Source organism: Streptomyces sp. NPDC004629 (assembly GCF_042873595.1).
GTDB lineage: Bacteria > Actinomycetota > Actinomycetes > Streptomycetales > Streptomycetaceae > Streptomyces.
Window position 1 is genome coordinate 110423 of the sequence record NZ_JBIALO010000011.1, and the last position, 57671, is coordinate 168093.

A 57671-nucleotide genomic window follows, 5' to 3' on the forward strand; every position below is an offset into this window, starting at 1 on the left:
CACCGCAGCGCTGGTGGCCGGACTGCAGGCGTACAACGAGTTTCTCCTGGCCGTCACCTTCATCCAGGACAGCACGAAGCTGCCGGCCTCCGTCGCGCTGTACTCCTTCCAGCAAGGTCTGTCCCCCAACTGGGCACTCGTCAGCGCGGCCGGCCTCATCATGGTCCTGCCGGTTCTTGTGCTGTTCGTCGTTCTCAACCGCCGCTTCGTCGAGGGCTACACCTCGTCCGGCATGACCGGTTGAGGTGAAGCGTCGGCTCTCAGCGTTTGTCGGTACGGTTTGCGACCGCGGCGGGCTGATGCGCGAAGGCGTCGGCGAGGGCCTGCCGGAAAGTCCGTGCTGCCGGTGGCAGCGGGTCGCGCCCGAGCAGGCAGATACTTCGGGTGACCGTTGGTTCGACCAGTGGCCTGACGGCGAGCGTGCGGAAGCCGAGGAGCGGGAGCACCGCTGCCGGCATGGCGCTGACTCCGATGTCCGCCGCAACCAGTCCGGCCACGGTCGCCACGCCTCGCGCTGTCACCAGCGCGTGCGGGGCTGTGCCGGCCGAGGCTAATCCGAGGTCCGTCAGCGAGCGGACGCTGCTTCCGGGCTGTAGCGCGACGAACGGCACCTCACTGAGTTCAGCCCAGGTGATCTCGTGCGAGCCGCCAGGCCGCTGTCCGGGGGCACGATGGCGACCAGGGGGTCGGTTGCCAGTACCTCGACGTCCGCGCAGTCGCTGACCCGTGAGGCTTGTTCGGCGTCACAGATCGCCAGGTCGGCTTTCCCCGCTTCGAGCATGGCCACGCCCTCGTCGGCCGGTACGTCGAACACGGCCACCGAGCGACCGGGGCTGCCGTCGGTGAAGGCCCTCACGGCCGCCGGGAGCACGGTGGCCGCTACCGAGGGAAGCGCGGCGATGGTGACCTCGCCGTTCTCGCCGGCCAGATATCCGTCCCACTGTCTGTGCCCACGCTCTGCCGCCGCGAGAACGCCGCGTGCGATCGCAAGATAGGCGTGCCCGGCATCAAGTCCACCTGTCGGCCCATGTCGTCGGCGTACATGTGGAAGCCGTTGAGGTAGGTGCTCATCGCGTCGAGCGGGTGTTTCGGCTGCATGGCACCGGCCGCGAGGTCGAGTGCGCGGTGCTTGAGGGTATGCCCCTTGCCGATCTTGGTGATCGCAGCCGCCTTGCGGACGAACAGGAGACTCGCCGCAGCCATCACGCCTGCTGCGGCACCGATGCCCATGGTGCTGGCCGGCCCCCGGCCGGAGCGAGCGATGCGTGCTGTGTGTGAGTGCCATGGGCGGCGAGTGCCCTTGTGCCCGGGGGCCGTAACGGGCCGGGGACGGCGCTCAGGGCCCACCTCTTCCACGGCTGACACGGTCACGGCCGACGGCGCGCGACCGTTCGGGCGGCCCTCAGCGTGCGCGGACGAGGAACGCCCAGAAGGCGAGCACGGGCAGGACCAGGGCCCCGGCGACGGCGTTCAGCCCGCCGAAACCGATCCAGCTCATCAGGGGCCCGGCCATGCCGGCACCCACAGCCGCGACGACGTTCATCGCGGTGTCCGCGGTCCCTTGCACTCCGGGCCGCAGCGCCGCAGGAGTGGCCTCGCTGAGCATGGCCGAGCCGGCCACCAGGCTGAACGACCAGCCCAGCCCCAGCAGGAACAGCCCCGCCGTCACCACGCCGACCGAATCGTGTCCCATACCCGACAGCACAGCGGACACGAGGAAGACGGCCTGCCCGGCCACCACGGTCGACATGTGACCGATCCGGTCGGCCAGCCAGCCGACGACCGGGGAGAACGCGTACATGCCCAGCAGATGGCCGCTGATGGTGACGCCGACGACGGTGAGACCCATGCCGTGCTCGGACATGCTGACGGGAGTCATCGTCATGACCGCGCCCATGACCGTGTGGGCGACGACGATGGTCACGAACGCGAAAGCCGCCCTGGGGGCGTGGCGGAGATGGCGCAGACCGGCGCGCAGCGTGCCGTTCCGCGCTTCCTTGTCCTGTGAGGTGGCCTCGGCGGTTCGTGCCGCCGCGGCGCCCGTGCCGCTTTCCGGTCGGTCTTCGGCGTCCTGGTGCCGGCGGGACAGCATGAGGGGGTCGGGGCGCAGCAGGCCCCACAGCAGTATCGAGGCCAGCACCATGCAGACGGTGGCCAGGACGAACGCGCCGGCCAGCCGAGGAAGGTGCAGGACCGTCGCCACGGCGGCACCGGGATCGGCGAGGTTCGGCCCGATCACCGAGCCGACGGTCGTGGACCACACCACGATGGACAGCGCCTGGGCCCGGCGGTGCGGCGCGGCCAGGTCGGCCGCCGCGTAGCGGCTTTGCTGATTCGTCGCGCTGCCGATCCCGAACAGCAGCATGCCCACGATGAGCAGGGGTATCGACCGGCTCACCGCCGAGCCTATGAGTATGACGCCGCCGACGGCGGCCGCCAGCCATCCGGTACTCAAGGAGGCCCGGCGTCCACGCCGTTGCGCGAGGAGGGCAAGCGGCACGCCGACTGCGGCGGCACCCGCCGTCGTGGCCGTGCGTGCCAGTCCGGCATAGGTCTCGCTTTCGGCGACCGACTCGGCGAGCAAGGAGCCGATCGACACCGAGACACCCACTCCGACACCGCCGAGGATCTGCGCAGCGGCGAGGGCCCGGACCGTGCGCTTCTGTACGGCGCGCACCGGCGCTTCTGTCTGCCATGGCTTCGCACCTGTGTCCTGCGCTGCGGTCACCTGCCGGCACTCCTTCTGGGATATCGGCTGAGCAAGGGGAAGAGGGGACGCCGAGGACGGTCACGCGAGGCCGGGAGCGGACGCGTAACCGAAGAACAGCGACCCGAGCATGCGGTGCGGAACTGCCCGGCTGTGTTCAGGAGCCGCGCCGGGACGGTTTCTCGGGGTGGGATTCTGTCCGGAGCCCGTCGCGGCGTACCAGCAGGACTACGGCGGTGAGCGCCGCTGCCGCGGCCAGGACGAGCAGCAGAATCCGGTCGGGCACAGCGCTGCCGATGTGCGCCAGGCGTTCCTCCAGTCCCGCTTCTGTCTCCACACTGATCGGGGAGGGCAGGGCGGCGGTGCCGTCGAAGAGCAGGAACACCACCCCGAGCAGGATGAACAGGGTGCCGCCGACGAGGGACGTGGTGTGCCAGGACAAACACCCAAGGCGCATGGTGCGGCCCCGCAGCCAGCGCCTGCGTCCGAGGTCGAAACGGTCCCACAGCAGGGCCAGAGCGAACAGGGGCAGGGCCATGCCGAGTGCGTACACCGCCAGCAGCAGGCCGCCGTGTGCAGGCCGGCCGCCCAGGGCCGCGATGGTGAGGATGGAACCCAGGATGGGGCCGGCGCAAAAGCCCGCCAGGCCGTAGACCGTACCCAGGGCGAAGACGGAGACCGCCGATGCGGACCGGCGTGCGCCGGCGGCTTCCTGCAGCCGCCGCACGCCGAAGCCGATTCCGAGGACCTGCGCTGCTCCCAACGCAATGACGGTCCAGCCGCCGATGGTGACCAGGAGGTCCCGGTGGCCGTAGAAGAGGCGGCTGGCGAACGATCCGGCGACGCCGAGCGGCACGAGAGTGGTGCACAGGCCGAGGTAGAACAGCACGGTTCGCAGCAGCAGTTTCGTCGCGCTGGTGAAGGAGTAGGCGAAGAAGGCCGGCAGCAGCAGCGCGCTGCACGGGCTCAGCAGGGCCAGGAGGCCGCCGAGGAAGGCGGCCAGGACACTCGCGTCGCCCGTCACCGTGCCTCCTTCGCGGCGGCCTCGATGGTCTGCTTGAAGGTGTCGGCCGGCTGGGCGCCGAGCACGGGGACGTCGTTGACCAGGAAGGCGGGTGTGCTGGTGACGCCGAGGGCATAGCCCTCTTCCATGTCCCGCTGGACCGCCGCTGACGCCTCGTCGGACGTCATGTCCCCCCGGAACCGGTCGAGGTCCTTCACGCCGGCGGCCCGGGCCATGTCGGTCAGCTTGTCGGTGGAGAAGGCGCCCGTGTTCTTCTTGTGCGTCGTGCGGTACGCCTGGTCGTGGAACTCCCAGAACTTGCCCTGCCGGCCGGCGGCCCAGGCCGCGCGGGCGGCCCGTTCGGATTCCTCGCCGAAGATGGGAAAGTTGCGCCACTCGATGCGCAGCAGCCCCTTGTCGACGTAGGAGCGCACCAACTCCGGTTCGGTGTCGCGGGCGAACTTCCCGCAGTAGGGGCACTGGAAGTCCGAGTACTCGATCAAGACGACGGGGGCTTGCGCGCTCCCGGCGGCCAGGGGATCGCCCGCGTCCCGGCGGGCCAGCGCGAGCAGGGCGTCGGCCCGGGCGTCGGGCGTATCGGTCTCGGCGACGGCTGAGTTCTGCGACGCTCCGTCAGAAGAGTTGTCATCGAGGGTGAAGGCCAGGACCACCGCGACGACGGCGGCCAGCCCTGCCGCCGCCGCGGCGAGCGTGCGGCTGCGTCGGCGGACACGGGGAGCGGGGGACGAAGAGGGCGGCATGGAGGGCAACCTTGTGCTGGGAGTACGAGTGGTGGACAGCGGTCGGCTCGGCGGGCGGGCTGCACCGCCGTGGTCGGCGCACGGCAGGACGGCCGTACGAGCGGCCGGCGACCGGTCACGTCCGGGTGGCCGTCTGCGGCACGACGTCCGTCGTCTGCGAGAGACGCGTGTGCGGCTGAGCGATGAGGATTGTCCTGCAGGGAGCCGACCTCACCTCACCTCACCTCACATCACGTCCCGGCCGGGCCGGGCCGGCCGCACTCGCACGTCATGCACAGGGGTGCAGAACAAGGTAGCCGTCGATACGGCGGACATGGTCGGAGTCCGGATCGGCGGGCAGGGCGTGTCCGAGGTGCCCGGCACGGACCTCTCCGATCCACTGGTCGTGCTGGTACTCGTGGTTGATCAGAGCGGTCAGCAGATGCGTCGCGACGATGGTCATCTGAGTGGGGGCACTCACCTTTCCGGCGGCGATGTCACCGGTGCGGGCGTGCACCCGCTCGGCGACGGTTTCCCGGAAGGCGGTGAGCCGTCGCACCGTCGGAAGGGCGCCCCGGAACTGCTCCGGCAACGCCGAGTCCATCAGGGCGTCGAGGGCCGGATCGGGGCTGGGCTCGGCCGCGGTGAGATTGCGGATCATGAAGTGGGCGACATGGGCCTGGTGGCCGAGGTGCCATCCGATGGCGCTGAAATTCTCCGCCGGGCGCCAGACCACCTCGTCCGGGGTCAGGTCCTTCCACAGCTCGTCGGTGTAGGCGCGGGCACGGTCGTACTCACGCAACAGCGCTCCCAGTTCGTGCATGACTCCTCCTTGAGACGACCGCTGCGGGGATGAGGCCATGAGGATGCGAACGCAGCCATGCTGCGACGGAACGCTGCTGACGGGTTACGTCTCGCCTGCCGGCCGGGGCCGGCCGCAGGGCGGCCCTGCCGATGTGCCATCGCGATGTCCTGCTCCCGAACGTCCGAAGTGGTGCGGCGGCGGCGCACCGCCGCCAATGTAGAGAGCCGGTCCGGATGCCGGTAGGGGACAGAGCCGAATACCCCCATCACCACCCTGTATGGCCCACACGGGCGGCCGTCGGCCGTCCCCGTAGGCGTCCTCGCCGCGGTCCTGGCCGCGTCCGCTGTCGCGCACACGGTGCCTTCGCGGTCCGGCTCAGCGGATACGTCATGCTGCTGTCCAAGGCCCGCGCGTTCTTCGAAAGGCCGGCCGTGCGCCGGGGCATGGACCGTGTCACCGGCGCCGTACTGATCGGATTGGGGCTGGAGGTCGCCACGACCCAGCCATGAGCGTCCGCGCCGCGGCACGGTGATCGCTGGTGCGCGGTAGCGGCACGGGCAACGGGTGCGACGGACAGGGCCGGTGACCGCGCCCGGCGCCGTCGACTGCGTCCGTGACCAGCGTGCGTGAGGTGTCGGTTGATGTTCTCGGCCGGGGCGGGGTCAGCGGAAGGCCGGGATGCCGGTGAGGGCGCTGCCCAGGACGAGTGCGTGGACCTCGCTCGTGCCCTCGTAGGTCAGGACAGACTCAAGGTTGTTGGCGTGCCGGATCACCGGGTACTCCAGGGTGATGCCGTTGGCGCCGAGGAGGGTGCGGCACTGGCGGGCGATCTCCAGGGCCTCGCGGACGTTGTTGAGTTTGCCCGTACTGATCTGCTCCGGGCCGATCCGACCCTGGTCCTTGAGCCGTCCCAGCTGGAGCGCGAGCAGCATGCCCTTGCCGAGTTCGAGCGCCATGTCGGCGAGTTTGTGCTGGGTGAGCTGGAAGCCGGCGAGCGGACGGCTGAAGACGGTGCGGTCCGCGGCGTAGGCGAGGGCCGTCTCCAGGCAGTCACGAGCGGCCCCCAGGGCGCCGAAGACGATGCCGAATCGAGCCTCGTTGAGGCAGCCGAGCGGACCGGACAGACCGCGGGCACCCGGGAGCATGGCGTCGGCGGGCAGTCGGACGTTCTCAAGGACGAGTTCGCTCGTCACCGAGGCCCGCAGTGACACCTTGTGCTTGATGTCGTTCCTGGTGAAGCCGGGAGTGCCGGCGGGGACGAGGAATCCCCGGACGCCGTCGTCGGTGCGGGCCCAGACGACGGCTATGTCGGCGACCGAACCGTTGGTGATCCACATCTTGGTGCCGTTGAGGACCCAGTCCGTACCGTCCCGCTCGGCCCGGGCGCGCATGGCTCCCGGGTCGGAGCCGGCATCCGGCTCGGTGAGCCCGAAGCAGCCGATGAAGCGGCCGGCGGCCATGCCCGGCAGCCACTGCTGCTTCTGTTCCTCGGAGCCGTACTTCCATATCGCGTACATCGCGAGAGAGCCCTGGACGGAGACGAGACTGCGCAGTCCCGAGTCGACGGCTTCGAGTTCGAGGCAGGCGAGTCCGTAGGAGACGGCGCTGGTCCCGGCGCAGCCGTAACCCTGCAGATGCATGCCGAGGACGCCCAACTCGCCTAGCTGCCGGGCGAGTTCACGTGCGGGGATGGCTCCTTGCTCGAACCAGTCGGCTATGTGCGGGCGGAGACGGCGTTCGCCCATGGCGCGGACGGTGTCGCGGATGTCCCGCTCCTCGTCGCTGAGCAGGGTGTCGATCCCGAACAGGTCGAAGGGGTGGACCGGATGGCCTGTCACAAGTGCCTCCTGACGGCTGACAGCGACGTGAGAGCGTGAGTAGAGTTCGGATATCTGATTTTGGATCCAATATGGCCGTGATCGTAGCGGGATGCCCCACGCTTGCCAAGAGACGAGAGGAACAGTCACATGCCGAGTGATCAGTCGGCGTCCGAAGGCGCCTTGTCGGGAATCGTCGTGGCCGACTTCGGCCGCGTGCTCGCCGCCCCGTATCTGACGATGTTGCTCGCCGACCTCGGCGCCGAGGTCATCAAGGTCGAACGACCTGGTGGCGGGGACGAAACCCGCGCTTGGGGCCCGCCGTACGCGGACGGTGAGGCCACCTACTTCCTCGGTGTGAACCGCAACAAGCGCTCCGTCGCCCTGGACCTCTTTGACGAGCGGCACCGCCGTGCCGCGCAGGAGATCGCCGCTCGCGCGGATGTGCTCGTGGAGAACTTCCGGCCCGGCACCATGGACCGACTCGGCCTCGGCTACGACGAACTCCGCGTCCGCAACCCGGGGTTGGTGTACTGCTCGGTCACCGGCTTCGGAACCGGAAAAGGCGCGGGCCTTCCCGGCTACGACCTTCTGGTGCAGGCCATGGGCGGCCTGATGAGCGTGACCGGCGAACCGGACGGGCAGGGCACGAAAGCGGGTGTCGCCCTGGTGGACGTCATCACCGGTCTGCACGCCGGGATGGGGGTTCTCGCCGCCCTGCGCCATCGCGAACGTACGGGCGAAGGGCAGCGGGTGGAGGTCTCGCTGCTCACCTCCCTCCTGTCGGCGCTGACCAACCAGGCCTCTGCCTATGTGTCGGGCGGCGTGGTGCCGCGGGCCATGGGCAACCGACACCCCTCGATCGCGCCGTACGAGGTGGTGGACGCGAAAGACCGCCCTTTGGCGCTCGCGGTGGGGAACGACCGCCAGTTCACGGCTCTCTGCACCGAACTGGGGCTTTCTGAGCTGGCGGACGACCCGCGGTTCGCCACGAACCCGGCCAGGGTGACCCACCGTGGCGAACTGCTCGATCTCCTCGCGGGCCCGCTGCGGACCCGAACCGCCGACTCGTGGTTCGAGACGCTCACCGCCGTGGGCGTGCCCTGCGGACCCATCAACGACCTTGAGGCGGCGTTCGCCTTCGCCGACTCCCTGGGACTGGACGCCCGCGTCACGATCGACGATCCGCGTCGCGACGCGCCCGTCGCACACGTGGCCGGCCCTATACGGCTCACCCGCACGCCCGCCGTCTACCACCGTGCGCCACCGCGGCTCGGCGAGCACACCCACGAGATCCTGACCGAGCTGGGCCATCCGCTGCCGCGGAAGTCGACCCCATAGGATGAACGCGCCCGGTTCGAGCTGCCCCATCAGCGATGGAGACACCCCGCCATGACCAGCCCCGCACCCAGGCGGCGCCCGCCGACGACGCAACAGTTCGTGCTGGGTGAACTGCGGCGGGCCATCACGAGCGGGCAGCTGAAGCCGGGCACTCCCATCCGTCAGGACGCGCTCGCGGAGCAGTTCGGCGTCAGCCGTGTGCCGCTGCGCGAGGCGCTGAAGACCGTCGAGGCGGAGGGCCTGGTCGTCCATGAGGCACACCGCGGCTACTTCGTCGCGGAGTTGTCCCTCTCCGATCTGCGCGAGGTCTACCGCATTCGCGAGATCCTGGAGGCCGAGGCCGTACGACAGGCGTCCGGGCGGATCGACGGACCGGCCTTCGCGGCACTGGAAGCCGCCCAGCGCGAGGTGGAGGAGGCCGCGGACGCGGAGGACGTGACCGAGATGGCGGCGGCCAACCGCCGCTTCCACTTCTCTTTGTTCGAGATGGCCGGCATGCCGCGGCTGGTCCGGCTCATCAGCACGCTCTGGGACGCGACGGACGCCTATCGGGCGCTCTACTATGCCGAACCGGCCCATCGCGACCACGTGGTACGAGAGCACCACGCGATCCTGGCGGCCCTGCGTGGCGATGCCGAGGACGCGGTACGGCTGCTCGACGAGCACCGTGCGAACGCGGTCACCGCGCTACGGGAGATGCTCCCGCGGACCTGACCGGACACCGGCGACCGCTCCCCGGGTCATCGTCCGGCGGCAGGTGCGCCGGTACTTCTGTGACCGCATGAGCTGGTCCCGCACAGCCTTCGTGGAGCAGGTGCCGGATCTGTCCGAGCGGTCTGCCCAACTGGTCCGCCACCAGCGCGGACACCTCCTACGGGAGTGGATCCGGCAGGCCGAACAGGACGCACCGAAGCCGATGAAGGGCTTCGCCGGCCGAGATAGCAATGCTTGTTGACTATCTTCTAGACTAGGGGCATGGTGATGCTCCCGGAATCCCGGCGGCCCACGGCCGACGGGACAGTCATCGACCAGAAGGAGCCCCCTTGTCCTTCAGCTCCGGCCCCACGGCGCCCGAACGTTTCACCCGGCGCCTCGGGCAATTGGTGGGTATCGAGACACCGTCGGGTTGGACCCGGGGGCTGAACGACGCCTACGACCTGCTCGAAGCCTGGGCGGGCAACGCCCTGGGCCACCCCGAACGGATCGTCTGTGACGGGGTGCCGCATCTGTACTGGCGCGGCAGCGATCCCGCCGCGCCGAAAAGCAGCCGGGTTCTGCTGCTCGGGCACGCCGACACGGTGTGGCCGCTGGGCACCCTGGCGGAGAATCCGTTCAGGGTGGAGGGAACACGGGCGACCGGCCCCGGCGTCTTCGACATGAAGGCGGGCCTCGTCCTCGCCTTCGAGGCACTGGGGCTGGCCGGGGACGTCTCCCACGTGAGCATGGTCGTCTCCGGGGACGAGGAGCGGGGATCGATCACGTCCCGCGCTCTGGTCGAGGAGGCCGCGGCGGCGTGCGGGGCGACCCTGGTGCTGGAGCCCAGTGAGGGCGGCGCGCTCAAGACCGCACGCAAGGGCGTGGCACTGTACCGGCTCGGCGTCAGCGGCCGGGCCGCGCACGCCGGGCTCGAACCGCACAAGGGCGTCAACGCGCTGGTCGAACTGGCTCATCAGGTGCTGACGATCAGCGATCTCGCCGACCGCGGCAGGGGAACCACCGTCACTCCCACCGTCGGCAGCGCAGGCACCACCACCAACACCGTGCCGGAGCAGGCGTTCGTGGATGTCGACGTGCGGGCCTGGGAGCACGCCGAACTGGAGCGGGTGGAACGGGCGCTGCGGGCGCTGCGCCCGCGGGACCCCGGCGCCGAACTCGCCTTCGAGGGCAGCGTCAACCGTGGTCCGCTGGAGCGGGGTATGTCCGTCGGCCTGCTGGGCTCCGCCCGAGCGGTCGCCGAGCGGCTGGGCCTGACCCCGGTCACCGAGACCGGCGTCGGCGGCGGCTCGGACGGCAACATCACCGCGAGTCTGGGCGTGCCCACGTTGGACGGCCTCGGCCCGGACGGCGGAGGCGCGCACGCCCGTCACGAGTGGGTGGAGCTGGCCTCCGTCAGGGACCGTACGTCCCTGATCGCCGGCCTCCTCGCCGACCGCGCACCCTGACCTCGCGCGGCCCCATCGATCGGCTCACCCCGCCGCCTTCTCCCGCACCCGCGCCTCCACCGAGTCCAGCAGCATGTCGAGCGCGTGGTCGAAGACCGTGGGGTCGCCGATGGCGGCCAGCGGCGCCGTCAGGGCGGCGATATGCGGGTAGGTGTCCGCCGGAAGGCGGCGGTACTCCAGTTCCCAGGCCAGGCTGTCCCGGTCGCGGGTCTCGGGGTCGAGCGCCTGGAGCCCGGCCTCCATGGCGGACAGCGAGCGGATCACGTTCCCGAAGACACGTACGTACATCACCGCCTCCTCGTCGTCCAGCCCGGCCCGGTGCAGGCAGTCGAGGGCGAACTCCACATTGGCGAACTCGGTCGGCCGACGTGTCGTACGCGCCGCCATCTGCCAGGCGAACACGGGATAGCACAGGTAGTGCTCGTGGATGTGCCGGGCCTGCGTACGCAGGTCGTCGCGCCAGGAGTCGGTGGCCCGCAACTGTCCGCCGTAGGAGCGCGCCCGGAGGTCGTCGATGAGTTCCAGGATCAACTCGTCCTTGTCCCGGAAGTGCCGGTAGAGCGAGGTCGGATGGGCGTTGAGCTCCTTGGCCAGCGCCTGGAAGGTGAACGCCTCCAGGCCGTCCCGGGAGGCGACCTTCTCCGCCGCGTCCAGGATCACCCGGCGGCTGAGCGTGTCCCGTGCCAACCGCCGCCGGCCCCCGGCCCCGCCCGCCGCGGCGCTCTTGCCGTCGCCCGCGCGCGCACCACTCATGATCTTCCCTTCCCTCGGCTTCCGGGACGCGGTCGCGACCCTATCGCTCGCTACGAAACGTTATTCACACACCTAGGCAATGCAAACGCATAGTTACTAGCCTATCTCCATTGCTAAGACTTGCGCGGCTCCCTACGATGAGCCAACGGCTTCGCCACGGAAGGTTTCCAGCCATGCCTCAACTGCTCACAGCGACCGTTAAGGGCCGATTCCCGGCCAGAATCCCGGCGGCCGGCACGCTTCTCACAGCCCTGACGCTGACCGCCACCGCATGCACCTCGGGGACCTCCTCCCCGCAGTCGGACACCACAACGAACCTGCCGGTCAGGCAGGGTGGCAGCCTCGTGATCGGGGCCGAGCAGGAGCCCGACTGCGCCGACTGGCTCGGCACCTGCGGCGCCTCCCTCTGGGGCACCTACCTGATGCAGACCGAGACCATCCCACAGGTCTTCGACGTCCGCCTCAAGGGTGAGAACTGGACACCGGTCCCCTCGAACCTGATGGCGTCGGAGCCGACGACGAAGCGGGTCGGGAAGCAGCAGCAGATCACCTACCGGCTCAACCCGAAGGCCGTCTGGTCCGACGGGAAACCGATCACCTCCGCGGACCTGAAGTACACAGCCCTCCAAGTCCGCGACGGCAAGGCGATCTTCGACAAGAGCGGCTACGACCGCATCACGTCGTTCGACACCCCCGACAGCACCACCGCCGTCGTCACACTCAAGTCCCCGTACGGCAACTGGAAACAGCTCTTCAGCGCCGGCTACGGCGTACTGCCCTCCCACCTCCTGCGGGGCAAGGACCGCAACGCCGTCATGAAGGACGGCTACACCTTCAGCGGCGGCCCCTGGAAGATCGCGTCCTGGAAGAAGGGGGTCTCCGTCACCCTCGTACCCAACGACCGCTACTGGGGCCCCAAACCGCACCTGGACAAGGTCACCTTCCAGTTCGCCTCGGACACCTCGGCGGCCACCCAGGCCTTCGCCAGCGGGCAGTTCGACGCCCTCTACCCCACCCCGCAGCTGACCACCATCGACCAGATCAAGGCGCTGGGCAGCGCGGCCCGCATGCAGGTACAGGCGCAAACCGGCAACCTCCAGGCGCTGTGGCTGAACAACGCGAAGTTCCCCTTCGACTCCGCCGCCGTGCGCAAGGCCTTCGCCTACTCGGTCGACCGCGAGGCCATCGTCAAGCGGCTGTTCGGCTCGTACGGCGTCACCGCTCCCGCGCAGAGCTTCCAGTCGCCGCTGGTCTCCCGCTACGCGTCCACCGACTTCTCCGGCTACAAGCCCGACGCCGCCAAGGCGGAACAGCTCATGACGGCGGACGGGTGGGCCAAGAACGCGAGCGGATTCTGGTCGAAGAACGGCAAGGAGGCCGCGTTCGCCGTCACCTCCCTCGCCGGCAACCAGAGCCGTGAACTGACCGAGCAGATCCTCCAGTCCCAGCTCGCCAAGGCCGGGTTCAAGGTGACGATCAAGAACTCCACACCTGCGAACATCTTCGGCAAGCTCGCCCCCGCCGGTGACTTCCAACTGGGTCTGTGGAACATCACCGACTCCTTCCCCAACCCGACCCTGTCCGCCACCTTCAGCAGCACGGCCATCCCGAGCGCCGCCAACAACCAGTCGGGCATCAACTTCATGCGCATCCGCGTCGCGGGCCTCGACCCGGTCCTGGAGCGGGTCGACACCGAGCTGGACGACACCGCCCGGATCGAGGAGTCGCACAAGGCGGAGAAGCTCATAGCCGACGACGTCCCCTCACTCCCGCTGGCCGCCGTCCCGAACATCCTCGTCACCGGCAAGCGGGTCGGCGGACCGCTCTCCATCAACCCGGTGGAAGGCCCCTGGTGGAACCTTGAGGAATGGGGCCTGGCGAGATGACACCGGTCCGCTCACCGCGCAGGGGCCTGTCATGACGAGATACGTCCTGCGTCGCCTGCTCGCCTCCGTGCCCGTGGTCTGCATCGCCTCGTTCATCCTCTTCTGGGCGGTGCGGGCGACCTTCGACCCGCTGGCGAAACTGCGTCAGACGGTCGATCCCATGGCCCTGCGCCGTGAGACCGTCCGCCTCGGGCTCGACCGGAGCCTGCCCGAGCAGTACCTGCTGTGGATCAAGGGCCTGGTGCAGGGCGACTGGGGCACCAGCACCCGGACCGGCGGGGCCGTGCTGCCCATGGTCGGCGACGCCCTCGGGACCACCTTGCAGCTGATCCTGTGGGGCGTGGCCCTCGCCGTCGTCCTGGCACTGGCGATCGGGCTGTACTCGGCAGCGCGCCAGTACTCCGCGGGCGACCACCTCCTGACCGGCCTGTCCTATCTGGGCGTCGCCATGCCGGCATTCTGGTTCGGTCTGGTCCTCATCCAGGTGCTCGCCGTGTGGCCCAAGCAGCAGTTCGGGCTGGCGGATCCGCCGCTGTACTTCGTGGGACTCCACTCCGTAGGACACAGCGGACTCGATCTGGACTATCTGCGTCACCTGGTGCTGCCCGTGGCCACACTCACCGTCGGCCTCGTCGCCTCCTGGTCCCGGTTCGGCCGCGCCACCCTCCTGGAGGCGCTCTCCAGCGACTACGTGCGTACGGCACGGGCCAAGGGTGTCCCCCGCAGGCGCATCCTGCTGAGCCACGCCCTGCGCAACGCGCTCGCGCCGTTCGTCACCGTGGTCGCGATGGATGCCGCCGCGCTGGTCGGCGGGCTCGTGGTGACCGAGCAGATCTACTCGATCCCCGGCATGGGCAAGCTGTTCCTCGCCTCCCTGGAGACCGGAGACGTCTTCGTCCTGCTGCCCTGGATGTTCGTCGTGGCCGTCCTCGTCATCCTCTTCAACCTTCTGGCCGACCTGTCCTACGCCCTCCTCGATCCCCGGGTGGCCCTGCGATGACCCAGCCCACCGCCCTTCCCTCGCCGGCGCCTCCACGCTCCGGGCAGCCCGCCGCACCCGCCGACCCGCGGACCTCCCGCGTCGTCCTGTCCCGCTTCCTGCGCCACCGGCTCGCGGTGGCCTCGCTGACCGTGCTGGTCCTGCTGGCGATCTGCTGTTTCGGCGCCACCTGGATCGCGCCCAGCCCGCGCAATGCCCAAAACCTCCTTGAGGCCTCCCAGCCGCCGTCCGGCGCCCACTGGCTGGGCACGGACTCCCTCGGCCGCGACTACCTCAGCGAGATGCTCTACGCCGGCCAGCTCTCGCTGGCCATCGGACTGGGCGTCGCCCTGCTGGCCACCCTGGTGGGGACGGCGGCCGGTGCGGTGGCCGGGTATCTCGGCGGCTGGCCCGACGAGGTGATCATGCGTGTGGCCGACCTCTTCCTGATCGTGCCCCCGGTCGCCGTGCTGGCGGTGTCCCTGCAGGGCCTCGGTCCCTCGCCCGTGACCATCGTGGTGGTGCTCAGCAGTCTGGGCTGGACCGTCATCGCCCGTGTCGTTCGGGCCCGGGTGATCCAGCTGCGCCACCAGGAGTTCGTGGAGGCGGCCCGGGTCATCGGCGCCTCCGGCCCCAGGATCGTCGTACGGCATCTGCTGCCCAATCTGACGGGCCTGATCGTGGTCAATGTGTCCCTGTCGGTGGCCATGGCGATCATCCTCGAATCCACCGTCAGCTTCCTCGGCTACGGCGTCCAGCCGCCCCGGTCGAGCTGGGGCAACATGCTCACCCAGGCGGCCGGGCTGATCGGCACCTCGCAGTCCTATCTCCTGTACGTCCCCGGCCTGGCGATCCTCGTCACCGTGCTCGCCGTGAACTTCCTCGGTGACGGGCTGCGCGACGCGCTCGACCCCCAAGGCAGGCAGTGATGAAGACCTTCACCGAAGCGACCGGCGAGGCGACGGCTCCGCTGCTGTCGGTCCGCGACCTGTGCGTCACCTATCGCACCGACGCCGGGCCCGTGGTCGCCCTCGACCGGCTCTCCTTCGACCTGAGAGGCGGGGAGACCCTGAGCATCGTCGGCGAGTCGGGCTCCGGGAAGAGCGCCGCCTCCCTTGCGGTGATGGGGCTGCTGCCGCGCAACGCCGTGGCCTCCGGCTCGGTGCGGTTCCGCGGCCAGGAGCTGCTGGGCCTGTCCGACCGGGAGATGCGGACCGTGCGCGGCCGGCGCATCGCCATGGTCTTCCAGGACGCGCTGGCCGCGCTGAACCCGATGATGACCGTGGGCGCCCAGCTCGCCGAGGCGGTGAGCGTGCACGACCCGGACATCTCCCGCGCCGCCCTGCGGGAACGGACCGTCGAACTGCTCGACCTGGTCGGCATCCCCGCCCCCCGGACCCGGGCCGACCAGTACCCGCACGAGCTGTCGGGCGGCATGCGCCAGCGCGTCATGATCGCCACTGGCATCGCCAACGAACCGGACGTCCTCATCGCCGACGAGCCGACCACCGCGCTCGACGTGACCGTCCAGGCCCAGGTCCTCGACGTCCTGGAACGCGTCCAGGACCGCACCGAGTCCGCCATCCTGCTGATCACCCACGACCTGGGTGTGGTGGCCGGCCTCGCCGACCGGGTTCTCGTCCTGTACTGCGGGCGCAAGATGGAAGAAGCCCCCGTGGAGCCCCTCTTCTACCGGCCGGCCCACCCCTACACGCGCGGCCTGCTCGCCGCGCTGCCGCGGATCGACCGCAGCACCCGGCGCCTCGCGCAGATCGCCGGCCAGCCGCCCTCCCCCACCGAGCGGCCCCCGGGCTGCCCCTTCCAGAACCGCTGCCCGCACGCCGAGGACCGGTGCGCCGAGAGCCCCCGGCCGGTCACGGTCGGCGCGGGCCACACCGCGGCCTGCGTGCGGGTGCCCGAGATCGCGAGCGTGACGCCATGACAGCACCGGCACTGACGGTCGAGGGGCTGGTGGCCGAGTACACCACCGGCCGGCGCGGCCGGCGCGCGCAGACCGTGCGGGCCGTCTCCGGGGTGGACCTCGTCATCCCGCGCGGCACCACCCTCGGCCTGGTCGGCGAGACCGGCTGCGGCAAGACCACCCTGGGCCGCTGCCTGGTCCGGCTGACCGACCCGGCCGCCGGGCGGATCATGCTGTTCGACACGGACGTGACGGCGGCCGACCGACGGGAGCTGGCGGCCGTACGCCGTCGTATCCAGTTCGTGTTCCAAGACCCCTACGCCTCCCTCAACCCGAAGCTCACCGTGCACGCGGCGCTCGCCGAGCCGCTGCGCATCCACGCTCTGCACCGGGGCCGGGAGAACGCAAGGGTGAGCGAACTGCTGGAGCTGGTCGGCCTGGACCCCGGGCACGCCCACCGCCATCCACACCAGTTCTCCGGCGGCCAGCGACAGCGCATCGGCATCGCCCGCGCGCTCGCGGTCGAACCGGAGGTGCTGGTCCTGGACGAACCGGTCAGCGCCCTCGACGTCAGTGTCCAGGCCGGGGTGATCAATCTGCTGGAAGACCTCCAGCAGGAACTGGGACTCACCTACCTGTTCGTCGCGCACGACCTGTCGGTGGTGCGGCAGATCAGCGACGAGGTCGCCGTCATGTACCTCGGGCAGATCGTCGAACAGGGGCCCGTGGACACGCTGTTCACCCAGCCGCGCCATCCCTACACCCAGGCCCTGCTGTCGGCCGTGCCCATCCCCGATCCGCGCATCCAGCGGGCGCGACGGCGCATCGTCCTGGGCGGCGATCTGCCCAGTCCGCTGGCTCCGCCGTCCGGCTGCCGTTTCCGCACCCGGTGCTGGAAGGCGCGCGACCTGTGCGCCGAGACCGCGCCCGCCCTCGCCGAGCAGGGCCCCGGACAACTCGCCGCCTGCCACTTTCCCGATGCCCCGCCCCCGGCGACACAGGGCGAACCCAAGGAGGTCACCGCACCATGACCCAGAACTGGCAGCGGTTCTTCACCGCCGAACGGACCCTCACGGTCCGGCGCGGGCGCGGACCGGGCGACAGGTCGCTGATCGTCGTGGAGAGCGACGAGGGTCCCCGGCTGACGCTGTGGGACGCCGAGCACGGCACGGTACGGCCGCTCAGCGAAGTGACCTCGGGCGACCTCGCGCAGGCGGTGCTCACCTCCGACGGCGGGCAGCTGCTCAGCCTGCATGACGACAACGGGTCCGAGGTCGGACATGTGCACACGACACGCCTCGACGGCGGCGGCAGCCGTGATCTGACGCCGGACCTGCCGCCCTACACCCTGCGCGGGATGGATGTGGCGGGGCGGGCCGACCGCGCCGTGATCACCTGTGTCGCCGAGGACGGTTTCAGTCTGTGGCTGCTCGGCACGGACGGCTCGGCCGGTCCCGAGCTGTTGCTGAGGTCGAGGAACGAGGCGTGGAACGGCCTGGTCTCGACCGACGCCCGTCTCGCCTGCATCGACACCACCGACCACAATCCGGGGGTCCGCAGGTTCGCGGTCACCGTCGTCGACACCGCCACGGGTGCCGTGCTCGCCTGTCTGAGCGACGGGCCCGAGGCGCCCGTGCGCGGTGTGCGGTTCTCCCCCGTCCCGGGCGACGACCGGATACTGGTCTGCACCGAACGCACCGGGTTCGCCCGTCCCTGCGTCTGGCATCCCACGCACGGCACCCGCATCGACATCGAGGCACCGCAGCTGCGGGGTGACCTGGTCCCGCTCGACTGGTCCGAGGACGCCACCCGCGTCCTGGCCGTCCATGTGGACGGCGGGATCCACCGGGTCATGGAGGCCGACCTGGAGTCGGGCGAACTCCGGTCGCTCGACCACCCGCCGGGGGCGTACTTCGAGCCGGACGTGGCGGACACGCACTGCCACCTATGGGCCTCGCACTACGGTCCCGGACACACCGTGCGCCTGCTGCACCAGCGCTTCGACTCCCCCTTGCGCATCCTGGGCGTCGACGGCCCGGACAACGTCCCCGGCCCTGGGATCCTTCCGCGGCAGGATCTGGACGGCGTGCGGTGCAGGTCGAGCACGATCCGCTCGGCGGACGGGACGTCCCTGCAGCTGTGGTGGGCCCGGCCGCGCGAGGTCAAGGGGCCCCTCCCGCTCGTGCTGCATCTGCACGGCGGGCCCAACCTGGTGACGGTCGACCGCTACGACCCCTCGGCCCAGGCCTGGCTGGACGAGGGTGTGGCGTACGCCTCCCTGAACTACCGCGGCTCGGTCACCTTCGGGCGCCGCTTCCGTGAGGGCTTCATGCCGGCGATCGGCGACCGGGAGCTGGAGGACATCGAGGCGGCGGTCCGGTGGCTGGTCGCCGAGGGCGTCGCCGATCCCGGCAATGTCTTCGTCACGGGTGCCTCGTACGGCGGTTTCCTGTCGCTGCTGGCCGTGGGACGCCTGCCAGGACTGTTCGCCGGAGCGCTGGCACACGTACCGATGGCCGACTGGCTGGCGGGGTACGAAGACATGAACCCGGCGCTGCGCGCGGCCCGGTCGTCGTTCTTCGGCGCGCAGCCAGGGGACAACCTGGAGCGCTTCGTGCGCGCATCGCCCATCACATACGTGGCCGATGTCGTGGCGCCGGTGTGGATCAACCAGGGCACGCACGACACCCGCACCCCGCCCGAGCAGGTGCGCCGTTACGAGGAAGCGCTGCGCGCGGCCGGCGGAACGGTGGTGGTCGACTGGTACAGCGGCGGTCACGAGACCAGCGGGCGGGCCAAGGCGCTGAGCGAGCAGTCCAGAATGCTCTCCCTGGTCCGCGCCGCCCTGAGCCGACAGCCGTGGAGTCAGTCCCTGTTGTGAGCCGCGAGGACGAACCGGAGGCGACCGAGTGTCTCCTCCGGGGCCGCCTCGGTAGCTCCTCGGTCGGTCCCGCCTCCCGGCCGGCCGACGGGCACGGCGCCAACGACGGGCCCGCCCCGTTCTCCGCTCCGAACACATTGACGCTCCTTCCGGGCTCGGCTACTGTCCATGCCCACTTGGATCATTTCAGTGGACACCCCGGTGGGGGGATGCGTCGTTCGTCCACCGAGCGGAGGGCGGGGCCATGGAGTCGACAAGCGCGGGCGCGCTGAGCCGCCGCCGGGTGCTCGGGTTCGCCGGGACCGGTGCCGCCCTGCTCGGCGTGGCACCGCTCCTCGCCGCCTGCGCCCCACCCCGCCGCGAGGGTGCCACCGCACCCGGGCCGGTGGCCCGGGGCGCCGACGTCGCCGTCAAGCGGCTCCGCCTCGCCCTGCCGTCCTCGCTGTCCAGCCTCGACGTGGGCCGTGAGTCCGGCGTCCTCAACTACATGGTCGCGTGCCTGGCACAGGAGTCCCTGCTCTCCGTGAGCCCCAGCGGGGAACTCGGCCCCGGCCTCGCGACCGCCTGGCACCAGCCCGACCCCACGACGTACGTCTACACGCTCCGCGAGGGCGTCCGCTTCGCCGACGGCAGCCCCCTCACCCCCGACGATGTGGTCGCCTCCATCGACGAGATCCGGGACCCCGGCAACGGCAACGCGCTCGCCTACGCCTTCGCCGGCGTCCGCGACGTCCGGGCCACCGGGGCGCACGAGGTCACCCTGCGGCTCAAGGCCCCCGACGGCGCCTTCGCCTGGAACACCAGCCCCGGCGGACTCCTCGTCAGCAGCCGCGCCTTCCTGCGCCGCAACCGGGGCCGGATCGGCACCGCCAGGACCCTGCTGCTCGGCACCGGCCCGTACCGCGTCATCGAGTTCGCCCCCGATGACCATGTCAGCCTGGAGCGCAATCCGTACTGGTGGGGCCGGCGCCCACCGCTGGAGAATCTTGAACTCGCCTTCGTGCCCGACGCGGGTACCCGCCTCGTCGCCATGAAGTCCGGCGCGATCGACGGCGCCCTGGGCCTCGCCGCCGACGAGGCCCGGACCTGGGAGTCGGCTGCCGAGATCACTTACACCGGCGACCGCTCCGTCGTCGCGCTCGCCTTCGACACCGAGAAAGCCCCCTTCGACGACCCGCACGTACGCCGCGCGATCGCCCATGCCACCGACCGTGAGGGCATGGTCACCGGCTTGCTGCACGGCAAGGCCGAGGTCGCCTCCGCTCTGCCCTCCCGCGACATGTGGGGCTCCCTGCTGAGCCCCCGCGAGGTGCGAACCGCCTATGCAGGCATCGAGCTGCCCGCCTACGACCTCGACGCGGCCCGCGCCGAACTCGCCAAGTCCTCCGTGCCGCACGGCTTCACCGCCGAGATCCACTATCCGGCGAGCGGCCCCCAGGTCGGCAAGGCGGCCCTCGCCCTCTCCGGGGCGCTCAAGAAGATCGGCGTGACCCTCAAGGTCAAGGAGATCACCCTGGAGCAGTGGGTCAACGAACTCGGCTCCGGCAAGCAGGCCCTGCAATTCCTCTGGTACTTCCCGGTCACCGGTGACCCGGCTGAACTCGCCGACGCCTACCTCAACGCCGCCGCGACCGCCACCGACATCGCCCACTACGACAATCCGAAGGTCAACCGCGCCCTCGACCGCGCGAAGACCGAGACCGCTCCCGGGCAGCGCGGCCATGACCTCATGAAGGCCCTCACCACGGCCGGACCCGACCTTCCCTACCTCCCGCTGTGGTGGGCCCAGACGGCGACCGCCCTCTCCGCCGCGCACGTCCTGCTGGACCCGGGCCCCTTCGCCTTCATCGGCCCCTGGGCCACCCGCGTCCGCGCCGCCGCCTGATCCGCGTACCCGTAGCCCTGCCGCCGGCCCCCTCGACCCGAACGGACGACCATGCCCGGTCCCACGCCCTCCGCCGCCCCGCAGCACCCCGCACAACGCCTCGTGCGCCGGGTCCGGGCGGCCATGTCGCGGCTCGTGCAGCCGGGCGAGGCACGGCTGAGCCCCGACGGCACCACCGTCGCCGTCGCCGCCTTCCACCCCGAGGGCGCCCGCCTCCACCTCGTACCGGCGAGCGGCGAACCCGAGGACCCGACCCGCGCCGAGGACGGCATACCCGGCCACTCCCCGCGCTGGATCCCCGGCACCCGCGCCCTGCTCCACCTCGCCGCACCCGACTCCGGCGGCCCCGCCGAGATACGTGTGCACGACTGCGCACCCGGCGGCACAAGCCGCACGCTCGCCGTCGTACCCGGCGAGGCGGAGGACCTGCTCGTCTCCGCCGACGGCACCGAAGCCCTGCTCCTCGTCGCCCCCGAGGGCGCCGAACGCGACGGCATGCATGTCGGCCTGCCCGTACGGCTCGGGCCCGCGCCCGACCCGGAGCAGTACCTGCCCGGGGCGGGCCGCCGCACTCTGTACCGCCTCGACCTCGCGACCGGCGCACTGTGCGCAACGGGCCCTGACGGCCTCACGGTGTGGAACGTCGCCTGGCGCGGCGGCGACCTCGCCGTCGCCACCGTCTGCGAGGACCCTCTCCCGGCCGGCTACTACACGGCCCGTTTCGCCGCCCTCGATCTCGCGGAGGGCACCGCCCGTACCCTCCACATCCCCGACGGCCAGCTCGCCGCCCCCACGCTCGCCCCCGGTGGCCGGCTCGCCGCCGTCGTCGAGGGCATCTCGATCGTCGCCGGGCAGCCCGTCCTCGTGGACCTGGAGACCGGTACGCGCCGGACTCTCACGGAGATCGAGGACGCCACCTGGCTCGACCTCGCCGACGACGGCACCCTGCGCTTCGCCGGCCTCGCCGGCACCGGGACCCGCACCGGCGTCCGCGCCCCCGACGGCACCCTCACCGTCCACCGGACCGAGGAAGCCGGCCTCACCGGCCCCGGCTACCAGCCCTTCCTCTCCCACAGCGGCGACGGCCGCCTCGTCACCGCCGTCCGCGACGCGCCCGGCACACCCCCCGAGGCCGTCCTCGCCCCCACCGAAGGCCCCGGCGCCTGGCGGTGGCGTCCCGTCACCCGCCTCAACCCCGCCACCGAGCAGGACCCCGCGCTCACCGCCCTGCGCAGCCGTCCCCACCACTGGCGGGCCCCCGACGGCACCACGGTCCACGGCCTCCTCCTCGACCACCCGCCCCAGGACGACGCCGCGCCCGGTCCCCGCCCGCTCGCCGTCCTCCTTCACGGCGGCCCCTCCTGGCAGTGGACCAGCGGCTACGCCCCCGCCGACGTGCTCGGCCTCGGCCCCGCCCTCGCCGCGGCCGGACACCTGGTTCTCCTGCCCAACCCGCGCGGCAGCAGCGGCTACGGCCTCGGCCGCGCCCGCGCCGTCATCGGTGACACCGGCGGCGCCGACCTCGACGACGTGCTCTGCGGCGTCCGCGACCTGCACGCGCGCGGCCTCGCCGACCCCGTGCGCACCACCGTCCTCGGCCACAGCTACGGCGGCTACCTCGCCGCCCTCGCCGCCGCCCGCACCGACCTCTTCGCCGCCGCCGTCGTCGTCTCCGCGCCCACCGACTGGTACAGCTTCCGGCACAGCAGCGTCATCGGCGGCGGTTACGACCGCACCTACCGCATCGGAGAGGACCCGGCAGCTCTCCACGCCGCCTCCGCCGTCGCCGCCCACGGAGGCCACGGCACCCCCACCCTGATCGTCCACGGCCTCGGCGACCGCGTCACCCCCGTGGGACAGGCGCACGAGTTGTACCGGGCCCTGACCGCCGCCGGGAACGCACCCGCCGAACTGCTCGTCTACCCGTACGAGGGCCACGAGTTCACCGACCCGCAGCGGCTCCTCGACGCCGCGGCCCGCGTCGAGGACTGGCTTCGCACGCACCCCGGCCGACACCCCGAGCCCGCCCCCCGGACCTCCGCACCGGGGCGTACCCTCCCCCGTGCATCTGCCGAGACGGCATCCGCCCGGCCCGAGGACCGGGCCCTCGGCACCGTGCCGGAGGACGGCACCCCCCGAACGCCCTCCGGCACGGCCGCCCACCCCGCCCGGGAGCAGGAACGATGACGACACCCGCCGCGCCCCGCCGCGCTCCCGTCCTGCCCCTGCGCTATCTGCTGCGCAGGATCTGCGGCACCCTCGTGCTGCTGTTCGTCCTCTCGTGCGCCGTCTTCACGCTCCTGCAACTCGCGCCCGGAGACCCCGCCCGCACCCTCCTCGGCCCCCGCAGCGCGACCCCCGAGGCACTCGCCGCCGTCCGCGCCGAGCACCACCTCGACGACCCCTTCGTCAGCCAGTACCTGCGCTGGATCGGCGATGCCCTGCGCTTCGACCTCGGCACCTCGCTGCGCACCGGCGAGGACGTCTCCGCCGCGATCGGCGCCCGGCTCGGCCTCACCGCGCAACTCGTCGGCCTCGGCTTCGCCGTCGCCCTCGTCCTCGGCATCCCCGGCGGCATCGTCTCCGGGCTGCGTGCCCGCCGCGCCACCGACCGGGTCCTCCAGGGCCTCGGCGTCGTCGCGCTCTCCACGCCCGTCTTCGCCGGCGCCCTCGTCCTCATCTACGTCTTCGCGCTGATGCTCGGCTGGTTCCCCGCCTACGGGCCCGGCGACGGTGGCGCGAGCGACCGGCTCCAGCATCTCGTGCTGCCCGCACTCGCCCTCGGCCTCGCCGTCACCGCCGTCCTGCTCAAGCTCACGCGGACCACCGTCGTCGCCGAACTCGGCCGGGACCACGTGGTCTTCGCCCGCGCCCGGGGTGTCCCGCGCTCCACCGTGCTGCGGTACGTGCTGCGCGGCACCCTCGTACCCGTGCTCACCTCCGCCGCCCTCGTCCTCGCCTATCTGCTCGCCGGCACCGTCATGGTCGAAGAGGTCTTCGCGCTGCCGGGCCTCGGCTCGCTGCTGGTCTCCTCCATCACCTTTCGCGATCTGCCCCTCGTCCAGGCCGAGGCGCTGCTGGTGGCCGGGCTCGTCTGCCTCGTCACCCTCGTCACCGACCTCCTGCTGCCCTTCGCTGACCCCCGTCTGCGCACCACCGTCGCACCCCGCCGCCGTACCGGCCCGCTCGGGAACGAGACCGCCGCATGACCACCACCACCGCCCCGGCCGCCGCCCCCGCGGCCGCGAAGCCGCGTCGACGCCGACCGCGCCCCTTCGGCCTCGTCCTCGGCGCCCTGCTGGCCCTCTTCGTCGCGATGGCCGCCCTCGGCCAGTGGGTGCTGCCGCACTGGGACGAGCAGGATCTTGTCACCGGCGTCAGCATGCCGAGCGGCGAGCACTGGCTCGGCACCGACGAACTCGGCCGCGACATCCTTCAGATGTGCGTCGCCGGAGCCCGCTCCACCCTCGTCGGCGCCGCCCTCGTCGCCCTCGGCTCCATGGCCCTCGGCAACGTCCTCGGCCTCCTCGCCGGCTACCTCGGCGGCTGGACCGACGCCTTCGTACGCCGCTGGGCAGACCTTTTGCTCGCCCTGCCCGCTCTCCTCGTCACCCTCGTCGTCGCGGGCATCGGCGGCGGTGGCTACGCGCTCGCCGTCTGCGCCCTCGTCGTCCTCACCTCACCCGGCGACATCCGTCTGGTGCGCTCCGCCGTCCTCGGCCAGCGCCACCTCGCCTATGTCGAGGCCGCCGAGACCCTCGGCCTCTCCCCCACCGCCGTCATGGTCCGGCACATCTGGCCCAACGTCCTGCCCGTCGTCGTCGCCAACGCCCTGCTCAACTTCGCCGGCGCGATCGTCTCACTGAGCGCCCTCTCCTTCCTCGGCCTCGGCGTCCCGCCCGGCGCCCCCGACTGGGGCCGCATGCTCGCCGAGAACCGCACCCTCCTGTACGACAACCCCTCCGCCGCCCTCGCCCCCGCCGTCCTCGTCGTCCTCGCCGCCCTCGTGCTCAACCTGCTCGGCGACCGGCTGCTGGAATCCTTCACCGACCGAGGCAGGTCCTGATGCCCCCGAGCCCCGCCGCCTCCCGCCTGCACGTCAAAGACCTCGGCGTCGCCGCCCACCACACCGGTGGCGGCCCCGTCCCCCTGCTCGAAGCCGTCAGCCTCGACGTCGCGCGCGGCGAGGCCGTCGCCGTCGTCGGCGAATCCGGCAGCGGCAAGTCCCTCGCCACCCGCGCCGTCACCGGCCTGCTCCCCGAGGGCACCGCGGTCACCGACGGCACCGTCACCCTCGACGGCGAGGACATCCTCGCCCTCGGCCCGCGCGCCCGGCACGCCCTGCGCGGGCGCCGTCTCACGCTGCTGCTCCAGGACCCCTTCACCATGCTGCACCCGCAGCTCACCTGCGGCCGCCAGATCGCCGACGGCCTGCGTGAGCACCGCGGCCGGGGACGCGCGGCCCGCACGGCCCGCCACGCCGAGGTGGCCCGCCGGCTCGCCGAGGTGGGCCTCGACGCCACCGTCGCCGAGCGCCACCCGCACGAACTCTCCGGCGGCATGCGCCAGCGCGTCGCCATCGCCGCCGCCCTCGCCGGTGACCCCGGCCTGCTCATCGCCGACGAGCCCACCACCGCCCTCGACGCCACAAGTCAGCGCGCCGTCCTCGCCCTCTTGCGCCGCCTGGGCAAGGACCGCGGCATGGGCCTCGTCCTCATCACCCACGACCTGCGCGTCGCCTTCGAGGTGTGTGACCGCGTCTACGTCTTCTACGCCGGCACCGTCCTCGAACACGGCCGCCCTGCCGATCTGCGCGCCCTGCCCCGCCACCCCTACACCGCGGCCCTGCTCGCCGCCGAGCCGTCCCTGCGCGAGCGCAGGGAACCCCTGCCCGCCCTGCCCGGCTTCGTGCCCGCGCCCGGTCACCGCGGCCCCGGTTGCTCCTTCGCGCCCCGCTGCGCCCACGTCACCGAGACCTGCACCGACCGGCCCGTCCCTCTCGCTCCCGTCCCGGACGCCGGGCCGGGCCGGCTCAGTGCCTGCGTACGGGTCGCGGACCTCGCCCCTGTGCTCCAAGCCCCCGAGCGGCCGACCGGGGCGAACCTCCCGGCGCGGCCCGCGCGCGCCGAGGCGGTATCCGACGCCGTCCTGCAGATCGAAGCGGTACGCCGTGTCTTCCCCGCCGCCACGCGGCCCGCCCTTGACGGCGTCTCGCTCAGCGTCGCGCCCGGCGAAGTACTCGCCCTCGTCGGCGAGTCCGGCTCCGGCAAGACCACCCTCGCCCGTATCGCCCTCGGCCTGGAGAGCGCCGACTCCGGCTCCGTCCGGGTCGGCGAGGTCCGCCTCGGCCCCGGTGCCAAGCCCGGCACCGCCCAGCGCCGCGCCCTCGCCGCCGAGGCGCAGATCGTCTTCCAAGACCCCTACGCCTCCCTCGACCCGCTGCGCACCCTCGGCGCCACCCTCGCCGAAGCGCTGGCCTCCCCGGCGGCCCGGGGCAGGGGCCCACGCGAGCGTGCCGCCCGTGCGGCGGAGGTGGAACGCCTGCTCGCCCAGGTCGGCCTGCCCGCCGCCTACGCGCGCCGCCGCCCCGCCGCACTCTCCGGCGGCGAACGCCAGCGCGTCGCCATCGCCCGCGCGCTCGCCACCCGGCCCCGGCTCCTCGTGTGCGACGAGGCCGTCGCCGCCCTCGACGTCTCCGTGCAGGCCCAGCTCCTCAACCTGCTGCGCGACCTCCAACGCGCCGAGCGCTTCGCGATCCTCTTCATCACTCACGACCTCGGCGTCGTACGGCAGATCGCCGACCGGGTGGCCGTCCTTCACCAGGGCCGCCTGGTCGAGGAGGGGACCGCGCCACACGTGCTCGACACGCCCACGCACGACTGGACACGGCGCATGCTCGACGCCCTGCCGGGCGAGGCCCCGGCGCAGGAAGCCGCAGGCTGACGCCCCGGCACGGGGCCGCTAGAGTGGGGCCCGCCTGCCTGCGAGGAGGAAAAGGTGAGCGGACCCACGGCAGCCGAGACCCCCCAACCGCCGCATACCCGGAGGGTGTCGGAAGCTCCGGGCGCCACCGGCGCGGCCGCCGGGGTGCGCTCGGCTCTCGCCGGGAACCTCGGGCGGCTGCGCCTCGCCCGGGGTCTGAGCCTGCGTGAGCTGTCCGCCACCACCGGCGTCAGCAAGGCACTCCTCTCCCAGATCGAACGCGCCGAGGCCAACCCGACCGTCGAGGTGCTGGTCCGCGTCGCCGACGCCCTCGACACCAGCACCTCCGAGCTGCTGCGCCGCCCGCTGCCCCGCCCCGAGATCGTGCGCACCTCCGCGCTGCCGGTCCCACCCGGCGAGATCGCCGTGCATCTGCTCTTCTCCAGCCACGAGCACGGCAGGACCGAGCTGTACCGCACGGTCCTGCCGCCCCGCAGCCGCAGCCAGGCCAGCACCCACGGCGCCGGTTCGGTCGAGTACGTCATGGTGGTCTCCGGCCGGGTGACGCTCATGGCCGACGAGGTGCCGTACCCGCTCGGCCCCGGCGACGCGGCCCGCTTCTCCGGCACCACCGAGCACTACTACACGACCGCCGAGGAGGGCGCGGTCACCCACTCGATGCTGGGCTACCCGCGTACCTAGTAGTGCCTGGCCGGGTTCACTCGTCGGCCGGCTCCGCGGGCACCCGCATTTGCCGGGATATTCAGGGAAGGTGGCCGCTTCAGTCAGCCGCGACCTGGGCCGGCTCGAAGTCGTAGCGGTGCGGAGCCCACCCGCGTTCCTGGTCGACCCACCAGAAGAAGGACACCCTGCGCTCTTCGAAGCGCCACCGTCCGTCCGTGCACTTCACCATGCGATCGACGTATCTGCCGGCCGCCACCTGGGCTCGTCCCTCCACGACGCACGGTTGCCACAACCACGTCATGCCGGCGGCACGGTCGCCGTCGATCTCGACGGTCTCATTGGCCGAGAAGTGCCACCAGGCGTCGATAGGGCCGTCGGGAAGCGCCGAGAAGAACTGTTTGAGGTTTTCCCGTCCCTGCGCCGTGGAGAGCCCGACGAAGGTGCCTTCCTCGGTGAAGGTGTCGATCAGGTCGTCCCACTGCCGGTCGTCCAGCGCGTGACAGTAACGAGCCCTCAGCTGCTGTATCGCCTGCACGTCCTCAAGGTGGGCGAGCCGGGCCTCGGCCGTCGGGCTCGCCCCTTGCGCCTGGTCGATCTCCGCGGTGGTCAGGTAGAGATCGCGACGGTAGTGCTCCTTCACCGTCCAGACGCCCACGAACGTGACGACTGCCATCGCGACGATATAGATCGACACCGGCCAGGAGCCGCCGAACCGGTCGACGAGCGCGGTCATGGTGAGCGGTGCCAGGCCGCCGGCGAGCACGGATGCCAGCTGGAAGCCCAGGCTTGCTCCGGAGAGCCGCACGTCTGCGGGGAACATCTCGCCGTACATCGCCGTCTGGGGCCCGAACATCGAGGCGTGAATGGTGAAGCCCAGGACCAGACCCAGGAACGTGAGGAACAGGTTGCCGCTGTCCACCAGCCAGAAGATGGGGAACGCTGCCAGTGCCATCGCCGCGGCGCCCGCGAGGTAGACCTTCTTGCGCGTCCCGACCCGGTCGGTCAGACCGCCGAAGAACGGGATGCTCACCACCTGCGTCAGGCCGGCCGCCAGGACGACCAGCAGGATCTGCCTGTTGCTGTAGCCCACGACGGTGGTTCCGTAGCTGAGGACCCCGGACACGAAGATGTAGAACGTTCCGTTGACGACGAAGAACGCACACAGCGCCTGGAGCACTTGCGGCCAGTACTGCGTGAGAGCGATCCGCAACGGCGCCTTGGCGACGTGGTGTTCGGACCGCGCGGCCTCGGCCTTGGCACTCAGCTCCCTGAAGACGGGGGTCTCCTCGATCCTGTTCTGGATGTAGATGCCGAAGGCGATCAGCAGGAGGCCGGTCAGGAACGGGATGCGCCAGCCCCAGGATTCGAAGGTGTCGCGGGACATGCTTGTGGTGAGCACCAGGAACATGAGCGACCCGAGCGCGGCACCGATGATGCTGCCCATATTGACGAAGGAACCGTAGAAGCCGCGCCTGGACTCGGGGGCGTGCTCGACGAGCAGCATGGCCGCACCACCCCACTGCGCCCCTACGCCGATGCCCTGCACCAGTCGAGCGATGACCAGCAGCACGGGCGCCGCGTTTCCGATCGACGCGTGCGTGGGCAGGATGCCCATGAGGAACGTGACGAACCCCATGATCACCATGGCGCCGACCAGCGGGACCTTTCGTCCGTACCGGTCACCGACCGCGCCGGCGATGATGCCGCCGAACGGCCGCGCCACGAAGCCGACGGCAAGCGTTCCGAACGACGCCAGTGTTCCCTCGGTCCCGCCGAGAGCGGGGAAGAACAGAGGACCGAACACCAGAGCCGCGGCGGTCGCGTAGATCATGAAGTCGAACCATTCAAGGACCGACGAGACGAGCGACGCGGTCACCAGCTTGCGCATATCTCGTTCGCGCGCAGGATCGGCGGCTCGACCGTCCGGCCGGGGGGCGGTGGCCACGTAGGACCGGAATGTGCTCACGGGGGTCCTCCTGAACTCTTCGACCGAAAGGACGAACGATCGTTCGTGCGCAGATGCTAGGTGTGCCACGCACCGCAGGCAAGAGTTATGTCCGACCCGATATGCCTGGTACCGGATTTCTCACGGTGGGCAGTCCTCGTGGCGGATCGGGTCGCGTGTCGACCGTTGCGGGCGCGCCCCACGCCGCGCCATCCGGTGTCGGCACCTCACACGTGTGCGTGCACCCTTGAGGAACCCAGGGGCGCGCGAAGGTCAGCCCTGTCGGGCGCCGACGATCGAGAGAGCGAAGTCGGCCTGCATGTCCGCCACTTTCTCGCGGGTCAGTTCGCCTGAGGCCCGGTACCAGTTGGGAACCGTGGCGCACAGCAGCAGCACAGCTCGCGTGGCATCGCGTTCGAGCCGAGTGCCGAACTCTCCCGACGCCATCCCGTCCCGTGTGATCTCCTGGAAGATCGCCTGGGTACGGTCACGAGCCTCCACGAGCTGCGCCCGCCGGTCGCCGTGCAGGTAACGGAACTCGCTGAGCGCCACCACGGCCGCCTGGCGGTGGTCCACGCTGAAGCCGACATAGGCGGTGACCGCGGCCCTGAGCCGTTCCGTGGCGGTCGGACCGGCACCGGCGAGCGCGTCCGCGATCCGAGCCTCAAGCATGCCGTTCGCGCGTTCCAGCACGCCGAGCAGGAGGTCGTCCTTGGAGGGGAAGTAGTTGTACAGGTTCGAGAGGCTCGTGCCGGCGGTCCGGGCGATCGTGCGCATGGACGCACCGTAGAAGCCCTGCTCCGCAAACGCCTGTTCAGCCGCGGACATGATCGGTTCGAGGTTGACACCGCCCGTGCGCCGGACCGTGGACGCCGGACTGGACTCTGAGGAGCTCACAGCGGGCAGCCTAACCCGTCGGGCGAGCCGTTCCGCACCGTGGGGTTGACGAGAAGCGCATCCCCGGGTCCAATGGTGAACGATCGTTCGTACGTGTGGAGGTTACACATGACCCACCGGCCCGAGCCGCGCCCGGACACACCCCGGTATCTCACACCGGAGCGCAAGGAGATCCAGCGTCTGGCACGTGAGTTCACCATGAACGAGGTGCTTCCGGCGGCCCAAGAGCTCGACCCGGTCGGCGGGCAGATACCCGACCGCCTGCGTCAGCAGATGGCCGACATGGGTTTCTTCGGGTTGATGATCCCCGAGGAGTACGGCGGGCTCGGACTGGGCGTGTTCGAGTACTGCCTGGTGGCCGAGGAGCTGTCCCGTGGATGGCTCAGCGTGGGGAGCCTGCTCGCTCGGGGAAACGGAATGGGCGGGGACTTCACGGACGAGCAGAAGGCCGGACTGCTGCCGCGGATGGCGACCGGGGACTACCTCGGGGCGTTCGCCCTCAGCGAGGCCGAAGCCGGTTCGGATGTCGCGAACATCTCGACGCGCGCCAGGAGGGAGGGCGACGAATGGGTGGTGCACGGCACCAAGATGTGGTGCACCTTCGCGGACCAGGCCGACTACCTCGTCCTCTTCGCACGCACTCAGGACAAGGATGCTGCCAAGCCGCACCGCGGCATCAGCGCGTTCCTGGTCGACAAGGAACGCGACTCGTTCCCTGCGGGCGTGACGGGTAACCCCATCCGCAAGATCGGCTACCACGGCTGGCGGACCTGGGAGTTGTCCTTCGACGGGCTCCGGTTGCCGGCCTCGTCCATGATCGGCGAGGAGGGGCGCGGCTTCTACCTCGCCCTGTCCGGCCTTGAGGTGGGGCGGGCCCACACGGCTGCCCGCGCCGTCGGCCTGGCCCGCGCGGCGCTTGAGGACGCCGTGGCCTACGCGCGGACCCGCAGCCAGTTCGGCGGACCCCTCACCCAGTTCCAGGATGTCCGCTTCAAGCTCGCCCGCATGGCGGCCGACATCGAGGCGGCTCGCCAGCTCTACTACCACGTCGCCACCGAGATCGACTCCGGACGTCGGTGTCACCGTGAGGCGGCGATGGCCAAGTACGTCGCATCCGAGATGGCCGAGCGGGTCACGAGCGAGGCGATGCAGATCCACGGCGGTGCCGGCTACACCACTGACTTCGCCGTCGAGAGGCACTGGCGTGACGCCCGGCTGACGCGAATCTTCGAGGGGACCAACGAGATCCAGCTCCGGGTCATTTCCGACGACATTCTGGGGGACCGAGCATGACCCTTGCCGTCAGGCCGGGTGTTTCCGGCGGCCTTTACCTGGAGGACCATGTCGTCGGGCAGGTCGTGACCAGCGATCCGATCACCTTCTCGCGGGAGAGGGTGGCTCGGTACGCCGACGCGGTCGGCGACTCCAGTTCCCTGCACGACCCGAACATCCCGGGATCAACCGTCCACGGTCCCCTGATCCAGGCCATGCTGATCTCGTGGATGGTGGACACGGGGGTGGCCGCCCGGGTACTGGCCGAACTCGATCACACCTGGCATTACACCAAGCCGGTCCACATCGGAGAGTCGGTGACCTTCCGCATCACCTTCACCCGGATCCAGCGCTCCCGGAGCCGGACCAAGGGAGTCGTGCACCGGACGATCGAAGTGCTGGGAGCCGACGGCGATGTGCTCCAGCATGCGACATCGCGGATCCTCGTGGAAGCGCGCATGGCAGTGGACGACACACAGGAACGGGTCCGCACCGCGATCGGGACCGCCGAGTGGGCGCGTCTTCTGGCCGACGCCCTGGAAAAGGACGGTCAGTTCACCCGCTTGACGTCCACCTGGGACGGAACGATCGGGTTCGGCATCGGCGGCGAGACGATGCTTCTGCGTGTCTACAAGGGTCGCATCCTCGACGTGGGCCGTCGCATGCCGCACGGCCCGACCTTCACCGTCCACGCGAGCGAGAAGACATGGGTCGAGCTGGTCACCGGCCCTGAGAACGACTTCACCCGGCGCGCCATGTGCGACCAGTTCCGGACGACCGGCGACGCCTACGAGTACCTCAGACTGAACCGCACCCTCGTCGCCGTCATCGATGTGATGCGTGCCCTGGCCCGGGAGGAGAAATGATCCACGCGCAGTACCTCAAGGTCGACGGCGTCCTGTCGTTCGTCCTGACCGAAGGCGATCCGTCGGCACCAGCGGTCCTCTGCCTGCACACCGCCGGCCAGAACGGCGTCCAATGGCGCCACGTCCAGTCCGAGCTTGCCGCCCGAGGCTGGTACGTCGTCGTACCCGACCTGCCGGGTCACGGGAAGTCCGAGCCACACCCCGAGGGCCCGGTACGCGACCTCGGCGACTATGCAGCATGGTGCGAACGCCTCATCGACTCCCTGGCTCTGCAGGCCCCGTACGTCGTCGGCTGCTCGATCGGCGGACGCATCGCGATCGACCTTGCCGTGCGGCGTGGTCAGCGCCTCTCGGGTGTCGTCGCCATGGCGGCCCACGGTGGCAGCGACACCGTCGACGCCGGTCTCGACGTGCACAGCCTGGAACGAGAACTCATCGATGCCGCCGCACCGAGCCGGTCGGACCGCACCTACCTCGGCACTCATGCCGTACTCGGTCCCGCCGTCCCCGAAGCGAAGCGGGAGACCATTGCGCTGATGCATCGGCGGGAGGACCCCGAGATCTCGAACAGTGACCTCATCGGATGGGTCTCCCACGACATCTTCGCCGGCCTGAGCAGCATCAGCTGTCCCGTGCACATTGTGATCGGCGAGGCAGACCTCTGGCTCAGCCCGGACGACGGTCGCAGGACCGCAGCCGAGATCAGCCGGGCCCGCTTCACGCTCCTCCCCGGGATCGGCCACTACCCCATGGAAGAGTTGCGGGACGGCGCCGGACAGATCGACGCCTGGCTGCGGGACCTGGGAGGAACCGCATGACCGCTAGCAGCACGGACCACCGTTCCACTTTGCCTCAGCTCCTGGCCGAAGTGGTCGCCCGCACCCCCGGCGCACCGGCGGTCATCGACGATACGCCCGACGCGTTGACCACCACCTACGGGCAACTGTGGCGGCGCGTGGTGTCCCTGCGTGACGACCTTCGGGAGCGTGGCGTCGGCGAGGGCGACTGCGTGGCGGTGTACCTGCCCAACTGGGGCGATGCCATCGTCTGGCAGTTCGCCGTGGCCGCGCTGGGCGCCCACGTCGTCGGCATCAACACCCGCTATGCGATCGGCGACATCGCCCACATCGTCGAACAGGCCCGACCCGTCGTCGTGGCCGTCGCCCACGCCTTCCGCGGCCTTCCCTTCAGAGATCGCCTGCGCGAGGGAGTACGCCAAGCCGGTGTGCCGGCGCCGTCGACAGCGGTCATCACCGCACCCGACCAGCCGCCCGCCTCATCCGATGCGGTGGCCGGCTACGACCTCGGCGCCGGAGCATGGCCCCCGCGCGAGGCCGACCTGTCGGCGCCGCTCGACCCGCATGCGCTCGACGGAGCCCCGGATGCGCTTGCGGTGGCCTTCGCCACGTCCGGTTCCACGGGCAGGCCCAAGCTCGCGGCACACCTCAGCAGCAACGTGGTCCACCACGCACGAGCGGTGGCCGCGGCCGCCGGGCTGGGCCCCGAGTCACGGTCGCTCATGCCGCTCCCGCTGTCAGGGGTCCTCGCCTTCTCACCGGCCTACGCATGCTTGGCCGGCGGGGGCGCCCTCGTCATGCAACCCTCCTTCGACGGTCCGCACGCACTGGCGCTGATGGAGCGCCACGGGGTCACGCACTTGACATCGGCGGACGACATCGGCGGACGCATCAAGGCCGCTTGGGAGCGGGAACCTCGCAATCTCAGCGCCTTCCGGCGTTTCTTGTTCGGCGACTTCTACGGGCAGTCCGCCGACATCGCCAGGTGGTTCGAACAGCGCACGGACTGCACCGCGATGGGCATCTACGGCTCCAGTGAGGTGTTCGGACTGCTCACGTTCTGGCGCCCCGCCGACGACGCCCCGGGGCGCTGGGCGGGCGGCGGTCGTCCCCCCTCCCCTGAGGCGGAGCTGCGCATCGTCGATCCGGTGAGCGGGCAGCCGCTGCCCACCGGGCAGTCCGGTGAGCTCCAGGTCCGCGGCTACGCGGTGGTCGATGCCTACCTCGGCGACAGCGACGGCTCGGTGATGGCCGGCAACCGGAGCACCGACGGCTGGTTCCGCACCGGAGACCTCTGCCACATGTGTGAGGACGGCTCTGTCGTCTACCAGTGCCGGATGGGTGACTCACTGCGGCTCAAGGGGTTCCTGGTCGAGCCCGTCGAGATCGAGTCCGTCATCGCCCAGCTGCCCGAGGTCGAGATGGTGAAAGTGGTCGGGCTCGGGGGCGAGGGGGAGATGCGCCCGATCTGCTTCGTCGTCGCGCGTGCCGGGAGCACCGTCGACGCAGATGCCGTCCGTCGGTACTGCGTCGAGCAGCTGGCTCGGTACAAAGTGCCCGAGGTCGTCCACGTGATCGACGAGATGCCGACGACCAGGGGCGCCAACGGCACGAAGATCAGGGCCGCAGCACTTCGGGAACTCGCAGCCGAACTCGACAAGGCTCCGACGAAAGGGAAGAAATGAGGGACGACGTCGTCATCTGCAATCCGGTCCGGACCCCGGTCGGGGTGGACGGGGGACAGTTCAAGAGCCTGGATGCGGCGGACCTGGCGACTGCCGCGATCGCCGGCCTGATGGAACGCACCGGGCTCGCCGAGGGAGACGTCGACGACGTCGTCCTGGGCCAGTGCTACCCCAACGGGGAGTCACCTGCCATCGGACGGGTCGCGGCACTCAACGCCGGACTCGGGGTCACCACGGGCGGGCTCCAACTGGACCGTCGCTGCGGTTCCGGCCTGCAGTCGATCCTCTACGCCGCACTCACCGTCGGTGCAGGCTGGGCCGACACCATGGTGGCCGGGGGTGCGGAGTCCATGAGCCAGGCTGAGTACTACATGCTCGGCGCCCGAGAGGGAACCAGAAAAGAGACGATCGAGCTGGTCAGCCGGATCGCTCGCGGCCGTGTGACCGCCGGCGGCCACAACTTCCCGGTACCGGGCGGCATGCTGGAGACCGCCGAGAACGTGCGAGCCCAGTACGGGGTGAGCCGTCAGGCCCAGGACGAGTTCGCCCTGTGGAGCCAGCGCAAGGCCGTGGCCGCCCAGGACACCGGCGTCTTCGAGGCCGAGATCGTTCCCGTGTCCACTCCCGCGACCCGCAGGACACCCGAACGAACCATCACCACCGACGAACACCCCCGGCGCGGACTCACCATGGCCGACCTGCAGCGGCTGAAGCCGCTCCGGCTCGGCATCGACCCGGAAGCGACCGTCACGCCCGGAAACGCGTGCGGGCAGAGCGACGGTGCTTCCGTGTGCGTCGTCACCACACGTGAGCGAGCCGAACACCTCGGCCTGCGGCCGATGCTGCGCATCGTCACCTCGGCTGTGGCGGGCGTGCCACCGGGGGTGATGGGCATCGGTCCGGTCCCCGCAGTGGCCAAGGCCCTGGAGCGTTCCCATCTGACGCTCGCCGACATCGACCTGATCGAACTCAACGAGGCCTTCGCCTCGCAAGTGCTCGCCTGCATCACCGAGTGGGGTCTCAAGGACGCAGAGCTTGAGGAGAAGTTCAACGTCCACGGTTCCGGCATCTCGCTGGGCCACCCCGCCGGGGCCACCGGGGCCCGCATCCTGACCACTCTGGCCCACGAGATGCACCGCCGTCAGGTGCGCTACGGCCTGGAGACCATGTGCATCGGCGGAGGTCAGGGACTCGCCGTCATTTTCGAAAGAGTGCAGGGATGAACCCGATGACTCAGACCACACGACCCCACCCGCGGCCGCGCCGCTCGTGCCTCGCCGTGCCGGGCTCGAACCCGCGGTTCCTCGAAAAGGCCAAGAGCCTGAACAGCGACCAGGTGTTCCTCGACCTGGAGGACGCGTGTGCGCCGCTGGCGAAACCCGGGGCCCGGAAGAACATCGTCGCCACACTCAATGAGGGAGGCTGGGGCGACCGCCTTCGAGTCGTCCGGGTCAACGACTGGACGACACAGTGGACCTACCGCGATGTGATCGAAGTGGTCGAGGGCGCCGGCGCGAACCTCGACTGCATCATGCTCCCCAAGGTCCAGACTCCCGAGCAGGTGGTCGCGCTCGACCTGCTGCTGACCCAGATCGAGACCGAGAACGGACTCGACGTCGGGAGGATCGGCATCGAGACTCAGATCGAGAACGCTCTGGGCCTGATCAACGTGAACGCCATCGCGGCGGCGTCACCCCGGGTGGAGACCGTCATCTTCGGGCCCGCGGACTTCATGGCCAGCATCAACATGAAGTCGCTCGTGGTCGGGGAGCAACCCCAGGGATACGACGTCGGAGACGCTTACCACCACGCCCTGATGAGCATCCTCATGGCCGCCCGAGCCTACGGCAAACAGGCCATCGACGGCCCCTACGTGCAGATCCGCGATGTCGACGGCTACCAGCGCGTGGCCGCACGCTCGGCCGCGCTGGGCTTCGACGGCAAGTGGGTGCTCCATCCCGGCCAGATCGACGCAGCGAACGAGGTGTACTCCCCCAGGCAGGACGACTACGACCATGCCGAGAACATCCTCGACGCCTATGACCACTTCACGTCGGGGGCCGGCGGCGCCGTGGGCGCGGTCATGCTCGGCGACGAGATGATCGACGAGGCCTCCCGAAAGATGGCGCTCGTGATCTCCGCCAAGGGGCGTGCGGCCGGGATGGCGCGCACCGAGGTCTGGACACCTCCCGGGTCCTGACACCTCCAGCCCCACCGACTTTGCGAGGGAAACCCATGCAGTTCGGACGCACCTACGAAGAATTCGTGATCGGGGCGGTCTACCGGCATTGGCCCGGCAAGACCGTCACCGAGTACGACGACCATCTGTTCTCGTTGCTGACGATGAATCATCACCCACTGCACCTCGACGCCCACTACGCCGCCGAGGCGACCGACTTCGGCAGGAACCTGGTCGTCGGCCCGTACGTCTACGCGTTGCTGCTCGGCATGAGCGTCGCGGATGTCTCAGCGATGGCCATCGCGAATCTGGAGACCAAGAACCTCAGGCACATCGCGCCCACCTTCCACGGTGACACCCTTTACGGCGAGACCACGGTGGTGGACAAGCGGGAAAGCGCGAGCAAGCCCGACCGCGGAATCGTCACCGTCGAAACACGCGGCTACAACCAGGACGGCACGCTCGTCTGCGTTTTCCGGCGCAAGGTACTGGCCGCCAAGCAGGGGTATCTCGACGCGCGGGGCGGCCGCACCCCCTCGCATCCGCGCGACCCCTCAAGCACCCCGCTCCACCAGGTCAGCGGCACCGGCCGGGGTGAGCAGCAGCGGTAGCGGAACGTTCTGCCAACCGGCGGTCTCGTGCTTCGTATCGGCGGTACGGCCCCGGTGTGTCAACGGGACCGCACCGCCGCGGTGGTCAGCAGCAGGAGTGCGACGCGTGCTCCTCGTGGTGCCACCAGTACCGGTCGCGGGCCGGCTTCTGGGGGACGCCGGGGAGCACCGCATTGCGGACGGCAGCGGCCCCGCCGCGGTCCACGGCCGAGGATTCCGCCGAGGGCGCCGCGAGATCGTCCACGCTGTGCACGGTGCCGCCGGTGACGACCTGCCGGACCGCCGCTGCCGCCGCGACATCCTTCAGCGGATCGCCCTCGACCAGCGCCAGGTCCGCGAGCTTGCCCGATTCGAGGGTGCCGAGGTCGCTGCTGAGTCCGAGGGTCCGCGCGCCTTCGGCGGTGGCGGAACGCAACGCGTCGTACGGGCTGACCCCGTAGCGCACCATGGCCTGCAGGTTGAGGTGGTAGTAGACGGCCGGGGGTACCAGGGGGCTGTCCGTACCGACGGCGACGTGGCCGCCGTCGTCGATCAGGCGGCGGATCGTTTCCACGTGGCGCTTGACGAAGCCGATCTCCGACACGGGCTCCTTGGCGAGTGCGGCTTCGACGCCGGCCCGGAACTCCTCGTACTCGGCGGCCGACATGAGCCCGGTCAGGCGCGGGTCGTCCACCGCCCATTCGGCGTAGCGGTACAGCCCGGCCCGCACGGTGGACAGGCCGAGTCCGGACAGCCCGAGGGTCGGCGCGAAGGACATACCGGAGCGGGCCAGCGGGCCGGTCATGTCCTGGTAGCTGTGACCGAGGTGGGTCTCCTTCTGGCGGCGCCCGTAGCGGCTGGTGCCGCCGATGTGTTCGGAGCCGTCCCCGCCGAGGGCGAGCGGGCCGAACAGGTAGTGGGAGGTGGCGCGCAGGCCGCGGCGGTGGGCGCCCTCGATGGCCTTGCGCTGCAACGCGTACGGCAGCCGGACGTATGTCTTGACCAGATCGTGGCCGAGCGCCTGGGCCTTGTCCAGCTCGCGGCGCAGTTCGTCGTCGCTGGTCACCGGGCGGCCGGAGGAGTAGTAGACCCTCGATCCGTCTATCAGGTCGCCGGCGGCGAACACCCGGGGGCCGATGCGGCGTCCGGAGCCGATGGTCTCCTTGGCCTCGACCGCGTGGTAGTGCGCCGTGCCCGGGGAGCGTACGGCGGTGACGCCGAAGGACAGCCAGAGCCGACCGGTGTCGTTGCGCGCGGCGGGCCCGTGTTCGTGGACGGCGATCAGGCCGGGGATCGCGGTGAGGTGGCGGGCGTCGACGATCCGGTCGCCGGGCCGCCTGCGGCCGCTGCCGCGCGGGGCGATGGCGGCGATGCGGTTGCCCTCAAGGGTGATGTCGACGTCATGGCGCAGTGTGGACCTCGTGCCGTCCCACAGGGCGCCTGCTTGGATCACGGTGCGGCCGGACGGCTTGGCCTGACGCCATGTCAGCTGCACCGGGACGGCGTGGGCCCGGCCGCTGCCCGCGTCGGCGATGCGCAGCCTGCCGTCGGACAGGTAGAGCAGCGAGCCGGAGTCGCCGCTCCAGCTGGGTGCGTCGGCGGTCTCGTCGTTGATCGTCCGGGCGGTGCCGGTCGGCAGGCCCGCGGCGTCGACCGCGCTGATCCGCAGGGTGCCGCCGACGACGTAGGCGACCTTCCGGCCGTCGGGCGAGTAGACGGGACCGCTGTCGATGCGGTTGCCGAGCGATGCTCCGGGGACCGGCTCGCTGTAGTGGGCGCTGCCGGTGTCCAGGTCGACGGTGAGAATCTGGTTGCGGCCCTCGCGGTAGCGCGGGGTGACCGGCACCAGGACGGCGGCGGATATCCGCTTGCCGTCGGCCGAGAAGCCGGGTCTGCCGGGGGAGTTGAGGGGGCCGGCGGCCTTGCGCACGTTCCCGGTGGCCACGTCGATGGTCTGCAGGGTGGCGCCGTCGGCGACGAAGGCGACGGTCGAGCCGTCGGGGCTGAACGCCGGGGCGTCGGCGCCGCCGAGGGCTGTCAGCTGCCGTCGCCTGCCGCCGGCCGTCTCGTACAGCCACAGTTCCTGGGAGCCGCTGCGGTCGCTGGCGTAGACCAGGGTCCTGCCGTCCGGGGACCAGGCGGGCGAGGTGTTGTAGTGGCCGTCGCTGACCACGGCCTTGGGTGCGGCGCCACGGCGCATGACCCAGATGTTGCCGAGGGCGGCGAAGGCGACCCGCTTGCCGTCCGGTGAGAGCGCCGGGCTGACGATGCCCTTGACCTGCCGGGCGGTGGTGCTGTCGAAGTCCCGGGAGGCGGGCCGCTCTTCGACCCGGGGCACGGTGACGCGGGCGGTGAACTCGACGTTCTCGGCTTTGCCGCCGATCCTGCGGCGGCGCAGCTTTCCGTCGGCGGTGTGCAGCAGTTCGTCGTCCGAGATCCAGCGGGCGGGGAAGGGGAAGACGTCCTCGCCCTCATCGGTGAGGGTCTTGCCGTCGACCACGAGTGAGGTGCCGGTCGAGGTGAGATGGACGTAGGCGAGGCGGCTGCCGTCCGGGGAGAAGGACGGCCCGGCCACGAACCCCTCGGAGACGGTGACCAGAGTGCTTCGCCTGCCGGAGGCGTCGACCAGGTCGATGGCCCTGGGCGCGCTGCCGGTGCCGGAGGTGAAGGCGATCGCGGAGCCGTCCGGGGTCCAGACCGGCTGGCCCTCCTGGGCCGTCCCCTGCGTCCAGACCTCGCTCTTGCCGCTGTCCGGGGACACGACGTGGATGGCGTAGCGGCTGCCGGTCTCTACAGCGCAGGCGATCCGGGTGCCGTCCGGGGAGAACCGCGGCTCGCGGTGGTCGGCGGAGCCGGTGGTGAGCTGCCGCAGTCCGGTCCCGTCCGTGTTCATGAGCCACAGATGGAAGGTGCCGTCGGTGTAGGAGACGAAGACGATGCTGCGGCCGTCCGGCGAGAAGTCGGGCTCGGTCGCCTCTTGTTCGATGCCGGTGAGCCGGGCGGCCTCACCGCCGGATGCGGGAACGGTCCACAGGAGGTTGAGCAGGTCGAAGGCGATGGTCTTTCCGTCCGGCGAGAGCGCGGCGGAGGCGTTGGTCGCCTCGGTGACGGTGACCTTCTCCCCCACGGCTCGGCGCGGGGCCGCCCATGCCTGCGTATCCAGCGTGGCGGCGCCGCCCGCCACCCACATGGCTCCGGCCGCGACTTGCCCACCGCGCTTGACGAAGGTTCTGCGAGTGATGCTCAACTTCTGTACCTCCCGAAGATCAAAGCTCCGGGAGACTGTAAGGGCGCCGACCGGGTTTAGGACACCCCAGGCGACGGCCGAAATCCAGCGGCTTTTTCAGTACCTCAGATAAACCTCAAAACCGGGCGCATGACCTTGTGCCACCCGCTGCCCGACTGATAATCAATACGAACCGACGGCGTGCGGTGCGACATGGGCGTCTTCCTCGCGGCGCCGGCGCACGGCCGCTGGTCAACCAGGGACAACGACGTCTCGCCCTAGCCTTGTCCCTCGTGCTGTCTATTACCGTCACCATTTCCTCTGAGGGCCTGTCCGCGAAAGTCGCAGCGACACAACTGAAACTGGATGCAGCAGGCAACCGCATGCAGCTGATGGAAATCGGTAAGGGGCTTTTTCTTATGACGGTCGGCCACGACGCAGGATCATGTGAGGGACAGCCTCAGCCGCCCCTCAAGCCGTGATTCCGTACGACCGCAACTTGCGGTACAGGCTGCTCCGCGACATACCGAGGTGTGCCGCGGCGGCGACCCGGTTCCCGCCCTTGTCCCGCAGCGCCACGATGATCGCGTCGCGTTCGGCGGCCTCGATGCGCGTGAGGTTCTTGTGGGACCGGGTCTGGCAGTAGCTCGGCAGATCCTGGTCCTGGATCTCCCCCACCGGCCGCGCCCGGAGCGCATGGATCAGCGCCTCGCGCAGCTGCGCGACATTGCGCGGCCACGTGTACCGGGCGACGGTTCGCATGGCTGCGGGCGAGAGCCGGACTCGCCGCCCCGGAACCATCTCCTCCAGAACCCGGTTGACGATGAACGTCAGATCCTCGGTGCGACACCGAAGCGGTGGAACGGTCACGGCGACCTCGAAGTGCCCGAGCAGCGCGTGGAACGGCAGATCCGAGTCGAGACTTGAGTCCGACACCGTCGCGGCGAACGTGACGGGAGCGGTCGTCGAACCGAGGACGGTGAAGAGTTCGTCGATGCGTTCGACCCCCTCGGTGCTCGCCTGGTCGAGGTTGCGGACGATGCACAGGGTCTGCTCACGGGTACTGCCCAGCAGGGCGTCGATGTCGCTCTCCGCACCGGACCGCAGTTGGGCCGCGTCGACGCTGACGCTGCGCCCGCCGGGGTGGTCGGCGTGGAACAGCTCGGCGACGAGGGTGAACTTGCCCGTACCGGTCTCGCCGAGGACGATCGTCGGCTCGTTCGCGGCGAGGGCGTCACGCAGTTCCGCACAGGCGCGGATCCACGCCGGGGACGAGCCGGACGCGATCGGCACATGAGGTCGGCGCAGGTCACCGACCAGATCCCTGGTCCCTGCGCCCGCCAGGGCCACTCGCGGGAGTACGCGATCGTCGAAGCCGGTGTCGGCGACTGCACTCTCCGCACGGCCCACCCGTTCGGTGACGACCTCCGCGACGACGACGATACCGGCCGTCTCGGAACCCGAGACGATACGGGTCCCACGAATCTGGACGATCCGGCCGGACTCAAGGTGCATCGTCTCGCTCACGCGGTCGCGGCGTGCCATGAGGAAGGTCGCGTGCTGCCTCACGGCCAGTTGCTCGACCGGATCGAACAGGGCCTGCGCCGCGGCGTTGGCCATGAACACCGAGTCCGCGAAGGCGAAGACCGCCTGCCGGGTCGAGCGGGCGTCGGCCCTCACATACGTCTCGAAGAGTGCCTGTTGGGCCTGGTTCCGGTCGAGGAGGAGGTTGCGCCCGATGTCCTTGGCCGCGGACTTGACGAGGGTGTGTACGAGCGGGCTCCACGCCTCGGCCAGGGTGGAGATGTCGAGGATGCCCTCGACGCGTCCGGTCAGCGGGTCGATGATCGGCGCGCCGGTGCAGGCGAAGGCATGCAACTGCTCCGTGAAATGTTCAGGCCCGACGACGGACACGGCCTGTCCCGACTCCAGAACGGTCCCTACGCCGTTGGTGCCCATCTGCCCTTCGGCATAGTTGAAGCCCGGGGCGAAGGCGACCCGGTCGAGCAGCCGTCCCACCGCCTGGGAGGCGTCGCGGCGCTGGACCACACGGGCCTGGTTGTCGGTGACGGCGATGACGAGCGGCAGATCGGCGGTGTCGTCGCCGAGTTGGTCGAGGACGGGTTCTGCGCACCGCATGAGGCGGGAACTCGTGTCGATGTCGTCGCTGAAGTCGGTGAGCGGGCGGGTGATGTCGACACCGGCCTGCTGACTGCGGACCCATGAAGCGGCGAGGACGTCGGGCACGCCGGCGGCGCCCTGCCGTCCGTATTCCAGGAAGTCGGCCCGAGCCGCCGCCATGCGCAGCAGCCTGCTGTGTCCGTGGGGCATACGGCCTCCTCATCGCGGCCAGCGACGCGTGCGGCCCTCACGCGTGCGGCCCTCATGATGCCTGGCGAGGTGGCGGGATCCAACGGGTGTGCATGTCCCAACTTGGGACGGCCGGGCGGCGTGAGACGGCATCACGGTGGACCTCACCGTCGAGGGCGACGGCCAGGCCAGGGCATCCAGGTCCCTTCCGCGCAACGGCCGATCGCTCCCACGGATCCGTTGCGCCCCAAGGAGTGGCATGGACACCCTGATCAACATCGACAACGGTGGGACCCTCACCGACATATGCGTCTGGGACGGCACCGGTTTCACCTTCACCAAGACGCTCACCACGCCCCACGACCTCTCCGAGTGCCTCTTCACCGGCGTGGAAAAGGCCTCGGCGGCCCTCTACGGCACGCCCGACATCGAACGGCTGCTCCACGCAACCCAGCACATCCGCTATTCGACCACTCAGGGGACGAACGCGCTCGTCGAGCGTCGCGGCCCGGTGATCGGCATCCTCACGACCCTGCCCGACCTCGCGCCGGCGATGCGGACGACAGACCCCGAGCGGGAACTCTTCGATGCTCTGGTCGGCGACCGCGTCGGCACGATCGACATGGACGCCGACGACGAGACGATCGACTTCGAGGTCGTCCAGAAGGTCAACCGGCTGACGACGCTCGGCGCCGCCCGCGTCGTGGTCGCCGGCGACGATCCGGAGCAGGAGCGCCGGCTGCGGGCCGTCCTCCTACGCAAGTTCCCCCGCCATCTGCTCGGGTCCATCCCGCTGATCTACAGCTGGGACCTCGCCGGCGACCGTAACGCTCCCCGCCGGGTCTGGTCGTGTGTCATCAACTCCTTCCTCCATCCGACGATGGAGCGATTCCTGTACGGCGCCGAGCGGCGTCTGAAGTCCTACAAGGTCCTCAACCCGCTCCTCGTCTACCGGAACGACGGCGCGTCCTCACGGGTCGCGAAGTCGGTCGCGCTCAAGACGTACTCTTCCGGCCCCCGCGGCGGCCTGGAGGGTACGGCGGCCCTGGCCCGCACCTACGGGTTCGGGCACGCCCTCATGGTGGACATCGGCGGCACGACGACCGACGTCGGCGTCGTCGTCGGTCACCGGGTCTCGGTGGACGAGCGGGGCACGATCAAGGGCGTCCCGATCTCCTACCCGATGAGCAACGTTCACTCCAAGGGCGTCGGCGGGTCCTCCGTCATCGCCGTCGAGGACGGACGTATCACGGTCGGACCGACGTCCGTCGGGGCGGCGCCCGGGCCGGCGTGCTTCGGTTTCGGCGGCAGACAGGCCACGATCACCGACGTCAACCTGCTGCTGGGCGTCCTCGACCCGGACACCTATCTCGACGGCACGTTCAGGCTCGACCCGGAGCGCTCGCGGACCGTCATCGCCGAGACCGTCGCGGACCCGCTCGGGATCAGCCTTGAGGAGGCGCTGGTCCGAATGGAGGAGGCGTACTTCGAGGCGCTGTCCTCGGCTTTCGCCCACCTCGTGGAGGAGAACACGACCCTCGCCGCCTTCGGCGGTGCCGGACCGATGAGTGCGGCCGGTGCCGCCCGGCCCGCCGGAGTGCGGCGGGTCCTGATCCCGCGCACCGCGGCGGTCTTCTCCGCGCTCGGCATCTCCTTCTCCGACATCGGAAAGACCTACGAGGCCGGTGTGCCCGAGCCCACCACCGCGGCCACGAGGACGACGTACGACGAACTTCTCGTCCGGGCCGGACGCGACATGTTCCAGGAGGGCTATGCGCTCACCGGCTGCGCGACCTCGTGGCAGGTGAGCGTCGAGGAGGACGACGGGACGCCGGTGTCGCGCGCCCCGTACCGGCCGGGCGACCCGGCCGATCACCCGGAACGGCGCGTCTCCCTCCAGCTCACCATCACCGCGCCGCTGCCCCACCCCGAACTGCCCGCGGACCAGGAGGTCGCGACGCGGCCGGCGCCGTCCACCGGGACCCGCTCGGTCCGGTCGGCCGTCGACCGCGTCGACGAGGTGCCGGTGCATGTCCTCACCGACCTCGGCCCGGGGGACACCGGCGCCGGTCCGGCGATCGTCGAGGGCCCCTTCTTCACCGCCCGGGTCCTGCCCGGCTGGACCTTCCGGGTCACCTCGGCCGGCGATCTCCTCCTCCACGACACCCTCTGACCGTTTCGTCCCCGAACGCCTGAAGGAGGCCTCCCATGCGAGTCCCCATGACCGAGTACCTCGTCATCGACCTCGACACGGAGCGATGGGTCTGCCGGGTCTGCGACCAGGACATGGGCAGCGCGCACGGCACCTACAAGGAGGGCACCCTCGTCCACGACCGGGACCCCCGCGAGATCCACCAGCCGATCATCGACCCCGAGCGGTACGAGTTCACGTTCTCCCCGGACCCGGACTACTGCCGAATCCTTGAGTACTACTGCCCCGGCTGCGGCACCCAGATCGAGGCCGAATACCTTCCGCCCGGCCACCCGCCGACGGTCGACATGCTCATCGACGTCGCGGCGCTCCGCAGGCAGTGGGAGGAGCGCGGCGTGGATCCGGAGGAGGTCCACGTCTACGGGCCCGGTGAGGACGCCCAGAAGTACACCGCCGCCCTCAAGGCGATCGGCCACGTCCGCTGACCTGCCCACTCGCGACGACACACCCGGAGTACCCATGAGACGCATCTCCGTCGACATCGGCGGCACGTTCACCGACTGCTTCTTCGTCTGGGACGACCAGTACGTCGAGGCGAAGGCGCTGACCACCCATCACAACCTCGCCCTCGGCTTCAACGAGGCCCTCGACCTGGCGTGCAAGCGGGCCGGACTCGACCGGGGCACCGTCCTGAAGAAGGTCGACTCGGTCCGCTACGCGACCACCCTGGGCACCAACGCGCTCATCGAGCGCAAGGGCCCGCAGGTCGCCGCGATCGTCACCCACGGGTTCGAGGACACCATCCCGCTGTCCCGGGGCCGTGGTTACGGCGAGGGCCTCGACTACTCGATGCAGCAGAACCTCCCCGCGGCCGAGCGGCCGGAGCCCGTCGTGCCCCGCCGGATGATCCGTTCGGTCAAGGAACGCATCAACTCGGCCGGCAGGATCGTCGCCCACCTCGACCCCGACGACGTCCGCGCGGTCGTCCGCGAACTCGTCGACGCCGGCGCGGAGGCCATCGTGGTCTCCCTCGTCAACGCGACCGAGAACCCCGTTCACGAACTCGCGATCCAGGAGATCATCCTCAACGAGTTCCCCGCCCACGAGCTGGGAGCCATCCCCGTCCTCCTCGGCCACCAGGTCTCCGGCCGCAAGGGCGAGTACGTCCGGGCGACGTCGACGATCATCGACGGCTTCCTCCACGAGATCATGTTCCACGCGCTCTCGCAGCTGTCGAACAACCTGCGCGACTCCGGCTACGACAAGCCGATGCTCGTCATCCACAACTCCGGTGGCATGGCCCAGATGAACTCCACCGACGCGCTCCAGACGATCCACTCCGGCCCGATCGCCGGCGTCGGAGCCGCCGAGCACCTCTCGAACGAGACCGGGCTCGGGCACGTCATCTCGACCGACATGGGCGGCACGTCGTTCGACATCGGGCTCGTGCCCGAGGGCGGCGTCAAGCACTACGACTTCCTGCCGACGATCGACCGCTGGCTCGTCTCGGTACCGATGGTCCACCTCGACACGCTCGGCGCCGGGGGTGGTTCGATCGCCTCCTACGACCGCATCCACGACTCGATCAGGATCGGCCCGGAGTCGGCGGGCTCGAACCCGGGTCCGGCGTGCTACGACCGCGGTGGTCTGCGTCCGACCGTGACCGACGCCGACCTGCTCCTCGGCTATCTCGACCCGGACAACTACGCCAACGGCTACATCAAGCTCAACCCGAAGCGCTCCCGGTTCGCCGTCGAGGAGACCCTCTGCGACCTGCTCGGCATGGACGTCCTCGACATCGCGCGGGCGATCAAGGACGGCGTGGACGAGCAGATGGCGATCGGCATCGGCAAGGAACTGCGGGTCCGCGGCTATCTGCCGGAGGACTTCACGATGCTCGCCTACGGGGGCAACGGCCCGCTGCACGCATGCGGTATCGCGCGGCACGCGGGGATCAGGCGGGTGCTGGCACCGCCGTTCTCCTCGGTGTTCTCCGCCTGCGGGGCGGGGAACATGAAGCAGCTCCACTTCCACGAGCGGGGCGTCCACGTCACGATGTACAACCCGACGACGCGTCAGCTCTACGACGGCTACGACGAGTTCAACACCGTCGTCGAGGAGCTGGAGGAGCGCGGCCGGGAGGATCTGGTCCGGCAGGGCTTCGCCGCCGAGGACGTGAAGTACCGGCTCGAACTGGACATGCGCTACGGCAACCAGCTGCTCACCCAGGCGGTGGCGCTTGAGGACATCACCCGCATGAACGGCGTCGGCGACGTCCTCACCATGATCAAGATCTTCGGCGACGTCTACAGCCATCGCTTCGGTGCGTCGAGCGCAGCCCCGGAGGCCGGTATCCGGTGCAACACCGTGCGGGTGGCCTCCTACGTCGACGGAGACGTCGTCGGCTTCGAGTATCTGCAGGCCGGCGGAGACCGGACGGTGCCGGTGGAGGTCGCCCGCCGGGACGTGGTGTTCATCGGCCACGACATCCCGCTCGACACACCTGTCTACGACGAGGGCGCGCTCACCCACGAGCACGTCGTCCATGGCCCGGCGATCGTCACCACGGAGAACACGACCTATCTCGTAGAGCCCGGCTGGCGGCTCGAACCGACGCGGCAGGGCGCGGTCTGGTTCCTCCAGGACTGACCCCGACCCGTCCACGCGCAGCAGAAGGAGCCACTGACATGACCACCATCGACGACAGGCCGACCCCGGCCCGCATCCCCCAGGGGGCTCTCACGCCCCAGGAGCAGGAGTGGGTCGACAAGTTCATGGACGAGACGACCCTCTTCCTCGGCCCCGACCCGGAGATCATGCGCGACCACAGCATCGCGCGGAGGACCACACACGAGGAGCGGGCCATCGCGGCCGGCGTCGACCGCCTCCAGGTCGAGCGCATCCGCAAGCGCATCGCCGGCGCGCTCGACGAGGGCTACGAGATGTGTGAGGCCCAGGGAGCGGCGCCCGGCGCGAAGTGGGGCGACCTGACGACCGCCATCTACACCGCGGCCGGGGACGTCTCCTACCTCTCCTGCCACGGCGTCATCGCGTTCAGCGCCATCCTGCACCACCCGATCCGGTACATCATGAAGTACTGGAAGGACGAGCCGACCGTCCAGATCCACGAGGGCGACGGGTTCATCCACAACGACGCGCGGTTCGGGAACATCCACAACACCGACCAGTCGATGATCATGCCGGTCATCAGGGACGGCGAGATCATCGCCTGGGTCGCCGCGACGATCCACGAGGGAGAGAACGGCGCCTGCGAACCGGGCGGCATGCCGTCCGGTTCGGAGACACCCTTCGACGACGGGCTGCGGATGAGCCCGTTCAAGATCGTCGAGCGGGGGCGGCTCCGCCGCGACCTGCTGACCTTCCTCCAGCACTCGGTGCGTGACCCCAAGCTCCAGCTCGCCGACCTCAAGGTGAAGATCACCGCGGTGCGCAAGATCATGGAACGGGTCGACACGATCATCGACGAGGTCGGGGTGGACGCCTTCGTCGGGGCCCTGCGCACCACGGTCGAGGACGTCGACGCGGAGGTACGCCGCCGGATCAGCGAACTGCCCGACGGCACCTACCGGTTCGACCAGTTCATGGACTCGACCCTGAAGGAGAACATCCTCATCAAGTTCGCCTGCAAGGTCACCGTCAAGGGCGACAGCATGACGGTCGACCTGCGCGGCACCGGCCCGGAGATCCTCAACCGCGCCATCAACAGCCCGCTCTGCTCGGTCAAGTCGATGTTCATGCAGGCGATCCTCGCGTTCTGGTGGCCCGACCTGCCGCGCTGCACCTCGGCCATGAGCTGCATCGAGATCATCTCCGACGAGGGCACCTGGGCCGACGCCTCCTACGACGCGCCGATGGGGCAGTCGCTCCAGGCCTCGTTCCGCGGGTTCTCGGCGATGCAGGCGCTCTACAGCCGGATGTCCTTCTCCACCCCGAAGAAGTACAGCAACGTCGTCGCGAACTGGTTCAACCAGATCAACACGTTCCTGTGGGGCGGGATCACCCAGCACGGCGACATGGTCGGCAACCTCTGCGCGGACCTCAACGGAATGCCGGGCGGCGCCAAGCCCTTCCGTGACGGCGAGGACGCGGTGTCGCCCCTCTTCTGCGCGATGGCCGACACGGCCGAGCAGGAGGTCATGGAGGAGGAAGTCCCCTTCATGCAGCTCGTGTCCAAGCGGCTCGTGCGCGACAACATGGGCTTCGGGAAGTTCACCGGCGGGATGGGCTACGAGATGATCGTCGCCGCCGAGGGCACCCCGCAGTGGGGCTTCATGACGGTGACGTCGGGCGCGAAGTTCTCCTCCGTCTACGGCATGTACGGCGGTTACGGCTGCGGCACCTACCCCCTCGCCATGGTCAAGGGGACCAACGTCTACGAGCACATCCGCCGGGACAGCAAGAAGTTCGACCTGTCGATCGAGAAGGTCATGAACGAGCGTCCCTTCGAGGACGGCCGCTACTCGACGTACCACATGGGCCTGCAGTTCGACATCGCCAAGGACGGCGAACTCTACATGATCAGCCAGGGCGCCGGCGGTGGCTACGGCGACCCGCTGGAGCGGCTGCCCGAGTCGGTGGTCCAGGACGCCGAACTCGGCCGGATCAGCCGGCAGGTCGCGGAGGAGATCTTCGGGGTGCGCTACGACCCGGAGACGTTCCGCCTCGACGTCGACGGCACGAAGGCGGCGCGCACCGCGGCCCGCAGGGCCCGGCTGGAGCGCGGCAAGCCGTACGCCGAGTTCTGCGCCGAGTTCGTCAAGCCCGAACCTCCGAAGGACCTTGCCTACTACGGCTCCTGGGGCTCGGACACCGACGACATCACGGCGACCGTCTTCACCATCGACGGCCCGCAGCGGGTGACCGCGCCGCTGAAGGAACTGCCGATCGTCATGGTCCCGGACCGCCGCGAGGTCAAGATCGCCCGACTTGAGGAACGGGTCCGCGAGCTGGAGGAGAAGCACGGCGAAGAGGTGCGCCGCAAGTCCTGACCCGTCCCGAACCCCGCACGCTTCGTATCGCACAAGGAGACAGCCATGAAGGCTCTCGTCTATCACGGCGCCGGCCGGAAGTCCTGGGACACCGTCCAGGACCCGGCGATCGAGGCGCCGACCGATGTGATCGTCAAGATCGACGCCACCACCATCTGCGGCAGTGACCTGCATATCCTCAAGGGCGACGTGCCCTCGGTCGCCGAGGGCCGGGTCCTCGGGCACGAGGGCGTCGGCACGGTCGTGGCGACCGGGAGCGCCGTCACCACCCTGACCGAGGGGGACCAGGTGATCATCGCCTGCATCAAGAACTGCGGGCGGTGTGCCTACTGCCGGCGCGGACTGCACTCCCACTGTGCCGGTGCCGAAGGGGCGCCGGGCATGGGGTGGATCTTCGGACACCTCGTCCACGGCACCCAGGCCGAGTTCGTCCGCGTGCCGTACGCGGAGACGTCGCTGCACAAACTGCCCGAGGGGGTCACCCCCGCGCAGGGAGTGATGCTCTCGGACATCCTCCCCACCGGCTTCGAGATGGGCGTTCGCTACGGACGGGTCAAGCCGGGCGACACCGTGGCGGTCATCGGCGCCGGGCCGGTGGGCCTTGCGGTGTCGGCCACGGCGGGGCTCCAGGGCGCCGCCCGGATCATCGCGATCGACATCGACGACCACCGCGCCCGCCAGGCACTCTCCTTCGGCGCCACCCACGCCGTGAACTCCGCGGGCGACAACTGGCGGGACGAGGTCCTCGCGCTCACCGACGGGGACGGGGTGGACGTCGCGGTGGAGGCGGTCGGGATCCCGCAGACGTTCACCATGGCGCTCGACCTCGTCCGTCCGGGCGGGAACGTCGCCAACGTCGGAGTCCACGGCCGACCGGTGGAGCTGGCGCTCCAGGACCTGTGGATCAAGAACATCGCGATCTCCATGGGCCTGGTGAACACCGACACCCTGCCGATGCTGCTCCGGCTGGTGCGCGACGGGCAGCTCCCCGTGGACCGGTTCGCCAGCCACCACTTCCCGCTCGACCGGATCCTCGACGCGTACGACACGTTCGCGGACGCGGCGAAGACGAACGCCCTCAAGGTCGTCCTGGACGGCTGAGCCGGTCGCACCCGCCCGGTGGGGAGCCGCACCCCGGCTCCCCGCCCCCTCTTCCGTGCCGCACCTCGACCCCGGGAACACCCATGGCCATGGACTTCGCCACCCTCCTCTCCGCCCCGCCCTCCGGCCGCCGGACCGCGCTGGTCGTCGACCACCAGCAGTACGCGCGGGCAGTCGTCCTGCAGGGCCGTCCCGTCCCGTGGACCGACCCGGTCGCCTTCGCCCAGTACACCGGGCAGGTCCAGGGCCTGCTCCGACCCGACACCACCCTGCTGGATCTGGGTGCCTACTACGACGACGCCCTCGCCCGCCAGGACCTGTTGCGGGCCGGCCTGTCCGCCCGGCCGCGGACCGGGTACGCCCTGCGGACGCTGCTGGCCCACGAACCCACCGCCGTCGCCGCCGCCGAGTTGGCCGAGGTCGTGGCGCGGGCCTCGACCGCGCCGCTCGTGGTGCAGATCCCCTCCCCGATGCTGTGGCTGGCGCGGACCCACGAGCTGAGCGGTGCCGGTCCGGTCACGGACCTGACCGCCGATCACGCCGAGACCGCCGCGATGTACATCGCGGACTGGTTGCGGCGGCTCGCGGCGCCGCCGGTCGCGATGCTGCTGCTCGACGAACGCGACCCGCGCTCCGGCCGGTTGCCGCAGGTCGACGACGACGTCGACGCACCGCTCGGCAACGTGACCGACCACTTCCGCTGGGCGCTGGGCCGCCGGACCGCGCAGGGCGTGCAGATCGGCGGGTCCGGGCTGAGCGGACCGCGGATCCCGCAGGAGTTCTGGCACGGTGACGGCGTGGCACTGCCGTCCGGTGACTTCCTCCTCGCCGACATCCCCGCCGACGCCGCGCCGGAGACCGTCCTCACCCAGCTCGCCAAGCTCAACTGACCAGGAAGGAACCAACGGTGGACAAAGTGGTCGCCACCGCGGCCGAGGCCGTGGCCGGCATCCGGGACGGGGCGTCGATCGCCTCGGGCGGCTTCGGGATCTGCGGCATCCCCGCCGTGCTCATCGACGCGGTCGTCAGGGCCGGCGTGGAGCGGCTGGAGATCTTCTCCAACAACTGCGGAACCGACGGCGTGGGCCTCGGCAAGCTGCTCGACCGCGGCCGGATCCGCAGGATCGTCGCCTCCTACGTCGGCGAGAACAAGGAGTTCGCCCGGCAGTACCTCGGCGGCGAACTGGAGGTGGAACTCACCCCGCAGGGCACCCTCGCCGAGCGGCTGCGCGCGGCCGGCGTCGGCATCCCCGCGTTCTACACCAGGACCGGCACCGGCACGGCGGTCGCCGCCGGCGGCCTGCCCTGGCGTTACGCTCCCGACGGCGGGGTGGCGGTCGCCTCGCCGCCCAAACCGACCGCCGAGTTCGGCGGCACGTCCTTCGTCCTGGAGCGGGCCCTGCCGGCGGACTTCGCACTGGTACGCGCATGGAAGGGCGACCGGCACGGCAACCTGGTGTTCCGCAAGGCCGCCCGCAACTTCAACCCCGTCTGCGCCATGGCCGGCCGGATCTCCGTCGCCGAGGTCGAACACCTCGTCGAGCCCGGCGACATCGACCCGGACGCGGTCCACCTCCCCGGCGTCTACATCGACCGCGTCCTGCCGTTGACGCCCGACCAGGTCGCGGTCAAGGGCATCGAACGGCTGACCGTCAGGCCCCGCCGGGGCGCGGAACGAGGAGTGTGACCATGGCACTGACCAGAGACCAGATGGCCGCCCGTGCCGCACGGGAACTGCGGGACGGCGACTACGTCAACCTGGGCATCGGACTGCCGACGCTGGTACCCAACCACGTGGACGCCTCCGTGGAGCTGGTACTGCAATCCGAGAACGGCATTCTCGGCACCGGCCCGTACCCGTACGACGGGGACGAGGACCCCGATCTGATCAACGCCGGGAAGGAGACCGTCACCGTACGCCCCGGTGCCAGCTTCTTCGACTCCGGCGCCAGCTTCGGGATGATCCGCTCGGGCAGGATCGACACGGCGGTTCTGGGGGCGATGCAGGTGTCGGCCCGGGGCGACATCGCCAACTGGATGATCCCGGGGAAGATGATCAAGGGGATGGGCGGTGCGATGGACCTGGTCCACGGCGCGCGCAGGGTGATCGTCCTGATGGAGCACGTGGCCAGGGACGGCACCTTCAAGATCGTCGACGACTGTTCGCTGCCGCTGACCGGCGAACGCGTGGTCCACCGGATCATCACCGACCTCGCCGTACTGGACGTCACCGACCGCGGACTGTGTCTGGTCGAGTGTGCGCCCGGGGTCACCGAGGCCGAGGTCCGCGCGGCCACCGAACCCGAGCTGATCACCGTCTGATGAGGGCGAGAATGTCCGGCTCACCGGTGCCTGCGGGTCCAGGCCTCCGGGACGTCTGGCTGCTGCGGTCGTGCAGGTCGTACCCGCCGTCGACGACCTTCGCGTCGGCGGCGGGTGCCATGCACTTCGTGAGGAGCGGCTCGCCCTTCTCGGTGGCTCCGGAGAGCCCGATACGGGCCTGGCCCTTCTCCGGAACGAAGAAGCTCACACCCATGCGGGTGTGCGGGTCCAGCATGGTGAGCCAGGGGTGGCCGGGGCTGGTGCGGACCAGGCGGCCGGTGACGGTGGCGGTGGGACCGCCGGTGGTGAGGCAGTCGACCTTGAACTCGCCCCAGTAGAGCGTGCCGTCCTGGGCGTGCGAGATGCGGAACGTGCCCCAGGAGCGCTGCGGGACACTGCCCACGGAGTACACCGAGCGTGCGTCGACGGACACCCGTACCTCCTGGTCCGCGACCGGGTAGTCCATGCGCGCGTCGCCCTTGAGCGAGGAGACGGCGGCGCTCTCCCGCGCGGGCGGCGGGGACGAGGCGGGCGCCGCCGCGGCGACGGGCGCGGCGACGGCCACCACGACGGTGAGAAGGGCGGTGGCGCGCAGGGTCCTGTTCAGCATGTGCGGCTCCGATCGGAGGACATCGGGATACCCACTGATCGTCGTCAACACAGGTGCCCACAGGCATCGTTCGCAGGTAGGTCCCATCCCCGTCGCGCGGCGGAGAGGTAGGTCCACCGGAGCGCCGACAACTCCTGTCGGAATGCGCAGGCCGTACCGGCAAGGGAACGTTCGGGGCCACTGGATGAACGGTCAACGAAGATCAGTCACTTAGGGTTACAAAATGCGAGGGAACTGACCTAGCCTCCCGTCATGTCTGACATCTCCCGCCGCAAGGTTCTCGGCACCCTCGCCGGTGGAACCGCACTCTCTTTCCTGCCTCCGTCGCTGCACCAGGCGATGGCCGCGCCCATGCCACGCGGTGGCATGCGTGCGATCGAGCATGTGATCATCCTGATGCAGGAGAACCGTTCCTTCGACAACTACTTCGGAACCCTCAAGGGTGTGCGCGGCTTCGGCGACCGCACCCCGCTGCGTCTGCCCACCGGAGGGAGCGTCTTCGAGCAGCCGCGGGCCGGCGGCGCCGAGGTTCTGCCGTTCTCGGCCCGGCAGGCGGCGGTCGACGCGGGCCGCCCCGAAAGCGACATCCAGTACCTGGGTTCGCTCGCGCACGGATTCTCCGACGCCACGCAGGCCCGGGGGAACGGCTGGTGGGACAACTGGATCGCCGCCAAGAGCCAGAGCACCATGGCCTTCTACGACCGGCACGACATTCCCTTGCAGTACGAACTGGCCGACCGCTTCACCATCTGCGACGCGTACTTCTGCTCCGTCTACGGCTCGACCAACCCCAACCGCAACTATCTGTGGACCGGCACGACCGGTTACGAGCCGGGCGGTGTCAACCGGGCCGTCACCAACGCCGCGTACTCCTACACGCATCAGGGGTACGACTGGACGACGTACCCGGAGCGTCTGGAGGCCGCCGGCGTCTCCTGGCAGATCTATCAGGAATGGGACAACTTCACCGACAACGCGGTGGAGTACTTCCGGCCCTGGAAGGAGATCGGCCGGAAGATCCTGGCCAAGGTCAGCGGTCAGTACTCCACTACCGAGCAGTTCTACGACAGCCTGTGGGGCAAGAGCGCGGATCAGCGCAAGGCCGCGCTGGCCGAGTTCCAGCGGGGCGTCGATGCCCTGACCAAGGACGAGAGACGGCTGTTCCTGCGGGGTGCCTACCGCTCCGAGCCGGACACCCTCGTCAAGCGGCTCACCTCGGACATCAAGAAGGGCACCCTGCCTCAGGTCAGTTGGATCGTTCCGACGGCGGCACTGTCCGAGCACCCCAGCAGCTCCACCCCCGTCGGCAGCGCCAACCTCGTCTACGACCTCCTCGACGCCATCGCCGGCGACCCGAAGACCTGGTCGAAGACGGCACTGTTCATCAACTTCGACGAGAACGACGGCTACTTCGACCACGTACCGGCACCGGTCGCGCCGAAGCCGGCCACCGGCAACAGCGACGACTGGTTCAACGGCAGCCCGGTCGGTCCCGGCCCGCGCGTACCGATGACGATCGTGTCGCCCTGGACGGTCGGCGGTTTCGTCAGCTCGGAGGCGTTCGACCACACCTCGATCATCCGGTTCCTGGAGAAGTGGACCGGCGTCCGCGAGCCCAACATCAGCGCCTGGCGCCGCAGCGTCTTCGGCGACCTGACCTCCGCCTTCGACTTCGACCGCACCCATCGGCAGCCCGAGGTGGAGCAGCCCGGCCGGGTGCCGGCGCCGGTCGGACGGTGGACCCCCGTACCGCCCAAGGACCAGGCGCTCCCGGAGCAGGAGGCCGGCACCCGCCGCACGCGCCGCTCCCCGTACCGGCTGTCCCTGCGCGCGGACGTCTCCCGCTCCGCCGTACGCCTCAGGCTCGGCAACGAGGGCGGCACCGGCGCCACGTTCACCGCCTACCCCGGCGACGGCACCGCTCCGCGCGCCTGGACCGTGCCCGCCGGCAAGAGCGCCACCGAAACGCTGGAGTACGACGCCGACGGCTACGACGTGCAGATCCACGGTCCCGGATGGTCGGTGTGGGAGCTGCGCGGAACCGGTGTGGGAGCCGAGGCCCGGCTCGTCGAGCACCCCGCCCCCGGCCGGGTGAAAGTGGTGTGCTCCAACCCCTCCCCCACCAGCCGTACGCTCCTCGTCGGTGAGTCGGTCTACTCCCGCAAGCACGGTGACCACGTGCACACCGTCACCCTCAGGCCCGGCCAGTCCCGCACGGTGCAGCTCCGCGTCCCGGACCACGGCTGGTACGACGTGGTGGTCGTCGACCGTGACGACCCGTCCTTCCTGCGGCGCGCGACCGGTCGCCTGGCCGACGGCAAGCCCGGCGTGACCGACCCGGCGACCGGCAAGTCCCCGGCGCTGGCCGCGACGATCGGCCTGCCGGCGGCGCTGCCGTCCCTCGGTACGCCTTTCGCGCAGGGCAACCCGGCCGATGTCGTGGTCACCGTGCGGAACCAGGGCGCCCACCGGCTCGACGCGCTCTCCGTCGCCCTGCTCGCCCCGTCCGGCTGGACGGTCCAGCGGACCGGTGGGGCGCCGACCACGCTCCGGACCGGCGACTCGGCCGATGTGCGCTTCGTGGTCACGCCCGCCGGCAACGCCACCGCCGGGCGGCTGGTCGTCGCCGCGCACGCCGACGACGACGGTCTGCTCAGACTCGCTGACGCGCGCGTGCAGACCAAGGTCGCCCCGGCCATGAGCGTCGCACTGACCGGTCCGGCCAGTTCCCCCGGGACCGACGGCACCGTGCTCTCACCGGGCAAGCCGGTCACCGTGACGGCCGCCGTGACGAACGCCGGCAGCACACCGCTCACCGGCCTGACCGCCGTGCTGTCCCTCCCCGAGGGCTGGACCGCCACCGCCAAGGGCGGCGCGCCCACGTCCGTTCCGGCCCGCTCCTCCGCGTCCGTGGCCTGGGACGTCGTCGCGCCCGCCGCCGCGGCACGCGTCTCCGTCAGCCTCAAGGCAACCGTCACGGCGAAGCTGAGCGGCAGCGACGCGGAAGCGTCCGCGTCCCTGTCCGCCAAGACCGGGCCCGTCATGACCGGCTACCTCCTCGCGGAGGACTTCGAGTCCGTCGCCCCTGCGCTCACCGCGGCGGCCGACCTCAGCCGCCCCGGGCTGCTCGGCTGGACCCGGACCACCCCCGAGGGCTGGACGATCACCAATGCACCGGCCATGCCGCAGGGCACGCGAGAGCTGCAGGGCTGGACCTTCCTGTC

Annotated in this window: 46 protein-coding genes and 1 pseudogene (2 of these 47 running past the window's edge); 34 read left to right on the top strand and 13 right to left on the bottom strand. The window is 70.3% G+C overall.

The genetic code is table 11. The annotated features are described in order from the left end of the window. Positions 1 to 244, top strand: partial view of a carbohydrate ABC transporter permease gene (locus ACFYTE_RS18750; protein ID WP_388711145.1) — the final stretch only. Its footprint begins 587 nt before the window's first position; the window shows 244 of its 831 coding nt (coding positions 588-831); the start codon falls outside the window, past its left edge; the stop codon is at positions 242 to 244. Between the two features lie 16 nt (positions 245 to 260). Here the strand turns inward: ACFYTE_RS18750 and ACFYTE_RS18755 are convergent. From ACFYTE_RS18755 to ACFYTE_RS18785, 7 genes and pseudogenes are all read right to left on the bottom strand, one after another. After that, positions 261 to 871: pseudogene (locus ACFYTE_RS18755) on the bottom strand (LysR substrate-binding domain-containing protein). Positions 872 to 879: 8 nt separating this feature from the next. After that, the gene (locus ACFYTE_RS18760; protein ID WP_388711148.1) at positions 880 to 1230 is read right to left on the bottom strand and encodes a hypothetical protein; all 351 of its coding nucleotides are present in this window, start codon (positions 1228 to 1230) and stop codon (positions 880 to 882) included. 172 nt (positions 1231 to 1402) lie between these two features. Further along, on the bottom strand, positions 1403 to 2728 hold the full coding sequence (locus ACFYTE_RS18765; RefSeq protein WP_388711151.1) for an MFS transporter: 1326 nt from the start codon (positions 2726 to 2728) through the stop codon (positions 1403 to 1405). 136 nt (positions 2729 to 2864) lie between these two features. Further along, positions 2865 to 3731 (bottom strand): cytochrome c biogenesis CcdA family protein, encoded by an 867-nt coding sequence (locus tag ACFYTE_RS18770; RefSeq protein ID WP_388711153.1) that lies wholly within the window; start codon positions 3729 to 3731, stop codon positions 2865 to 2867. Then, positions 3728 to 4471, bottom strand: coding sequence for a DsbA family protein (locus ACFYTE_RS18775; RefSeq protein WP_388711156.1), 744 nt, complete (start codon positions 4469 to 4471; stop codon positions 3728 to 3730). Before ACFYTE_RS18775 ends, ACFYTE_RS18770 begins: the two co-directional genes overlap by 4 nt. A gap of 268 nt (positions 4472 to 4739) precedes the next feature. After that, on the bottom strand, positions 4740 to 5273 hold the full coding sequence (locus ACFYTE_RS18780; RefSeq protein WP_388711159.1) for a DinB family protein: 534 nt from the start codon (positions 5271 to 5273) through the stop codon (positions 4740 to 4742). A 644-nt stretch (positions 5274 to 5917) separates the two neighbouring features. Then, on the bottom strand, positions 5918 to 7093 hold the full coding sequence (locus ACFYTE_RS18785) for an acyl-CoA dehydrogenase family protein (RefSeq protein WP_388711162.1): 1176 nt from the start codon (positions 7091 to 7093) through the stop codon (positions 5918 to 5920). Between the two features lie 129 nt (positions 7094 to 7222). On the opposite strand from ACFYTE_RS18785, the gene ACFYTE_RS18790 reads away from it, so the two are divergent. The 4 genes from ACFYTE_RS18790 to ACFYTE_RS18805 all read left to right on the top strand — a co-directional run bounded on the left by ACFYTE_RS18790 (position 7223) and on the right by ACFYTE_RS18805 (position 10575). After that, positions 7223 to 8413, top strand: a complete 1191-nt coding sequence (locus ACFYTE_RS18790; RefSeq protein ID WP_388711164.1) for a CaiB/BaiF CoA transferase family protein — start codon at positions 7223 to 7225, stop codon at positions 8411 to 8413. Between the two features lie 51 nt (positions 8414 to 8464). Further along, a complete protein-coding gene (locus ACFYTE_RS18795) occupies positions 8465 to 9127 on the top strand; it encodes a GntR family transcriptional regulator (protein ID WP_388711167.1) in 663 nt (220 codons plus the stop codon). Between the two features lie 67 nt (positions 9128 to 9194). Further along, positions 9195 to 9368, top strand: a complete 174-nt coding sequence (locus tag ACFYTE_RS18800; RefSeq protein WP_388711170.1) for a hypothetical protein — start codon at positions 9195 to 9197, stop codon at positions 9366 to 9368. An 88-nt stretch (positions 9369 to 9456) separates the two neighbouring features. Further along, on the top strand, positions 9457 to 10575 hold the full coding sequence (locus tag ACFYTE_RS18805) for a M20/M25/M40 family metallo-hydrolase (RefSeq protein ID WP_388711173.1): 1119 nt from the start codon (positions 9457 to 9459) through the stop codon (positions 10573 to 10575). A 24-nt stretch (positions 10576 to 10599) separates the two neighbouring features. Here ACFYTE_RS18805 and ACFYTE_RS18810 read toward each other — a convergent pair whose 3' ends face one another. Next, positions 10600 to 11328: a TetR/AcrR family transcriptional regulator gene (locus ACFYTE_RS18810; protein WP_388711176.1), complete on the bottom strand. Its 729-nt coding sequence runs from the start codon at positions 11326 to 11328 to the stop codon at positions 10600 to 10602. Positions 11329 to 11501: 173 nt separating this feature from the next. On the opposite strand from ACFYTE_RS18810, the gene ACFYTE_RS18815 reads away from it, so the two are divergent. The 12 genes from ACFYTE_RS18815 (at position 11502) to ACFYTE_RS18870 (ending at position 27504) form a co-directional block, all read left to right on the top strand. Next, the gene (locus ACFYTE_RS18815) at positions 11502 to 13214 is read left to right on the top strand and encodes an ABC transporter substrate-binding protein (RefSeq protein ID WP_388711179.1); all 1713 of its coding nucleotides are present in this window, start codon (positions 11502 to 11504) and stop codon (positions 13212 to 13214) included. Between the two features lie 31 nt (positions 13215 to 13245). Then, a complete protein-coding gene (locus tag ACFYTE_RS18820) occupies positions 13246 to 14214 on the top strand; it encodes an ABC transporter permease (RefSeq protein ID WP_388711181.1) in 969 nt (322 codons plus the stop codon). Beyond that, positions 14211 to 15122, top strand: coding sequence for an ABC transporter permease (locus tag ACFYTE_RS18825; protein WP_388711184.1), 912 nt, complete (start codon positions 14211 to 14213; stop codon positions 15120 to 15122). Before ACFYTE_RS18820 ends, ACFYTE_RS18825 begins: the two co-directional genes overlap by 4 nt. Beyond that, entirely contained in the window at positions 15122 to 16135 is a 1014-nt protein-coding gene (locus ACFYTE_RS18830) for an ABC transporter ATP-binding protein (protein WP_388711187.1), read from the top strand. The genes ACFYTE_RS18825 and ACFYTE_RS18830 overlap by 1 nt, the downstream gene beginning before the upstream one ends. After that, entirely contained in the window at positions 16132 to 17145 is a 1014-nt protein-coding gene (locus ACFYTE_RS18835; RefSeq protein WP_388711189.1) for an ABC transporter ATP-binding protein, read from the top strand. The genes ACFYTE_RS18830 and ACFYTE_RS18835 overlap by 4 nt, the downstream gene beginning before the upstream one ends. Beyond that, positions 17142 to 18995 carry an alpha/beta hydrolase family protein gene (locus tag ACFYTE_RS18840; RefSeq protein ID WP_388711192.1) on the top strand — a complete coding sequence of 618 codons (1854 nt, stop codon included), beginning with the start codon at positions 17142 to 17144 and terminating at the stop codon, positions 18993 to 18995. The genes ACFYTE_RS18835 and ACFYTE_RS18840 overlap by 4 nt, the downstream gene beginning before the upstream one ends. Positions 18996 to 19239: 244 nt before the next feature. Next, positions 19240 to 20880 (top strand): ABC transporter substrate-binding protein, encoded by a 1641-nt coding sequence (locus ACFYTE_RS18845; protein WP_388711195.1) that lies wholly within the window; start codon positions 19240 to 19242, stop codon positions 20878 to 20880. 51 nt (positions 20881 to 20931) lie between these two features. Next, complete coding sequence (locus tag ACFYTE_RS18850) at positions 20932 to 23067, top strand: alpha/beta hydrolase family protein (RefSeq protein WP_388711198.1); 2136 nt, start codon at positions 20932 to 20934, stop codon at positions 23065 to 23067. Then, entirely contained in the window at positions 23064 to 24089 is a 1026-nt protein-coding gene (locus tag ACFYTE_RS18855; protein ID WP_388711201.1) for an ABC transporter permease, read from the top strand. The genes ACFYTE_RS18850 and ACFYTE_RS18855 overlap by 4 nt, the downstream gene beginning before the upstream one ends. Then, entirely contained in the window at positions 24086 to 24946 is an 861-nt protein-coding gene (locus ACFYTE_RS18860; RefSeq protein WP_388711204.1) for an ABC transporter permease, read from the top strand. Before ACFYTE_RS18855 ends, ACFYTE_RS18860 begins: the two co-directional genes overlap by 4 nt. Then, positions 24946 to 26823 (top strand): dipeptide ABC transporter ATP-binding protein, encoded by a 1878-nt coding sequence (locus tag ACFYTE_RS18865; protein ID WP_388711207.1) that lies wholly within the window; start codon positions 24946 to 24948, stop codon positions 26821 to 26823. Before ACFYTE_RS18860 ends, ACFYTE_RS18865 begins: the two co-directional genes overlap by 1 nt. Before the next feature lie 105 nt (positions 26824 to 26928). Beyond that, positions 26929 to 27504, top strand: coding sequence for a helix-turn-helix domain-containing protein (locus ACFYTE_RS18870; protein ID WP_388711210.1), 576 nt, complete (start codon positions 26929 to 26931; stop codon positions 27502 to 27504). 79 nt (positions 27505 to 27583) lie between these two features. On the opposite strand, the gene ACFYTE_RS18875 is transcribed toward ACFYTE_RS18870, so the two are convergent. Both ACFYTE_RS18875 and ACFYTE_RS18880 read right to left on the bottom strand, forming a co-directional pair. After that, positions 27584 to 29452 (bottom strand): MFS transporter, encoded by a 1869-nt coding sequence (locus ACFYTE_RS18875; RefSeq protein ID WP_388711212.1) that lies wholly within the window; start codon positions 29450 to 29452, stop codon positions 27584 to 27586. Positions 29453 to 29704: 252 nt separating this feature from the next. Further along, entirely contained in the window at positions 29705 to 30328 is a 624-nt protein-coding gene (locus tag ACFYTE_RS18880; RefSeq protein ID WP_388711215.1) for a TetR/AcrR family transcriptional regulator, read from the bottom strand. Between the two features lie 108 nt (positions 30329 to 30436). Between ACFYTE_RS18880 and ACFYTE_RS18885 the strand changes: the two genes are divergently transcribed. From ACFYTE_RS18885 to ACFYTE_RS18915, 7 genes are read left to right on the top strand one after another with little or no spacing between them, the layout of a single operon-like run. Beyond that, positions 30437 to 31621, top strand: a complete 1185-nt coding sequence (locus ACFYTE_RS18885) for an acyl-CoA dehydrogenase family protein (RefSeq protein ID WP_388711217.1) — start codon at positions 30437 to 30439, stop codon at positions 31619 to 31621. Next, positions 31618 to 32466, top strand: a complete 849-nt coding sequence (locus ACFYTE_RS18890) for a hypothetical protein (protein ID WP_388711220.1) — start codon at positions 31618 to 31620, stop codon at positions 32464 to 32466. Before ACFYTE_RS18885 ends, ACFYTE_RS18890 begins: the two co-directional genes overlap by 4 nt. Continuing rightward, a complete protein-coding gene (locus ACFYTE_RS18895) occupies positions 32463 to 33284 on the top strand; it encodes an alpha/beta fold hydrolase (protein WP_388711223.1) in 822 nt (273 codons plus the stop codon). Before ACFYTE_RS18890 ends, ACFYTE_RS18895 begins: the two co-directional genes overlap by 4 nt. Further along, complete coding sequence (locus ACFYTE_RS18900; protein ID WP_388711226.1) at positions 33281 to 34948, top strand: AMP-binding protein; 1668 nt, start codon at positions 33281 to 33283, stop codon at positions 34946 to 34948. Before ACFYTE_RS18895 ends, ACFYTE_RS18900 begins: the two co-directional genes overlap by 4 nt. Beyond that, the gene (locus ACFYTE_RS18905) at positions 34945 to 36171 is read left to right on the top strand and encodes an acetyl-CoA C-acetyltransferase (RefSeq protein WP_388711228.1); all 1227 of its coding nucleotides are present in this window, start codon (positions 34945 to 34947) and stop codon (positions 36169 to 36171) included. The genes ACFYTE_RS18900 and ACFYTE_RS18905 overlap by 4 nt, the downstream gene beginning before the upstream one ends. A 5-nt stretch (positions 36172 to 36176) precedes the next feature. Then, complete coding sequence (locus ACFYTE_RS18910) at positions 36177 to 37148, top strand: HpcH/HpaI aldolase/citrate lyase family protein (RefSeq protein WP_388711231.1); 972 nt, start codon at positions 36177 to 36179, stop codon at positions 37146 to 37148. Between the two features lie 35 nt (positions 37149 to 37183). Then, positions 37184 to 37738 (top strand): MaoC family dehydratase, encoded by a 555-nt coding sequence (locus ACFYTE_RS18915; protein ID WP_388711233.1) that lies wholly within the window; start codon positions 37184 to 37186, stop codon positions 37736 to 37738. Between the two features lie 85 nt (positions 37739 to 37823). Here ACFYTE_RS18915 and ACFYTE_RS18920 read toward each other — a convergent pair whose 3' ends face one another. Further along, positions 37824 to 40964 (bottom strand): amidohydrolase family protein, encoded by a 3141-nt coding sequence (locus tag ACFYTE_RS18920; protein ID WP_388711236.1) that lies wholly within the window; start codon positions 40962 to 40964, stop codon positions 37824 to 37826. A 272-nt stretch (positions 40965 to 41236) separates the two neighbouring features. Between ACFYTE_RS18920 and ACFYTE_RS18925 the strand changes: the two genes are divergently transcribed. Continuing rightward, entirely contained in the window at positions 41237 to 41425 is a 189-nt protein-coding gene (locus tag ACFYTE_RS18925) for a hypothetical protein (protein ID WP_388711239.1), read from the top strand. On the opposite strand, the gene ACFYTE_RS18930 is transcribed toward ACFYTE_RS18925, so the two are convergent. Further along, on the bottom strand, positions 41415 to 43274 hold the full coding sequence (locus ACFYTE_RS18930; RefSeq protein ID WP_388711242.1) for a sigma-54-dependent Fis family transcriptional regulator: 1860 nt from the start codon (positions 43272 to 43274) through the stop codon (positions 41415 to 41417). The genes ACFYTE_RS18925 and ACFYTE_RS18930 overlap by 11 nt on opposite strands. A 238-nt stretch (positions 43275 to 43512) precedes the next feature. On the opposite strand from ACFYTE_RS18930, the gene ACFYTE_RS18935 reads away from it, so the two are divergent. The 8 genes from ACFYTE_RS18935 (at position 43513) to ACFYTE_RS18970 (ending at position 53837) form a co-directional block, all read left to right on the top strand. Continuing rightward, on the top strand, positions 43513 to 45426 hold the full coding sequence (locus ACFYTE_RS18935) for a hydantoinase/oxoprolinase family protein (RefSeq protein WP_388711245.1): 1914 nt from the start codon (positions 43513 to 43515) through the stop codon (positions 45424 to 45426). A 35-nt stretch (positions 45427 to 45461) separates the two neighbouring features. Beyond that, positions 45462 to 45890, top strand: coding sequence for an acetone carboxylase subunit gamma (locus tag ACFYTE_RS18940; protein WP_388711247.1), 429 nt, complete (start codon positions 45462 to 45464; stop codon positions 45888 to 45890). A gap of 34 nt (positions 45891 to 45924) precedes the next feature. Beyond that, positions 45925 to 48054 (top strand): hydantoinase/oxoprolinase family protein, encoded by a 2130-nt coding sequence (locus ACFYTE_RS18945; RefSeq protein ID WP_388711249.1) that lies wholly within the window; start codon positions 45925 to 45927, stop codon positions 48052 to 48054. Between the two features lie 38 nt (positions 48055 to 48092). Then, positions 48093 to 50414 (top strand): hydantoinase B/oxoprolinase family protein, encoded by a 2322-nt coding sequence (locus tag ACFYTE_RS18950; protein WP_388711252.1) that lies wholly within the window; start codon positions 48093 to 48095, stop codon positions 50412 to 50414. A gap of 45 nt (positions 50415 to 50459) precedes the next feature. After that, positions 50460 to 51515: a zinc-dependent alcohol dehydrogenase family protein gene (locus ACFYTE_RS18955; protein WP_388711256.1), complete on the top strand. Its 1056-nt coding sequence runs from the start codon at positions 50460 to 50462 to the stop codon at positions 51513 to 51515. A gap of 83 nt (positions 51516 to 51598) precedes the next feature. Then, positions 51599 to 52405 (top strand): hypothetical protein, encoded by an 807-nt coding sequence (locus tag ACFYTE_RS18960; protein ID WP_388711259.1) that lies wholly within the window; start codon positions 51599 to 51601, stop codon positions 52403 to 52405. 17 nt (positions 52406 to 52422) lie between these two features. Continuing rightward, entirely contained in the window at positions 52423 to 53202 is a 780-nt protein-coding gene (locus ACFYTE_RS18965; protein ID WP_388711262.1) for a CoA transferase subunit A, read from the top strand. A 2-nt stretch (positions 53203 to 53204) separates the two neighbouring features. Then, positions 53205 to 53837 carry a CoA transferase subunit B gene (locus tag ACFYTE_RS18970; protein WP_388711265.1) on the top strand — a complete coding sequence of 211 codons (633 nt, stop codon included), beginning with the start codon at positions 53205 to 53207 and terminating at the stop codon, positions 53835 to 53837. On the opposite strand, the gene ACFYTE_RS18975 is transcribed toward ACFYTE_RS18970, so the two are convergent. Continuing rightward, positions 53827 to 54447: a hypothetical protein gene (locus ACFYTE_RS18975; RefSeq protein ID WP_388711268.1), complete on the bottom strand. Its 621-nt coding sequence runs from the start codon at positions 54445 to 54447 to the stop codon at positions 53827 to 53829. The genes ACFYTE_RS18970 and ACFYTE_RS18975 overlap by 11 nt on opposite strands. Before the next feature lie 252 nt (positions 54448 to 54699). On the opposite strand from ACFYTE_RS18975, the gene ACFYTE_RS18980 reads away from it, so the two are divergent. Continuing rightward, a protein-coding gene (locus ACFYTE_RS18980; RefSeq protein WP_388711271.1) for a phosphocholine-specific phospholipase C crosses the window boundary here: on the top strand, positions 54700 to 57671 show its 5' portion. It continues 466 nt past the right edge of the window; only the first 2972 of its 3438 coding nucleotides appear in the window; it begins with the start codon at positions 54700 to 54702; the stop codon falls past the right edge of the window.

Bases quoted from the DNA above. Each gene is read 5' to 3' on its own strand.
- ACFYTE_RS18760 (WP_388711148.1), bottom strand. From the start codon at position 1,230: ATGGGCATCGGTGCCGCAGCAGGCGTGATGGCTGCGGCGAGTCTCCTG.
- ACFYTE_RS18775 (WP_388711156.1), bottom strand. From the start codon at position 4,471: ATGCCGCCCTCTTCGTCCCCCGCTCCCCGTGTCCGCCGACGCAGCCGC.
- ACFYTE_RS18780 (WP_388711159.1), bottom strand. From the start codon at position 5,273: ATGCACGAACTGGGAGCGCTGTTGCGTGAGTACGACCGTGCCCGCGCC.
- ACFYTE_RS18790 (WP_388711164.1), top strand. From the start codon at position 7,223: ATGCCGAGTGATCAGTCGGCGTCCGAAGGCGCCTTGTCGGGAATCGTC.
- ACFYTE_RS18795 (WP_388711167.1), top strand. From the start codon at position 8,465: ATGACCAGCCCCGCACCCAGGCGGCGCCCGCCGACGACGCAACAGTTC.
- ACFYTE_RS18800 (WP_388711170.1), top strand. From the start codon at position 9,195: ATGAGCTGGTCCCGCACAGCCTTCGTGGAGCAGGTGCCGGATCTGTCC.
- ACFYTE_RS18810 (WP_388711176.1), bottom strand. From the start codon at position 11,328: ATGAGTGGTGCGCGCGCGGGCGACGGCAAGAGCGCCGCGGCGGGCGGG.
- ACFYTE_RS18815 (WP_388711179.1), top strand. From the start codon at position 11,502: ATGCCTCAACTGCTCACAGCGACCGTTAAGGGCCGATTCCCGGCCAGA.
- ACFYTE_RS18820 (WP_388711181.1), top strand. From the start codon at position 13,246: ATGACGAGATACGTCCTGCGTCGCCTGCTCGCCTCCGTGCCCGTGGTC.
- ACFYTE_RS18825 (WP_388711184.1), top strand. From the start codon at position 14,211: ATGACCCAGCCCACCGCCCTTCCCTCGCCGGCGCCTCCACGCTCCGGG.
- ACFYTE_RS18830 (WP_388711187.1), top strand. From the start codon at position 15,122: ATGAAGACCTTCACCGAAGCGACCGGCGAGGCGACGGCTCCGCTGCTG.
- ACFYTE_RS18835 (WP_388711189.1), top strand. From the start codon at position 16,132: ATGACAGCACCGGCACTGACGGTCGAGGGGCTGGTGGCCGAGTACACC.
- ACFYTE_RS18840 (WP_388711192.1), top strand. From the start codon at position 17,142: ATGACCCAGAACTGGCAGCGGTTCTTCACCGCCGAACGGACCCTCACG.
- ACFYTE_RS18845 (WP_388711195.1), top strand. From the start codon at position 19,240: ATGGAGTCGACAAGCGCGGGCGCGCTGAGCCGCCGCCGGGTGCTCGGG.
- ACFYTE_RS18850 (WP_388711198.1), top strand. From the start codon at position 20,932: ATGCCCGGTCCCACGCCCTCCGCCGCCCCGCAGCACCCCGCACAACGC.
- ACFYTE_RS18855 (WP_388711201.1), top strand. From the start codon at position 23,064: ATGACGACACCCGCCGCGCCCCGCCGCGCTCCCGTCCTGCCCCTGCGC.
- ACFYTE_RS18860 (WP_388711204.1), top strand. From the start codon at position 24,086: ATGACCACCACCACCGCCCCGGCCGCCGCCCCCGCGGCCGCGAAGCCG.
- ACFYTE_RS18865 (WP_388711207.1), top strand. From the start codon at position 24,946: ATGCCCCCGAGCCCCGCCGCCTCCCGCCTGCACGTCAAAGACCTCGGC.
- ACFYTE_RS18885 (WP_388711217.1), top strand. From the start codon at position 30,437: ATGACCCACCGGCCCGAGCCGCGCCCGGACACACCCCGGTATCTCACA.
- ACFYTE_RS18890 (WP_388711220.1), top strand. From the start codon at position 31,618: ATGACCCTTGCCGTCAGGCCGGGTGTTTCCGGCGGCCTTTACCTGGAG.
- ACFYTE_RS18895 (WP_388711223.1), top strand. From the start codon at position 32,463: ATGATCCACGCGCAGTACCTCAAGGTCGACGGCGTCCTGTCGTTCGTC.
- ACFYTE_RS18900 (WP_388711226.1), top strand. From the start codon at position 33,281: ATGACCGCTAGCAGCACGGACCACCGTTCCACTTTGCCTCAGCTCCTG.
- ACFYTE_RS18905 (WP_388711228.1), top strand. From the start codon at position 34,945: ATGAGGGACGACGTCGTCATCTGCAATCCGGTCCGGACCCCGGTCGGG.
- ACFYTE_RS18910 (WP_388711231.1), top strand. From the start codon at position 36,177: ATGACTCAGACCACACGACCCCACCCGCGGCCGCGCCGCTCGTGCCTC.
- ACFYTE_RS18915 (WP_388711233.1), top strand. From the start codon at position 37,184: ATGCAGTTCGGACGCACCTACGAAGAATTCGTGATCGGGGCGGTCTAC.
- ACFYTE_RS18930 (WP_388711242.1), bottom strand. From the start codon at position 43,274: ATGCCCCACGGACACAGCAGGCTGCTGCGCATGGCGGCGGCTCGGGCC.
- ACFYTE_RS18935 (WP_388711245.1), top strand. From the start codon at position 43,513: ATGGACACCCTGATCAACATCGACAACGGTGGGACCCTCACCGACATA.
- ACFYTE_RS18940 (WP_388711247.1), top strand. From the start codon at position 45,462: ATGCGAGTCCCCATGACCGAGTACCTCGTCATCGACCTCGACACGGAG.
- ACFYTE_RS18945 (WP_388711249.1), top strand. From the start codon at position 45,925: ATGAGACGCATCTCCGTCGACATCGGCGGCACGTTCACCGACTGCTTC.
- ACFYTE_RS18950 (WP_388711252.1), top strand. From the start codon at position 48,093: ATGACCACCATCGACGACAGGCCGACCCCGGCCCGCATCCCCCAGGGG.
- ACFYTE_RS18955 (WP_388711256.1), top strand. From the start codon at position 50,460: ATGAAGGCTCTCGTCTATCACGGCGCCGGCCGGAAGTCCTGGGACACC.
- ACFYTE_RS18960 (WP_388711259.1), top strand. From the start codon at position 51,599: ATGGCCATGGACTTCGCCACCCTCCTCTCCGCCCCGCCCTCCGGCCGC.
- ACFYTE_RS18970 (WP_388711265.1), top strand. From the start codon at position 53,205: ATGGCACTGACCAGAGACCAGATGGCCGCCCGTGCCGCACGGGAACTG.
- ACFYTE_RS18975 (WP_388711268.1), bottom strand. From the start codon at position 54,447: ATGCTGAACAGGACCCTGCGCGCCACCGCCCTTCTCACCGTCGTGGTG.